Source organism: Segatella intestinalis (assembly GCF_029348455.1).
Classification (GTDB): Bacteria; Bacteroidota; Bacteroidia; order Bacteroidales; family Bacteroidaceae; genus Prevotella.
Map to the genome: position 1 here is coordinate 57672 of NZ_JARJVV010000009.1, position 57671 is coordinate 115342.

Sequence of the window (57671 nt, forward strand, 5' to 3'; positions counted from 1 at the left end):
ATGAAAACGATGTTGTTCTGCTCCACGATGACTTGCTCGCCACTGGCGGAACCATGAAAGCTGCCTGCGACCTGGTTAAGAAATTCCATCCCAAGAAGGTTTATGCCAACTTCATCATCGAATTGGTAAACGAGAATTTCATAGGCAGAAAGGTCTTCGATAAAGACGTAGAAGTATCTACCCTCTTACAATTATAAAACACAAACCGCTATAGTTTCACGTGAAACAATAGCGGTTTTTTACCCTTAAATATAAAGGAAATGTCAAAACAAGACAATGAACAAAGATTAGCCAAGCTCAAAAATATAGTATTAAGTATGCCTGAAAAGCCAGGAAGTTACCAATACTACGACGAGAACCATACTATTATATATGTAGGAAAAGCTAAAAATCTGAAGCGAAGAGTATCTTCCTATTTCCATAAGGAAGTAGACAGATACAAAACAAAAGTGCTTGTTTCCAAAATTCACGACATTTCCTACACAGTGGTCAATACAGAAGAAGACGCACTACTGCTGGAAAACAGCCTGATCAAGAAATACAACCCCAAATACAACGTTTTGCTGAAAGACGGCAAGACTTACCCTTCTATTTGCGTAACCAACGAGCCTTTCCCGAGAATTTTCAAAACAAGAAACATCAACAAGCGCGTAGGAACATTCTACGGACCTTATCCTCACATAGGAAGCATGTATGCAGTACTTGAAATCATCAAAAAGCTCTACAAACCCCGCACTTGTCGCTTTCCTTTGACAAGAGAAGGCATCAGAGACGGAAAATACAAGCCCTGTCTCGACTATCACATACACAACTGCGGAGCGCCTTGCATCAACAAGCAAAGCTACGAAGAATATCAGGAAAACATGCGCCAGGCTCGTGAGATTCTGAAGGGAAACACACGGGAAGTAAGCAAATATCTCTACGATATGATGATGAAAAATGCCGAGATTCTTAAGTTCGAGGTGGCCGAAGAATACAAGAAAAAGTATATTTTGCTCGACGAATTTGAGGCAAAAAGCGAGGTTGTAAGCCACACCATTACCGATGTAGATGTATTTACTATCGTGAACGACGACAGCAACAAGAACGCATTTATCAACTATATCCACGTCAAAAATGGTACCATCAACCAGAGCTTTACCTACGAATATAAACGCAAGTTGGAGGAAAGCGACGAAGAGCTTTTGATAACTGCCATACCTGAGATAAGAGAACGTTTCCACTCTGCTTCCAAAGAGATTATTGTGCCTTTCGAGATGGAATGGAAATTAAAAGACGCCACTTTCTTCGTACCACAAAGAGGCGACAAGAAACATCTTTTGGAATTGTCGGAAATGAACTGCAAACAGTACAAATTCGACCGCCTTAAGCAGGCAGAAAAGCTCAATCCAGAACAAAAACAAACTCGACTGATGAAGGAATTGCAATCCAAATTAAAGTTGCCAAAACTGCCTTATCAGATAGAATGCTTCGACAACTCCAACATCTCCGGCACAGATGCCGTGGCAGGCTGTATCGTATATAAAGGAATGAAGCCAAGCCGTAAAGACTATAGAAAATACAACATAAAAACCGTTGTAGGTCCCGACGATTATGCATCGATGCAGGAGGTGGTAAGGCGCAGATACAGCCGTATGATAGAAGAAGGCACACCGCTACCCGACCTTATTATTACCGATGGTGGTAAAGGCCAGATGGAGGTTGTAAGAGCCGTAATAGAAGACGAGCTCAGGCTTCATATAAGCATAGCTGGACTCGCAAAAGACGACCGACACCGCACCAACGAGCTACTCTTTGGCTTTCCTCCTCAAACGGTTGCCATACCGACTGAAAGTGAGCTATTCAAAGTCCTCACACAGATTCAGGACGAAGTACACCGATACGCCATCACATTCCACCGAGACAAGCGGTCCAAGCATGCTTTACACTCCGAACTCGACGATATTAAAGGCATCGGCCCTAAGGCAAAAGAGGCACTTCTGAGCCATTTTAAAAGCGTCAAAAAGATAAAAGAAGCAAGCCTGGAAGCCCTAACAGAGATTGTGGGCCAGCATAAGGCAAGCATATTAAGGGATTATTTTGAAAATAATCAGCCTAAATGATGGCAATTCGGCAAAAATAATGTATATTTGCAGAAGATATAATTAAGAAATATGAGAATTGTAATACAACGCGTCGCACACGCATCTGTCGCCATCGAGGGAGAAGTAAAATCTGCTATCCAGCAGGGCTATCTCATCCTTCTCGGCATAGAGGAAAGCGACACTTCTGAAGACATAGACTGGTTAGTAAGAAAAGTAATTGGACTCCGTGTTTTCGATGACGAGAATCATGTGATGAATCGCTCTATTATGGATATAAAGGGCGAGATATTGGTCATCAGCCAGTTTACCCTATTCGCCAGCTACAAGAAAGGAAATCGCCCCAGCTGGCTAAGAGCTGCCAAACACGAGATAAGCGTTCCGCTCTACGAAGAGTTCTGCAAAAAGCTTTCTGAGTCACTTGGAAAGCCTGTAGGGACAGGGGAATTTGGCGCAGATATGAAGGTAGATCTGCTGAACGACGGCCCTGTTACCATCATGATGGACACCCATAATAAGGAGTAGATACAGACTATTCTATAGAACTGAAAAAATGAAAAGAATAGTAAAGTATAAAGATTGGCTATCAACCATAGGATTAATTCTGTCTATCGCCTTTTCACAAAGGTTATTAGACAACCAATGGGCTGTATACGCAGGTCAAACACTCATGATTATGGGTCTGAACCTGGAGTTCTTAAATGACAAAAGAGAGGACGGAAAGATTGGTATCTACAACACCATTGCCGCATTATTCTTCACTGGAATATGGCTAAGTTTAACCTATTTGATTATTAAAGATCATCTGTTATGACTATAAAAGAAGCACAAGATGCTGTAGACAAGTGGATTAAGCAATATGGAGTACGCTATTTCAGCGAGCTAACCAATATGGCTTGCCTGACTGAAGAGGTAGGTGAACTGGCTCGAGTCATAGCAAGAACCTATGGCGACCAAAGCTTCAAAAAGGGAGAAAAACCCAACCTTGGAGAAGAAATGGCCGATGTTCTTTGGGTACTTATATGTCTGGCAAATCAAACGGGGATTGACCTTACAGAAGAGCTTCAAAAGAGCTTCAACAAGAAAACCCAAAGAGATGCAGAAAGACATAAAAACAACCCTAAATTAAGCACAGAACAAGGAAAAGACAAACAATAAATATCAACAATAAAAAACATTAAGTATGAGCAGTATCAAGGAACAAGTTATTGCCCAGAAAAAAGGGCAGTACAGCGAGATGGACGACAAGTATTTGTCTGTTTTGAAACAGTATAACTGCGACCTCAACGACGAGGAAGTAGCAGCAGAAGTCAAGAAAATACTCGACGAGAAAGTGGCTGAGAACGAGACCATGGAGGTAAAGAAATTCCTCTTTGGAAGCATCGAGTTGACCTCTCTTCATACCGAAGATACAGAGGAAAGCATCCTGAAAATGATCGAAAAGGTAAACCAGTTTGCCAAGGATTATCCACAGCTTCCTCATGTAGCTACCGTATGCACCTACCCTAACTTTGCTGGACTGATCAGCCAGAGCTTGGAGGTTGATGGCGTGGAAATCGCCGTCGTAAGCGGCAATTTCCCTTCTTCACAGACATTTATAGAGGTAAAGATAGCCGAGACCGCCATGGCCATCAAAGACGGCGCTACAGAGGTGGATATCGTGATGCCTGTAGGCAAGTTCTTCAGCGAGGATTACGAAGGTCTTTGCGACGACATCCAGGAACTGAAGGAAACCTGTGGAGAGCACAAGATGAAATGTATCCTTGAGACAGGTTGCCTGAAGAACTGCAGCAACATCATGAAAGCCTCTATCTTAGCCATGTACTCTGGCTCCGACTACATCAAGACCTCTACAGGTAAGGAGAAGATTTCTGCCACTCCTGAGGCTGCATACGTAATGTGTCAGGCCATCAAAGCATACTACGAAAAGACTGGCATTCAGATAGGTTTCAAGCCTGCAGGTGGCATTAATACCGTCCACGATGCAGTAGTTTACTACACCATCGTAAAGGAAGTCTTAGGCGAAAAATGGCTGACCAATCAGTGGTTGCGACTCGGTACATCACGCCTTACCAACCTCCTCTTGAGCGAAATTTTAGGCAAGGAAATCAAGTATTTCTAAGGCATAGGCGTCATTAGCATTACTTCATACGCATAAGAGCTTGGTTCCAATCATTGGGAATCAAGCTCTTATTTTTTTATCGTAAACTGTATTAAATTGTATTTTCTATAAGGACTAAATGTTATGAAATCCTTATTCATTCTATGTTCTAAACTTTAGAATATAAGTTCTAAACTTTAGGATACAAGTTCCAAACTTTAGAACATAAGTTCTAAACTATAGAACATAGAATCATCCTAAGTAAAAAACTATATCTTCCTTTCTATAACATAATCTAAATAGGCTTTTAGAGCCTGATAGACATCCTTATCCTCTACGTAAGTATCAAGAAAATCCATAGACTCCGCATGGAATTCCCACATTCTCTTGTCTGCATATTCAATGCCTCCATTCTGTTTGGTAAAAGCCACCAACTGAGCTATTTCTTCCTGCGAAACATTATGTGCCTTTACCTTGCGGGCCAACTTCATCATCTGTTCGTTACCAGTAGAATTTAAAGCATAAATGACAGGCAGGGTCAATTTGCCCTCCACCATGTCATTACCCGTAGGTTTGCCAATCTCCTTAGAGTCATAATAATCGAAAATATCATCACGAATCTGGAAGATAATACCAAGATTCTGCCCGAATTTCTTTGCGGCCTCTACAGCCTCAATAGAAGCTTTTGCCGACAAGGCTCCTATCCCGGCACAAGCCTCAAACAAGGCAGCAGTCTTCTGCTTAATCACCTGATAATAAACATCTTCTGATATTTCCTGATTGTTGATACTATTCAACTGCAGTATCTCACCATTAGAAAGCACTCGACCCAATTCAGCCAGATAACGCACGATTTCCTCAGAGTGCGAATACGACACATGGAGCAAAGCAGTAGAAAGGATATAGTCGCCCACAAGTACAGCCACCTTGTTATTATAAGTAGCATTCACACTCGCCTGACCTCTTCTCTCTCCACTCTCGTCCACCACATCATCATGAACAAGAGAAGCCGTATGAAGCAATTCCAATCCCACAGCAGAATGCTGAGTAACTGAAGTTACCTTACCAAAATTCTTGGCCATCAGCAAAATAAGCATAGGGCGCATACGCTTGCCCGCACGCTGTCGAATATGATCGAGCGCCTGCGAGAGAAGACCATCGCCATGCATCAAAGACTTGTTGAACAAGTCTACAAAATCAGCCAATTCAGACTCTATAGGTTGCTTGATAAGTGATAAATAATCCATTATTTCCGAAATTTGTTACAAAATTAATCAATTCTTCGCGAAATGTGGCAATTTTTTAGTAATTTTACGCGATAAAAATAATTATTTATGGATAAACTGTTTCTTTTAGACGCTTACGCACTGATTTACAGGTCGTATTATGCATTCATGAAGAACCCACGAATCAATTCGAAAGGGCTCAACACTTCATGCATCATGGGATTCTGCAACACACTCAACGAGATACTTACCAAAGAAAAGCCTACACACATAGGAGTGGCTTTCGACCACGGAAAGACATTCCGCCACGAGGCTTTCCCTGCTTATAAGGCTCAACGTGAGGAAACTCCAGAAGACATCAAACTGTCTGTACCTATCATCAAAAATATCCTCGATGCCTACCACATCCCTATTCTGCAAGTTGACGGTTTCGAGGCAGACGACGTCATTGGCACCTTAGCCACAAAGGCAGGCGAAAAGGGTGTTGAGACCTATATGCTCACACCCGACAAGGATTATGGACAGTTGGTAAAAGACAATGTCTATATGTATCGCCCACAACATGGTGGAGGATACGAGAAACTCGGAACCAAAGAGATTGAAGAAAAATATAGCATCACTTCCCCACTCCAGGTTATCGACCTCTTGGCGTTAATGGGCGACTCTGCCGACAACTTCCCGGGTTGTCCAGGCGTGGGCGAAAAGACTGCCATCAAACTCGTCAACGAGTTTGGCAACGTTGAGAATCTGATAGAGAATTCTTCTAAGATAAAAGGAAAGCTGCGCGAAAAAGTAGAAGGTGCTATCGAAGACATCAAGATGTCGAAGTTCTTGGCAACCATCCGAACCGACGTGCCCGTTGCTCTCGATATGGACAATTTGAAGTTGGTAGAAGCCAACAAGGAAAAACTCGACGAAATCTTCACCGAATTAGAGTTTAAGTCCTTTGCCAACAGAGTTCTTAAAAAACCTCAACAAAAGCCAACAAACGCTTCATTAGAGCTTGATTTATTTGCCGAAAATCCGACCAATGGTAAGGATGAGCAGAAAAACGCGAATTTTGAGAGTATTAAAACTGTAGAACATAAATATAAACTCATTGATAATGAGGAAGATGCAAAGCGTCTTTATGATTATTTATTTACAAAACAAATTCTCAGTTTAGATACAGAAACTACTTCAACCCATGCTGTTGACGCCGAATTGGTAGGTTTGAGCTTTGCCGTGGAGGAAAAAGAAGCTTTTTATGTGGCTATTCCTTCCGATCGTGAAGAAGCCTTAAAATTCGTAAACATCTTTAAACCGCTCTATGAGAATCCAAAAATCATGAAAGTGGGACAAAACATCAAGTACGATTATGAGGTACTGATGAACTATGGTGTAGAGATACAAGGAAAGATGTTCGACACGATGATAGCTCATTACCTTATCCAGCCAGAACTCTACCACAATATGGATTATCTGGCAGAAGTATATCTGCATTATCAGACTGTACATATCGAAGACCTGATAGGGCCTAAAGGCAAAAATCAGAAATCGATGCGCGACCTGGCACCATCCGAAGTCTATGAGTACGCCGCCGAAGATGCCGACATCACTTTGCGACTCAAGAATGCACTGGAGCCCAAACTCAAGGAACTGAATCTGGAAGAACTTTTCTGGAATGTAGAGATGCCGCTCGTACCAGTGCTGGCACACATGGAGATGAATGGTGTCTGTATAGATACCAACACACTTAAAGAAACATCAGTCAACCTCACCAACAGGCTGACCGAGATAGAGCGCCACATCTATGAGTTGGCAGGCGAGTCATTCAACATAGCCTCTCCTCGACAAGTAGGAGAAATACTCTTTGGAAAGATGAAAATCGTAGACAAGCCAAAGAAGACCAAGACAGGACAATATGTGACAAGCGAGGAAGTGCTGCAACAACTCAGAAGCAAGAGTCCTATCATCGATGAGATACTGAACTACAGAGGGTTAAAGAAACTCCTCAGCACCTATGTCGACTCTTTACCAAAACTCATCAACCCTCGTACAGGACGCATTCATGCTTCGTTCAACCAAGCCATCACATCCACAGGACGTCTCTCATCCAGCGACCCTAACCTGCAGAACATCCCAGTACGCGATGACGACGGAAAGGAGATACGCCGATGCTTCATCCCAGAGCCAGGCTGTCTGTTCTTTTCTGCCGACTACTCTCAAATAGAGCTACGCATCATGGCCCATCTCAGCGAGGATCCCAATATGACGGAAGCCTTCCGCGAAGGCAACGACATCCATGCGGCTACAGCTGCCAAAATATGGCACGAAGACATTTCGCAAGTCACTGATGCTCAACGCAAAAAAGCAAAGACTGCCAACTTCGGAATCATCTATGGTATTACCACTTTCGGACTGGCACAACGCATGAATATCGAGAACAAGGAAGCCAAACAAATCATCGAGGACTATTTCCACACCTTCCCTGGCGTCAAGGCATACATGGAAAAATCTAAAGAGATAGTTCGGAAAAAAGGCTATGCCGAAACCCTCTTTCACCGTCGCCGCTATTTGCCGGACATCAACAGTCACAATGGCACTGTGCGTGGATTTGCCGAACGCAATGCCATCAATGCTCCTATCCAGGGTTCCGAGGCCGACATTATCAAAGTGGCTATGGTGCGCATCTTCAAACGCTTCAAGGCGGAAGACATCAAGAGCAAAATGATCATCCAGGTACACGACGAACTCAACTTCTCTGTTTATCCCGAAGAGAAAGAGAAAGTAGAGCAAATCGTAGTAGAGGAAATGCAGAATGCCTATCAACTGAACGTACCTTTGGTAGCAGATGCCGGTTGGGGAAACAACTGGCTCGAAGCTCATTAAAAACATTCATACCATTACATCTCGGTTGTTCCACATGAAACAACCGGGATGTTACTATCAACCAATACTGCCTCTCAGCAAAAAGCGGTGTTCTACCAACACATCAATTCTATATCTGATTAGTGTTGCCGTAAATACTGTATATCGCTCATATATAGATATTTACGCTACTTACATCTTTCGCCTTGATTGATTTCTTTCGAAATCCAAAAAGTGGTTTGTTTTTTTCAAAAAGAACTAAATGTAAATATTTATTACACTATTTTGCCTACTCTCTGTTGAGGCATCTAATAGTAAAAAAAGAGATTTTAGCATCAGTAGCACCCATATTTTACAACTTTTCTCAAACCATAATTCTATAGTCGTACAACTATACATACTCATGTCGTACGTTTTTACGGTTCATGCCGTACGACTATAGCGCTTATGTTGTACAACTATAGAATGCAATGTCGTACGACATGAAAATTACGGAACATGACCATTAATTCTTTATAATTATAACCATCTGATTTTTAGCAAATTCGCTTCGACCTTCATATTTTCGATATTTACAAACAAAAAAGAGTCTGACAAAAATACAGAAATCTCAGCGAAGGAAGTGTAAAGAACATTTCACGTATTTAGCCAATAGCACCTAATTGGTCTGAGAAGTTACACCATTCAAAAGAAACTCTTTAAAAAGCTATCATAAAGGCATCCACGAGGGCTGTAGATGCCTTTTTAGTTAATTTTCCACGATTTTTTCGTATCTTTCATTTATAATGTGTACCTTTACATTAAATTAAAAAAGTTTTTTAAAAAGCAACATAACAAATGAAGGAGAATATCAAAAAGAACTTGCTATTCACTATCTTGGTATTTCTGAGCCTAACGATTCATGCTCAGAAATACCAAGGAAGTATCGTTGACGCTGAAAGCCAACAAAGTTTGCCATTTGCCACTATCTATGTTGATGCCGACCATAAAGCCTTGGCTAATGCAAACGGAGAATTTTCCATAGAGACCTCAGCTACTGGCCATGCCAAAATTAGTTGTGTGGGGTATCAAGAAGCCCTTGTGCCAGTTTCCTCTCTCAATTCCATCATCAAACTTAAACCTTACACCATCAATCTAAAGGAGGTTACAGCTTATCCTATAGATGCCATCATCAATAAGATTATCAACAAGTTACTGGCAGAAACCGTTCAACATAAAGAACAAATGTCTAATTTCTTCTTCCGCCAATCCACCTTTAACGATAAAGTCTGCAACGAGTTCATTGAGAGTTGCTTCTGTGCTAAGTCAGAGATTTCTCTCAGAGGATTGTCTTTGATTACAGGCAGATATGCTGCCCTACCCTCAACGGAAAGCAATAGATATTCATATTGCACCAACTTCTTCTCTTTATCCCAACTTGGAATCTTATCACGCAAAGTGGTGAAAAACATGCCTATTCCCATTTTGACAAAAGACTATAAGAAGTATTATCATGTAGACTATACCGTTATCCAAAACCAGCAACATTACATCTATATAATTTCCTTCAAAGCAAAGAAAGGCATTCACCGCAGTATTCTTGAAGGCAATCTTTACGTGGACAGTGAATCGCTTGATGTTCTTAAGTTTGCCGGCCATCTTTCGCATTCCACTCTATCTCCGTCCAAACACGAGAAACTTCCACTCAATCTATCCATAACCACTTTATATACTTCGCAACGAGGATTTACAGAGGTTGAAAGCGAAGACATCAACGGTAGCTATCACTATCTCGGCAAGCAGATTCGCATCAACATGCTCGTATTTAACATGGGCGAGAATAAGTTTAAAGGAAAGAAGCATATCAAATACAACTATAACCTCAAAGAGATTATAGCCAAGCAGAAATACAATCCACAATTTTGGAAAATAAACTTTGGCATCAAGAGAACTAAACTGGAACGCCAAGTGATAGAACTCTTCGAGAACAAGAATGTATTTACCAACGTGAAATAGTAAAGTATTGGATACGTGCCAAACAAAGAGCCAAGTATTCCAAGCCTTTAGGAACAGATGTTTTCAAGGATGGAAGCTATGCCACATTGAACCTATCGGTTTTAACAGTTCAAAAAGCATAAATGAAATAGATATACATTCTATTGAAGAGCATTTCCGTAAATATGCGAACCCATACAATATGTTTGTTCTACCAAAAGAAATTGGAGATTTAGGAGAGATAACAAGTATTTATTAATGAACAAAGAAGGAAATAAATTACCTTTTCCTTGCTACAACCAAATAAAAAGCGTAACTTTACCGAAATATCATAAAAATAAACGATTATGAAGGAAGAGGAAATCAAAGAATTGTTCGAGCAATTCGAAGCTATCGCCAACGAATACGAAGGCGTAGAGTGTTAGAGTGCAAGAGAACTTGCACAAGTGTTGGGTTATTCCAAATGGGAAAGATTTGAAGGTGTCATCGAGCGAGCTAAAGATGCTTGTATTAACGCTGGCGAAATGGTAGAATATCATTTTCCCGGCGTCGGGAAAATGATACCTCTAGCTAAAGGTGCTCAACGTGAGGTCAAAGACTACATGCTGACTCGTTATGCTTGCTACCTTATTGCCCAAAATGGCGATCCACGCAAGCCACAAATCTCTTTTGCCCAAAACTACTTTGCCGTACAGACTCGCCGAGCAGAACTGGTTCAAAAGCGTTTGCTGGAATACGAACGTGTACAAGCACGTGCAAAACTTGCAGAAACAGAGAAACGTCTCTCTGGTGTATTATATGAAAGAGGTGTGGACAGCAAAGGCTTTGCCATCATTCGCTCCTTGGGCGACAAGGCTTCGCCTACCAATGCTATATCCACATCAGAAAAAGGCTTGTGGATTCCTTTGACCCTGGAGCCAAAAAGTATAGCCTTACTGATATGAGGAAAATGGGAGAAAACTGAGAATACTTTCTTCCAGTCGCCCTCGTCTATTCCATATTTTCTTATCTCATACCCCAGTTCGGGATAACCGAGTGTTTTATACAATATAAATGCAGCGTGAATACGCCTCCTCCCCATACCATTAGGAGTGGGTAATAACAGAAGGCTGAAAGAAGTTGTTTTGCCCTTAGAATAGTGACAGCTGTTTGGTGTCTTCGATGCAGTATCCCTGCAATGCCTTTGGCTTGTTGTCGAAGAAACAATATGCTCCCAATGCTGAGATGAGGTTCATGACAAAGTTGCTTACAGATCTATGGTGTGAGTGTACAATCTGTGCCGTATTCTTCAGCATGTCGTTAATGGTTTCGATAATGTATCTCTTGCGCAGCATCATTCTGTCATAGAACGGCATCATCATGTGTACTTCATGCTTGATACTGCCCCCAATGATTAGAAAAATCTGTCCTTTTTCCTTTTCGTAAATCCTGCAAGATGATATGATGAAAAGAATGAGGATAAAAAGAACACAAGTAACGATACCAAGGGGATAGTATGGTAACAAACGAAAGCAAAATTCCTCCAATGACGACTTCATAATGAAAGAAAGATTGAATAAAAAAAGGACTAAGAGATAATTATTCAAATAAAATGTGTATATTTGCGGTAGACTTTGCTCTACAACCTAAACAGACAATAACAAAATGTTGCACACCATTTATTTCATTTACGGACTGTGCGTCATGTTCTATTTCATGATGTCATGGCTCTTCTTCCATAAGGACAAAGAACTACTATCAAGACTCGTGGCAGTCTTGATGCTGGTTATCGGTGTGCAATGTTTGAAGAATCTATATTTTATCAAACCCATAAACGATCCTAACGAGATAAGATGGATGATAACAATAGCTTCCGACGTGGTGGCAATCCCTTTATACGCCTTTATCCTCATCGAACTATGCAGTCCTACAAGCCTCACCCGTCGTACTATCATCGTGCATGAGCTACTATTTATAGCACCTTTTGTCCTCTTCATCTTGACCAAAAATGTCTTATTCTATTACGCTGAGGTGTTCGAAACATTCACTTATAGCCTTTATTTTACGATATGGGGAATCATCGCCATTCCCAGATACAACAGAGAACTAAAACAACGCTTCTCCTACACCAAAAACATCAATCTAAACTGGTTGCGCGCCATATTCCTGTCATTTGTATTCATCTTGATACTCTGGATAGCTAACAGCATATATGCAGATTATATCATCGAAGCACTATATATGAGCATTTCTTTGGTGGTATGGATGTTCATAAGCTACTATATCTATAAACACGAGTCAGTGCTTGACGAACTATCTGACAGTCAATATATTGACATGCAAGATGACACTGCAACCATCACAAAAGACACCCAAATCGGAAAACGCATAGCCATTCTTTTCGAAAAAGAAAAGGTTTATCTGAACCCTAACCTCAAAGTATCAGACATAGCTGCAACCATAGGCACCAATCGCACCTACGTCAGTGCATACTTCAACAAAGAAACTCAATGTACCTTCTACGACTATGTCAACAGATTCCGCATCGAATACGCCTGTAAGCAACTTGACTGTACGGACGACAAAATCGTTCAGATAGCTGAGACTTCTGGATTCAATAGTGCGCAGGCTTTTATCCGTGTTTTCACCAAGATAAAAGGAATATCTCCCAGCAAATATCGTAAAGAGAGAAACAGATGATTCGCAATGTATTTAGAATCCGTTGCAAATCGTTTTTTTACGCATTGCCACCTCTATTTACCTTTTGCAAAGAATAATTTGAGAGATTGTTAACTATCTTTCTTCGTTTATTCCTAAATTTGCAAAAAGATGAAAACATAAAAGTCATCTATATTACTAATAATCAATAATCAATCATCTAACTACAAAGCTTATGAAGAAAATGAAACAAATGGCACTTGCAGTCTTGTTGATGCCACTCTTATTTGCTTGCTCAGGAGGCAGTTCGACCGACACCAACCTGTATGGCTCTCTACCAGAGAAATATGAAAAGTTTATGCAGGAAAAAGCCGATCTGAAGAAACAGGCCGAGAACATCAAGACAGAAGCCGATAAAAAGGAATTGATCGAGAAATCGGAAAAGATGCAAGCGGAATGGAAAGTAAAGATCGAAGAATGTGCAAAAACTCTCAATGGCAAACCTATTGAGGTAGAGAAATGTGATTTCACAATAACAACTCCCCTCACATTAGAGTTTACTGACTTCTATAGTAACTCTAACTTGACGCCTTCATTCAAGATAAATGGTGAAGCTACAGCCACATCAGACATGAAGACAGGCAATGATTTTGTCCTCCCAAGCGAGAATGTTTACCTCGTAGGGTACAACGCTGAAGGTCAGGAGGTTTACAAGACCCTGGTAGGCAACATTGCAGCTGAAAATGTGGATGGTAAGGCATTTGTAAAAGCTGGCACACCCGTGGAATTTAAAAAGTTAAAATTCAGTAAGTCAGACATCGAAAATGGTTGCAAGGATGCCAAGACCTACAAGTTGGAACTTAAACGCCTCTAATAAATAATCCAAGTTTCGCAAGTTCAGAAGTTAAAGAAGTTAAAGGAGTTAAAGGAGTTAAAGGAGTTATCGCTTCCTACGGTCGCTGAGGAGTAAAGACAATAGACTTTTTGGCGCAGTTTTTAAGTAGCAAGACATACGTCTTAACTTCCTCCTTAATTCCTTTAACTTCCTGGTATGCGAAAGTTCAGTAAATAAAAAATAGAAGATTATGGAAGAACTCATAAAAACCATCAAACAATATAAAGGAATCGCTATAAATGCCAGCGCAGTCCTTATGTTTATATTCTTCGGATTCGGTTCTGTCCTTGACGTGATGGGGAAAGTCCAGATGAACGGATTGAACTTGTTGTTTAAAGGCAGTAGATTAGGTTTTCACTGGTTTTTAGCATTGTTAATATTATTAGTTCCGATACTGATAGTATTAGGCAAATCTGTAAAACTGAAGTTTACTGGCAAGATGAATGAGAACTACTACACCATATGCTTCGTAGTAGGATTCATCCTCTGCGCTGTCTTTGGCTTAACACTGAAAGATCAAGTCAGTTTAGCTTGGGGTGGTTGGCTTTATATGGTGACAGCCGCAGTAGGCATCGCTTTATGTAATATCGAAAAATTGGCAAAAAACAAAACGGAATGATAAAATCGAAAAGGCGCTTCTACTATCTTATCGGCTGTGGAAGCACCTTATTCTTTCTGGCTATCGCAGTCTGGATAGGTATATGCCTGCTCAACCGCCCTCCCTATCTCATGCCCGACACAACAAGGTTTGAAACAGGTGATATCTTTTTCAGCGTGGGTGACTCGTGGGAATCGGTAGCTGTAAGAGCACTATCGGGTACCAGATCCCTTGAGGTGGCCGACTCTACCCCATCCCATTGCGGCATAGTCATCAGGAATGACGATGGGGTAAAGTTAGTTCATGCCTCTACTGTAGCCAAAAAGATCGTCATGGAAACAACAGAAGAATATCTACGCAACAACGGCTCATACTGCATCTATACCAGGAAGGCTCCCTGTAGAGTGGACACCCTGGCCATCAGAAAGACCGTAGAGGCATTGGTGTCGAAAGGTGTGCCTTTTGATTTCAAATTCGACCATACCACCCCTGATGCCCTCTACTGCACAGAGATGGTGGTAAGCGTATTTGAAGCCAACAATTACTTCTGCTTCTCCAAGTTACGTAAACATAGCTATATGTATCCCGTCGATCTTTTGACTCTGATTGCTCTGCAGGAAGAATCAAGTAAAAAACACTAAAGCCATTAATGGTAACAGAAGATGACAAAACTCGTTGTCATCATACATGATAACAGAAAAAAGCAAGTAGGGTGTATCATCCTTTTTGATACACCCTACTTGATAATTATCTTCCCAACAATATCTTCTTTATATCGTTGAGTTTATTCAATGCCTCTACCGGGGTAAGATTGTTGACATCCAAGCCGAGGATTTCATCACGTATCTGCGTCAACACAGGATCATCAAGCTGGAAGAAACTGAGTTGCATACCCTCCTTCTGCTCATCAAGATGCTTTACATTAGGTTTGCCTGCACCCCCTACTCCCGCATTATCATCTTCCAACTGTTTCAGTATCACGTTGGCACGATTTACAATGCTTCTGGGCATACCGGCAATTTCAGCTACATGAATACCAAAGGAATGCTCACTTCCACCAGGTTCCAACTTGCGCAGGAAGATAACTTTTCCGCTCACCTCCTTCACACTCACATTGAAGTTTTTGATACGCGCGAAGTTCTTCTCCATCTCGTTAAGTTCATGATAATGAGTGGCAAAGAGTGTACGCGCCTGAGCCTTCTTATGTTCATGCAGATACTCCACAATGGCCCATGCTATAGAGATGCCGTCATAGGTGGAAGTACCACGTCCCAATTCGTCGAAGAGCACCAACGAGCGAGGCGATACATTATTCAAAATGTTAGCAGCCTCAGTCATCTCCACCATAAAGGTAGACTCTCCCAAAGAGATATTGTCGCTGGCTCCCACACGGGTGAAGATCTTATCCACCAAACCTACTCTCGCACTCTCAGCAGGAACAAAACAACCCACTTGAGCCAACAGAACTATCAAAGCCGTCTGTCGCAGCAGAGCCGATTTACCAGCCATATTAGGACCCGTAATCATCATAATCTGCTGTTTCTCTGTATCAAGCAACACATCATTAGGCACATATCTCTCCCCTAATGGCAACTGGGTCTCGATAACAGGATGACGTCCCTGCTTGATATCGAGCACCTGCGAGTCGTCTATCACAGGCCTTACATATCTGTTCTCGTCCGAAGCCTTTGCAAACGACAACAGACAGTCCATTCGGGCTATCAGGTTGGCGTTGATCTGTATTTGTGGAATATATTCCTGCATGGCAACAATCAGCTCATTGAAAAGCTGCGTTTCCAATATCAATATCTTCTCATCTGCACCGAGAATCTTCTCCTCATATTCCTTCAGTTCCTGGGTGATGTAACGTTCTGCCTGCGCCAGAGTCTGCTTGCGAATCCAGTCTTCAGGCACCTTGTCCTTAAAGGTATTACGAACCTCGAGATAATAACCAAAGACATTGTTATAGCCCACTTTAAGGCTCGATATACCCGTCTTCTCTATCTCCCGCTCCTGTATCTTGAGCAGATAGTCCTTTCCATGTCGGCTGATAGCACGCAGGTCGTCCAGTTCGGCATGATAGCCATCGGCTATAACATCTCCCTTATTAACCAACTGAGGCGGATCGGGCTGTATCTCCTTGGCGATGCGTTCCCTCAGCGTATCACACAGATTGAGTTGCTCTCCCACTCGTCTCAAAGCCTCATTCTTGGCATGCTCGCAAGCTGTCTTGATAGGCCGAATGGCTTCCAGGGCATGCTGCAGCTGCACTACCTCACGTGGAGAAACTCTGCCCACGGCAACCTTGGAAATAATACGTTCCAGGTCGCCTATGCGATGCAGCTGTTCATCCAGCAGTTGACGGAATTCTGGCTCTTTGAAGAAATATTCCACGATGTCGAGTCGCTCATTGATAGGGCGTACATCCTTCAAAGGGAATACAAGCCATCTGCGGAGCATACGTCCACCCATGGCCGTTACCGTACGGTCGATAACATTCAGCAGCGAAGAACCATCCTCCTGCATCGGAGCTACAAGTTCCAAACTACGTATGGTGAAGCGGTCCATGCGTACAAACTTGTCTTCCTCTATGCGCGAGAGGGCCGTGATATGGTTAATCTGGGTATGCTGAGTAATCTCAAGATACTGCATGATGGCACCGCTGGCGATAACACCATTCTTCAGGTGTTCCACACCAAAGCCCTTCAACGACTTGGTCTTGAAATGCCCCAACAGTTTCTGGCGAGCAGTCTGTTCTGTAAACACCCAGTCGTCCAGTTCGAAAGTACAGTATTTGGTACCGAAAGCCTGCTCAAACTTCGACTTCATGGCGCGGTCATAAAGCACCTCTTTAGGCTGAAAATTTGCCATCAGTTTCTCCACATAATCGGGAGTTCCCTCTCCTGTCAGGAACTCTCCTGTAGAGATATCGAGGAAAGCCACACCGCAGGCCGCCTTTCCGAAGTGCACGGCAGCAAGAAAGTTGTTTTCCTTGTAGTTCAGCACATTATCGCCCATGGCCACACCCGGTGTCACCAGTTCGGTAATGCCACGCTTCACCATCTTGTCCATCTGGCTCAGTCCTTTCTTGCCCTTTATTTCCTGACGCTTCTTCTTTGGGTCTTCCAGCTGGTCGCAAACAGCCACGCGCTTACCAGCCCTTATCAACTTGGGCAGATAAGTGTCGAGAGCATGATGAGGGAAACCAGCCATCTCTGCTCCACCTGCCGAACCGCCATTGTTACGACGTGTCAGCGTGATGCCGAGAACCCTGGAAGCCTCTATCGCATCCTCGCAATATGTTTCATAGAAGTCGCCACATCTGAAGAGCAACAATGCCTCGGGATGCTTTGCCTTCATCTCGAAAAATTGCCTCATCATGGGCGTCAGACCTTTATCGTTGTTTGCCATTGTTTATTTCCTGTACTTATTTATTTGTTCCGAAACGGCTATACCATGACTTTTCCAGCCGTATCATCAGAATTGCAAAAATATGAAAAAATGAGGAGAAAACAAAATGATTCTACATTAATTTAATGTTTTTTTGATGGAAAAGAGCTTCCTTTTGAACGTTTTCGATAATAATTACGTACTTTTGTATCGAAAAGTTGAGTTACGAAAGAAGACCAACAGAAAAGCAAATATGACAAAACGACAAACATACATCATAGCTTTAGCCATCACTTGCTGCATACTTGTGGCAATAGGCATGACTTTACACTTTGGCAGAAAAGCCTCTACACCACCCGCCCCCACACCTAAACCCAATATCGTGGCAAAGGAAAAGCCACAGCCCAAAGACACCATTAAGAAGGTGAAACCTGTGGTCAGAAAAACAGACTACACCATCAGCGGAACTCTTACCGATGAGGAGGGGAACGGAGTGGCCGACGTCATCGTCAGCGATGGCTACACCTGTGTGAAAACCGATTCTACAGGCAGATACAAGATGAAGCGAGACAGTCTGGCACGGTTTATATACTATTCTGTTCCAGCTGATTGCGAGGTTCCCACCCATTCTGATACCGACCGCACGGCTTGCTTCTATCAGGCTGTCAAAGCTAAAAAGAAGATATACGACTTTACGCTTACCCGCCTGCCTTATGGCAAGGAGAGGCAGTATAAGATGATCGTTATCGGCGACCCGCAGGTTACCAATGCCATCAGCCCCTATTACGACTCGCCAGACGACAATCCCATCAAGAAAAGCGACGTAGAACGATTTACTACCCAGACGATGCGCGACATCCGACAAACTATCAGAGACCAGAAACCCGGTACACCCGTCTATGGACTCAGTATGGGCGATGATGTACAATACTATGGTGGCTACAATCCACAACTGGAACGTCAGATTCGCGAGGCTTTAGGCTCGTCAGAGATGCGACTCTTCTCCGTTATAGGCAACCACGACCAGGACGGAAAGTCACTCTACAAACGCAAATGGGAGGAAAACTTCGGACCTACCGACTATTCCTTCGACCGTGGCGATGAGCACTATGTATGCATCAACAATTGTTTCTTCACCAAGGGCAAGGCCTATTATTCGCCTGGCGAACTGCACGCCTCGCAGATGCGATGGCTCAAACAAGACCTCGCGCTCACCCCCAAAAATAAGAAGGTAATACTTTGCTACCACATTCCATTTACATTTGGCAACGCCCCCTATAGAAAGGCAAAACCCGTTGGCATAGAGAGCGAGAAAGGACATTTCACGTCTTCCCGCCTGTCGTCGCTGCTTGCTCTTTTAGAATCATTCGAGGGAGGATACGAACTCTTCTGCGGTCACACCCACTTTGCCTGCAACCATGAGATAGAATATGAGGGACGCCATGTCATGGAGCATTGCCATGCTGCCGCCTGCGGAAACATCTGGCAGTCGAACGTAAACATCTGCGGAACGCCCAATGGCTATTATGTCTATACCTTCGAAGGCACCCGCCTCGCCGACTGCTACTACAAGGGCACATTCTGGAAAGCCAACAAGCAGATGACACTCTTTCGTGCCGAAACCAACTTCAATCAGGAATCATACGCCGACGACTGGAACCTGCCATCAAAAAAGAATGTACTGATAGCCAATGTGTTCAATGCCGACAGCCGTTGGAAGATATATGCCATCGAAGACGGCAGACAATATCCCATGCACCGCATCAGCAGCAAGGGACAGGATGCCTTTGCCACGGGTTATCACCACAAGTACAGCGAATCGGTATCATACTGGTTCGTCAGCAAGCAGAATGGTTACCTCATCATGAACCACCTGTACTATTATGAGCCCAAGAATCCCGATGCCCATATCACCATCAAGGCGATCGACCCTTATGGACACACCTATACGGCCAGCAGTTCTGACGTCATCACCGAACCCTTTGCCAACTTCGCACACTACTACAAGAGCGAATACAAAGAAGTTAAGAAGCAGAAGGAACAGATGCGCAAAGATTCGCTCGAAACAAAGAAAGAAGACCATGCCAATGCAATACAGTAATCTTATCGCTTTGACTTAAAAGAACTTACATTTAACATCATTTGCACAGAATAATTTGGAACTTATCCAAAAAAGTTATATATTTGCCACATCTATCCATCATCATGATGAATAGTGAAAGTAATTAACCTTAAAAAATAACTTTTTAAAACGAAACATTATGAAAAAGTATGTATGTGATGTATGTGGCTGGGTGTACGACCCAGAAGTAGGCGATCCTGAAGGCGGTATAGCACCAGGAACAGCTTTCGAAGACATTCCCGACGACTGGGTTTGCCCTCTGTGCGGAGTAGGCAAAGACGAGTTCAGCCCCATGGACTGATATAAGTTACTAACCCACTCATTCTTTTAACTTTTTTATATAGGAGGAAACATGATGACAAAAACAAGACAAGTGTACCGCTGCCCTATCTGCGGCAACGTAGTAGAAGTATTGCACTCAGGAGCCGTTCTGAGTTGCTGTGGACAACCCATGCAGTTGATGGAAGAAAACGCCACCGACGGAGCTTATGAGAAGCATGTGCCTGTCATTGAGCCCATAGAAGGCGGTTATCGGGTAAAGGTGGGAAGCGTAGAACATCCGATGCTTCCAGAGCATTACATCCAGTGGATAGAGTTGCTCACCCCTACAGATGTGCTTCGTCACGAGTTGAAGCCAGGCGAAAAGCCTGAAGCTATCTTCCTGACCAACGCAGAAGCCAAGGATGTTGTGGCTCGCGAATACTGCAACCTTCATGGTCTGTGGAAAGGGGAAATCTAAAGAATATTATTATCCGGGAGGGTGTGTCTCTATACTTTAGACACACCCTCCTGCTTTTTTATCCATTTCATCAAGCAACTTTTCTCTAAAAACCTTGGAACATATTGAAATAATTCGTATACTTGCACCTGGTAATGCCAAAAACCTAATTATAAATCATAAAAACGCGTTTAAACAGAAATGCGTATTAAGCATACAATTTTAATTATTAACATTTAAATTACATCAATTATGAGAAGAACAATCTTTACCCTTATCATGCTTTGTATCGCAACCCTAACCCTGCAGGCACAAGATGTCTGGACTGCAGCAGGTTCCAGTACACTCTTCGGTTCTCATTGGGATGAAAAGGATACCCGCAATGACCTGACTCCTTTAGGAAATGGCATCTGGGAGCTCACCAAAACCGACTGCATTCTTGAAAAAAATGTGAAATACGAACTTAAAGTTCTGAAGAATCATAATTGGGCAGAATCGTACCCTCAAACCAACGCCAACTATGTCTTTATGGTAGAAGAGACAGGTACCTATAACGTCACTATCCAGTTTAATGAAACCAACTACGAAGTCGGGGTAATCACCAAAAAGACAGGTGATGCTGTCATTGGTGAAAAGACATGGACTGTAGCTGGATTTGGCACAATTCTCGGAGTAGAATGGGATCCGGAAGCAACAGAAAACGACATGATCAAACAGGAAGATAACGTCACCTACATTCTGACCAAGACCAATCTGACCATTGCTCAAGGCGGTTATAAATATAAGATCTGTGCAAACCACAGTTGGGCTGAAAACTATGGTGATGATACTGACCCAGAAGGTAATGCCTCCATTTATATCGCAGCAGACGGAATCTACGACCTTACTTTCACCTTCAACTCAGAGACCCACGAGGTTTCCTGCGTTGTAACTAAAAAAGCAGATGCCGTAATTGGCAAGGTATGGTCTGTTGCTGGAGACGAAGGACTATTTGAGACAGCATGGGACCAACTATCCACAGACAACGAGATGACAAAGCAAGAGAATGATATATATACCTTGGTAAAGAGGGGCAGAAGCCTTAGTGCCCAGACTTACGAATACAAGGTATGTGCCAACCATACCTGGACAGAAAGCTATGGCACTGGCACAGATTATAATGCTTACCTCGACATCACTGAAGCCGGAATCTACGACGTTACCTTCACCTTCAATTCAGTAACTAAGGAGGTATCAGCTACAGCTGTACGCACCGATACAGATGGCATCAGCCAGATTGCCGGCGACGTCAAAGCTAAGAGCGTAGTCTTCAACCTTCAGGGACATCGTGTTTCAACTCCTAAACAGGGAGTTTATATCATCAACGGTAAAAAAGTGGTCGTAAAATAATAAAAACTGCTCAAAGTAATCAATCAGAAAGAGGGTGTGTCATAAGTCAGTGACGCACCCTTTTTTTGTGTTTTTGTATTTATTGTTCAATACAAAAGTATTGATTAGTTTCATATAAGTAATACTTTTATAGCGTTAAAATGGTGTATAAGAGCAAAATAGGTAAAATAGTATCAGTGTCTGCTAATTTAATATTATATATTGTGTCAGGAAAATGCGAATTTTGCAGATATAAAATAAATCCGATAATTAAAACCATTAAATTATGAAAAAAACTACTTTTATTCTTTCGCTCTTGCTGATGGCTGTAATGAATGCTTCAGCAGAGGTTATCACTGTATGGGAAGGAACCCAGGCAGGTCATCTTACTTTCTTCAGCGGTGAAGACACTTATAATGCTCTTATGGGCGACGGTGCGGGGCAGGCCCACCTCTCTGCCGGCGACAAAATTGATATTTATTATGCAGGTGCTGTTGAGGGAAGCAAGTTGTGGTTGCAGGACAATGAATGGAATACCTATCCCGCTTCCGTGACAGGTGCAAATGTAGATTTGCTTGCTGCGGGCGACGGTGTTTTCACAGTTAATGTTTCTCAGGAGTTTGTAGATGCAATTAAAGTCAAAGGCTTGCGTCTGCGCCGTGGCGGTAAGGCTGTATACTCTTTCACCAAGGTTAATGTTGTAAAGGGCGATGATGTTCCAGGAGGTGGCGACGAGCCTGGAACTGGTGGCGACGTAAGTTCCAACATTGTTGTATGGGAGGGCTCTTTGGCTTCTATTCTCCGTTTCACTCCCGAGTCCGGCAGTTATCTTGACAATTATAACAAGCTTGTAGGTGATGCAGAAGGTCAGGCAAACCTTTCGGTCGGTGATAAGATAAAGTTCTATTATACAGGTGCAGCAGCCGAAGATCAGGTTTGGTTCCAGGATATGGAGTGGAACAATATCATGGCAATAGATAATAGTTCTCCTACAATTGATGCCGGTGACGGAAGCTATGAGTTTATGGTAAATGCTGCTGCCGTAGAAGCAATAAGGCAGAAGGGTATAATGCTGCGCCGTCCGAGCAGTTCATCATATACCTTTACAAAGGTTGAAGTTATAAAAGCGCAGATAGGTGATGACGTCATTGTTCCAGATGCATCTGAGACAATAGTATGGAGTGGCTCAGCTACAGGAAGCACATCGGTAGATTTCCGCTACGACCCCAACCGTTCGGCACTTCTTGGTGCAGACCTCCAGCCCGGCAAGTTCATAAAAGTATATATGAGTGATGTAGAAGAAGGTGACCAGATTTATATAAAGGAGACTGCTTCGTGGGAATGTCTTAATACACAGACTATAATGACAGCGGGCACACAAGTGTTCAGCATGGAGCTTACGGAGGATATAATCAATAAGATAAAGACTTCGGGAATGATTATACAGCGTCAGGGCAACGGCACCACATACGATTTTGAGATACGTTATGTAACTGTTGCAAATACCGGAACATCAGGCATAGGTTCGGTTGAAAACAATAAGGTTTCCGGCGACAATGCCGTTTATAATCTCTCCGGACAGCGTGTAGATGCGTCTTATAAGGGACTTGTCATAAAGAATGGCAGAAAGTATATTAATAGATAAGTTTATTGATTAGTTGATTAATTTCGCATTGTAGAGCAGACAGGTGGCTCACAGGCGAGTATTCTTTTAGAAACTCAGGATGACACACAGTGCCCTTTAACATGCCGCGGCTTTTTTGGCGGTTTGTTAAAGGGTGTCTGTCTTGTTAATACATAATCGTTGCTTAAGTTATTGATAAACAGTGCTTTATAAATCAACGAAGTCTCTTGTTGCAAAAGGCCGTCTTTTGCAAAGTCACTGTTTTCTTGATTAAATTAGAGTATTATCCTTGTCTTTCTCACCTGTTCACGAAACTCAGACGGTGAGCAGACTTTTCTGTCCTTGAATATGCGATTGAAGTTGCTCAGGTTGTTGAAACCGCAGAAGAAACTTATGTTTGCTATGCTCTCGCTTGTGTCGAGCAACAGCCTTGCCGCATTTCCAAGACGTATGTTTATAAGATATTCGCGAAGCGTGTTGCCTGTATGTAGCTTGAAGAAGCGGCTGAATGCGCTTGTGCTCATTCCTGCAAGGTCGGCAAGCGTTCCTAACCGTATGTCGTCCATATAGTGATCATGTATATATGTCTTGACTTTAAGTATCCGCTTGCTGTCATCCTGTATATTTATTTTCGCATAGCTGTTTGTAGCCAAGGTACGTGCCCCCTTGCACTGTGACAAGTCGTATAATATGCCCATAAACTGATTTACAGCCCAGAAGCTGTCGTTCAGCTTGCTTAGTTGTGTAAGCCGCGGATATACCTGTATTATTGCTTCCATAGGGAAAGCCAGTCCTTTCCGTGCCACATCCATCATTTTGCGTATGCTGCCGAAAGGGTTGCGTGCAAGAAATTCTTCGTCCATCTTCCAGTGGAACTGTATTGTTATCTTATGTATGTTCTCGCTTGTACATGTGTTCTGCTCCCATACATGTTCCAGCTCCTGACTGGTTATGAGCACCAAGTCATAGTCGCCGATTACTTCGCTGTGGTCTCCGATAATTCTTCTTACCCCTGCGGCATGCTCAATAAAATTCAGTTCGAATGCGGCATAGTTGTGTATTGGATAGCTGAACATCATCTTGCACCTGTCTGCAATGTACAGTGAGTCTTGGTCCTGCAAAGGTGTTATCTCGTGCAATATGCGTGTTTCTTTCATGGTATTTGTTTTTAATAATGTATTATGATTATGCCGGTATGAAATAAGCCCGTATTAGTCAAGTATTCCAAAGGCTTACGAGGCAGAGCTTTGTTTATGCAAAAGTAATAAAAACATATAAACGGCAATAAAACTTTGCTTTTTTTGCTTCTGAGCCCGTTTTCTTTGTCTTGTTGTTTGCAGATAGGCAAAATAGTATCATAATGCAGCAAAATAATATAGTATTATGTAATATAAAATTTTTATTTTTGCAGCATAACTTAATAAAAAAGAATATGGCCAAAAAATTAATACTTTTATTTATGTTCGTCATGAGTTCTGCCATGGTATGCATGGCAGAAGAGAATGTTGTTTACAGCGGTCCGGCGAAAGTATGTGGATGGGAGGGTGTAGATTTGCCTGCCGGTGTTTTTGCAGACGCCGGTGCCGGTGATGTTGTCCGCGTCTATGCCTCGGGCTTTTTAGGAGCAGACAATAGCGGTACGGCTGGCTTTATGTCTTCAGGCTCGGCACTGTTTCCTGATGAGACTGAGTTTAAGGTGTACGGCGACTTCACGCTGATAGTTTCTCCTTCGGTATTGTCGAAATTGCGTTCCGGCGGGCTTACCGTTGCGGGCTATAATTATACGATAGACAAGATAACGCTTGAGAAGGACCCCAAGAATAAGGTGCTTTTCAGCGGCAGCGTCGACATAGACTACTATACGCCTACCATCTCCATCCCTAAATTCCAGTTCCAGACGGCAAAGACAGGCGATGTCATAAAAGTATCGGTAAGCAATGTCACTTCTGCTTCGCGCGGATGTCTTCAAAATCATGAGTGGAGCGAGCTTAAGTCCGGATTCAGCGGCTTTGAGATGACCGGCAACTACAGCATGGTTATAGACGAGGCCGTCCTTGCCCAGCTGCATGACGGCGTGCTTCGTGTCCGGGGAGCATATCACACTGTTAATGGGGTGTCACTCTATTGCCCCTCTGCAGGCTATGAAGTGGTTCCCGGTGAAAAGCGTGAGGCAGTCATGATGTTTGGCCTTAACGAGTCGGGTGGGGAGTTTGCCGGAGTTTATCCCGGTGTTGATGGTACCCATTACGGCTATCCCAACTATGACGACCTTGCCTATGCGCGCAGGAAAGGCTTTGGCATTATCCGTCTTCCGTTCCGGTGGGAGCGTGTCCAGCGCCCTTTGGGCTCGTCATCGCTGATAAAGAGCGAGACGGACAAGATAAGGCAGGTACTTGACTGGGCGTCTGAACTCGGGCTTAAGGTTGTTTTCGACATGCACAATTTCGGGCGTTACTGCACATATTGCAACGGCTACAGTTCTGCAAACAACGTATATGCCGTGATAGGAGAGCCGTCGTGCACGCTCGGCCACTTTTGTGATGTATGGCGCATGCTTGCCCGCGAATTCAAGGACTACGAGTGTATATGGGGATATGAGATAATGAACGAGCCGTATGCCATGCTCTCATCCATGCCATGGTTCGACATAGCACAGGCGGCGATATATGCAATACGCGAAGAAGACATGTCCACCCCGATTGTCATCGACGGCGACCAGTTTGCCACGGCGCGCAACTGGGTATATTACAGCGACAACCTGCGTAACCTCAATGACCCGGCCGATAACCTGATATTCTCCGCCCACTGCTATTTCGACAAAGATTCCTCGGGAGAGTATAAGGACAGCTACGACAACTCCGGAGCTAACGTGCAGACCGGTGTCACGCGTGTAAAGCCGTTTGTAGAATGGTGCGGCAAGTATGGCAAGCGCGGGTTCGTGGGTGAATATGGCATTCCTGATGATGACTCACGGTGGAATACCGTTCTTGACAACACGATTTCTTATCTTAAAGAGAACGGCATAGGAGGGACATATTGGTCTGCCGGCCATCGTTGGGGCGACTATAAGCTGGCTGTCCATCCCACAGGCAACTATACCAACGACCGCCCGCAGATGTCGGTTCTGGTAAAATACCAGAGTGTCGGTACAGGCATTGTACAGTTAGAAACCCCTGCCGCCCCTGCCGCCTCGGATGCATGGTACACCCTTCAGGGGGTAAAGGTCGGGAATCCCGGTCACGGCATCTTTATACATAAAGGAAGAAAGGTTGTGAGATAATAGGCAGAAAAGTATCATTATCGGATAAAAAAGTGTAAAAACAAATGAATTCTAATGCTTATCTTTGCATTTAAAAAAACATGGCAACAATGATGACACTTAAATCATATATAGCCGCAATGCTGTTTCTGGCAATCATTGCAGTGCCTGAACTTAAAGCCCAGCGCATTGTGGTACTTGGCTCTTCCACAGCTGCTGGTGCCGGTGTCAGCTCACCCGACAAGGCCTGGGCCTCGCGGGTGTCGGCATGGCTTGCGGACAATCATCCCGGCAGCACATTGATAAATCTTGCAAAAGGCGGATACACCACATGCCGGATAATGCCCTCGGGCACGCCGTGTTATCAGGCGCGCGAGCACCTGCTCTGCGTAGACACGCTCAGGAACATAGACAAGGCTTTGTCGCTGCATCCGGACATACTTATTATAAACATGCCCACCAATGATACTTCGCACGGCATTAGCGTAAAGACGCAGATGAAGCATTTCAAGATAATTACAGACAAGGCGCGCAAAGCCGGTGTGGAAGTCTTTATAACAACATCGCAGCCGCATAACTTTGGCGAACAATACCGGCCTCCATATACTGCCTGTAATGCTCCCGATGCCTCAAAGCAGCATTACCGTAATTGGTTCGGCGAATTGTCAAGGAAGATAAAATACCGCTATGGAAGCCATGCCATAGACTTCTATACCAACATAGCCACCCCCGACGGACTGGGGTTCATATCTCCGGCATACGACTCGGGCGACGGCGTTCATCTCAACGATGCGGCGCATTATATTTTTGCAAGACGCGTGATAGACAAGTTAATTATATTATATAAAACGAAGAACCTATGAACAAGAAACCAGAATTATTGCCTTCGTGCAGGTTGAATCTGCCAGGAGGCAAGAAGAGAATCCTTCTCGTGCTTTTGGTCATGATGCTGAGCGTTGTTACAAGCTTCGCCCAAAGTGTCAATGTCAAAGGGCGGGTTATTGACAAAAACGGCGATCCTGTTATCGGTGCAACTGTCGTTGAAGTTGGCAGCAAAGGCAACGGCACTGTCACGGATATCGACGGAAACTACAGCATTACCCTTAAAAGCCGTTCTTCGCAAGTGTCGTTTTCGGCCATCGGATACGAGACGATGAAGGTAGGCGTGAAGGGACGCACGGTTATTGATGTCGAAATGAGAGATGATGTCTATATGATTGACGAGCTTGTTGTTGTCGGTTACGGAAAGATGCGCAAGAGCGACCTTACCGGTGCCATGGCTTCCATAAGCTCGGAAGAGCTGATGCGCGGAACGCCGACCGACTTCGGCAGCGGACTGCAGGGTAAGATTGCCGGTGTGCAGGTTAACCGCAACGACGGTGCTCCCGGTGCCGGAATAAGTATAACGATACGTGGTGCGAACTCTACAAGTACGAGCACGCAGCCGCTGTATGTAATTGACGGCATACCGTTTGAGGCGAGCGGCACTCCGAAGAGTGACGCAAACTCGGGCAACAACACCGTTGACAACCCGTTGTCTATGATTAATCCCAATGACATCGAGAACATCGAAGTTCTTAAAGACGCATCGGCCACGGCGATATACGGTTCGCGCGGTGCTAACGGCGTTGTCCTCGTCACCACCAAGCAGGGTAAGGCCGGCGCGCAGCGAATAGAGTTCTCTGCCAACTGGGGTATCATGAAAATATCCAAGAAAGTGAAGATGCTTGATGCATACACTTATGCAAACTATGTAAACGAAGGAATTGTCAACGGCAGCATTTACGACGGTCTTGTTGCCGGAAACCCGTCTTATTCGGGCAAGTGGAGCTATCGTTACGATTCTGACAACAACCTTATACCCGAATCAGGAAGCTACCATCCACTTCCCGAAGACTTCCTTACGCCCGGATGGCATACCGACGGCTATGGCAATACAGAGTGGGTTGAAGGAACAAACTGGCTCGACGAAGTTACGCAGACAGGCTCGGACCAGACCTATAACCTGAGCATTTCGGGCGGAAGCGACAAGAGCAACTATGCTATATCAGGAAACTATACAAATCAGGAAGGTGTAATCAAGAACTCTGGTTATGAGCGTTATACATTCCGCACTAATGTAAACTCAAATCCGCTTAAGTGGTTGAAGGCAGGCTTGAACATCAACTTCACCCACTCAGAAAACAAGTTCTCAAAAACTAATTCATACGATTACAGTATAATCCGCTCGGCACTTATCTACCTGCCGACAATATATGTAGGTGACAAGTCTGATGCGGACACATACGCGTGGCTGTCTGCCAACCCGCGTACATACGTCAATACGGCAAAGGATGAGATGGTTACGACGAACGTTTTTGCATCATCATATCTTGAGGCACGTATCGCGCCATTCCTCTCGTTCCGCCAAAATCTCGGTATAAGCAACATCAACCGTGAGCGCGACACCTATTATAATAGAGAGACAGGTGAAGGCAAGACTGCCAAGGGACGTGCGGGCAAGGCCGACAACTGGAACACCCACATCACGTTAGAGTCGATGCTTACGTTTGACAAGACTTTCGGAAAGCACCACCGCCTTAATGCCGTTGCTGCGTTTACATACGAGCGCAGCAACTGGGGCGGCAAGTCTATCACGGCAAGCAACTTCCCTACAGACCTTACGCAGGACTACGACATGAGCGCGGCAATGACAATCGACACGCCGACGAGCGACCGTGGACGCTCAACCATGGTGTCGTTGCTCGGACGTGTGAACTATACTCTCATGGACCGTTATATCGCGACGCTGTCGTATCGCCGTGACGGTTCGAGCAAGTTTGCCGAAGGAAACAAGTTCGCAAACTTCGCGTCAGGAGCGTTGGCGTGGAACATATCGGAAGAGAAGTTCATCAAAGACCTTAACATCTTTTCAAATCTTAAGCTCCGTGTCAGCTACGGACAGACCGGCAACCAGGCTCTGTCAGACTATATGACAATGGACAGGGTGCGTGTGGCAAACTATCCGTTGGGAGGCTCTTTGAACGGCGGTTACACGTATGACACCGGCAGCGGTCCGCGAAACACCAAGCTGCGCTGGGAGACAACAGACCAGTTTAACGTGGGTCTTGACATGGGCTTCATGCGCAACCGTCTTAGCTTCAGCATGAACTGGTATCTGAAGGAAACCAACGACCTGCTCCAGACCATTTCAATCCCTACCAATACAGGATACAGGACAATGTGGACAAACAGCGGAAGCGTGCGTAATACCGGTTTTGAGCTGTCGGGTAACTTCGTGGTGGCTGACACCCGCGACTGGGGCTTGGAAGTGGATGCAAACATATCATGGAACCGCAACAGACTGTTCAACCTCCCTGCCGACCAGTATGCCTCACAGCTCTGGTATGGTGCAAGCCAGGTGTTCATACAGCGTAACGACATGCCTATAGGTGCGATATACGGATATGTAGAGGACGGCTTCTATGACAACATTGCCGAGGTGCGTGCCGACCCGATGTACCGCACGGTGTCCGATGCTGAGGCACAGCGCATGGTTGGTGAGATAAAATATGTTGATGTTGACGGCGACGGACAGCTTACGGCAGACCGCGACCGTGTTGTCATCGGCGATACCAATCCAGACTATACCTACGGATTTAATGTCAGCGGACGCTGGAAGAAGCTTAGTCTGAGCATGTTCTTCCAGGGAACACAGGGCAATGATGTCTATAACGGTAACCTGATGATGATAGGAATGTCAAGTATCGGCAATATCACACAAGATGCATACAACACACGTTGGACTCCCGAAAATGCGTCTATTGCAAAGTGGCCGCGCGTGACAACGGCAATGACCCGCAACATGCTCCTTTCAAACCGCTATGTTGAGGACGGCTCATACTTCCGCCTTAAGACCGTAAGTCTTGAATATGATTTCGGACGCATAGCAAGAACGGTGGGGCTGAGAGCATATTTCACGGCTTCGAACCTCTTTACGATAACGGGATACAGCTGGTTTGACCCGGATGTGAACGCTTTCGGAACGGATGCTTCGCGCCGTGGTGTGGATATAAACTCATATCCAAATAACAGGAGTTTCTCTTTCGGAGTCAAGCTTACCTTATAACATACACACTGTTCAATCAATAGAAAGATGATTATGAAAAGCAAAATATTTCTATCAGCCGTTGCCTGTGCGATTATGTCGGTTCCCATGTTTACATCGTGTGAGGACTGGCTTGAAGAGAAGGCATATACATTTGTCACGACAGATGACATACCAAACAGTAATGAAGGTGCCGACTCGTGGACGCTCGGTGTCTATAACTCGTTGTTCTCAGACATGTTCATGTACGGTTCGTTCCCGCGGCCGCTTGACTACGACTGCGACTATATATCGGGCGCAGTGTGGCAGTTCTCAGAGTTCGGAAGCGGTAACTTCCAGGGCGGCACGTCGCAGGCAGATGCCATGTGGAACGGCATGTACGCCCTCATAAACAAGGCGAACAAGGCAATTACCAATGTAAAGGCACTTGACGGGGCAACAGAGCGTCACCGCGACAATTGTCTCGGAGAGCTTTATTTCCTCAAGGCGTGGGCGTATTTCATGCTGACAAGGGCATACGGTGATATTCCCATACACTCTGTAAGTGTGGATGAGGAAGGGACATACGACAACTTCCCGCGCATACCTATAAAGGATGTATACGAGAAGACGATAATTCCGCTTCTTGACGATGCCCGCACCATGCTTTATAAGAATACGGAAGGAGCATATACGCCCGGACGTGTCAATGCGGCTTCTGCCGCCGGACTGGAGGCAAAGGTGTATGCCACGATGGCTGCCGGGGCAACAGCCGAGGGTGAAGACATAGTTGTGAAGACCGGCATACCTTATGTCGTGCAGAATATAAACGGAACGGCGACAAAGGTATATACGGACCCGGTGAAGACGCTGATGCACAAGAGTGTTGTTGCGGGGTATGAAAACTTTGACGCAAGAGACTGCTGGCAGAAAGCCTACGACCTGGCAAAGGCGGTGAAGAAAGGTGACTATGGTAAAATAGAACTTTCCGATTATTCAGACCTTTGGAGCAATTCTGGAAAGACGGCATCGGAGCATCTCTTCTCATTGCAGACAATATCGGGTGACAATATGTTCGGTACGCTGTTCTCATATCACTACTGCGGTATGACGAATGCGGCAGGTCATGTGGTAAACAGCCTTACGGTTGGTATGCGCTGGCACTGGTACATGCTGTTTGAAGAAATGGACCATCGAATATACGAGGGTGTCCTGCATGCCTGGATACGCGAGGGGTCCGATACAAGCTGGGGCGGCGGCTCATACTTCCCGAACTTCGGTATATGGCAGAAGAGGGTAGAGAACCGTGAAGCACCTTACGACAATACGGACGTGACGTCGAGCTGGCGTTGCGACGGTGCAGGCTCTGAGCAGTTCTTTGCTTTCCAGACAAAGTATCTTCAGCAGATAAGCGACCGTTCTCTCAGCCGTACTGATGCCAATTATCCTTTCCTTCGCTATGCGGATGTGCTTCTCATTCTTGCCGAGGCGGCAAACGAACTTAACGGTCCTACGCAGGAAGCGGTGAGCGCACTGAACCAAGTACGCGAACGCAGCAATGCCACACCGCGTGACATAGAGCAGTTTGAAGAAGGAACAACCGTGAAGGTTGACGGTGTGAACACAAAGGTTTCACCTAAAGCTTCGTTGCGTTCTTCCATAATAGAAGAGCGTGCCATGGAGCTTGCCCTTGAGGGAGACCGCCGCTGGGACCTCATACGCTGGGGTATATACCTGCCTGCCATGAACGCATTGGGCGGTTCCGACGAGGCGGGAAATGTAAAGGAACGTTCTGAGAAGCATCTCCTGTTCCCCATTCCTGTTCTTGAAGTTCTGACAAACAAAGGTATAACAGCCAACAATCCTGGTTGGAACTAATTAATTGAAACGATAAAGTAAAACAAAAATACGACAGAAATATGAAACGTGTATCATTTTCTATTATATGTGTCTGTATGTTGTTTGGGTTTATGGCATGTGACGACATAACGCAAGTTGATGAAGTCCTTGCCGGTGAAAATATACCTAATGCAGGCGCTCCTGCCATTACAAAGATTGTCATGGCAAACGATGCGGAGGGAACACCGATAGAAACGGCAGCATTCACTCAGGTGGTGCGTATCGAGGGCACTAACCTCGGCAATGTCACCTCATTGAAGTTTAATGATGTGGATGTGGATTTGAGCGAGGTATACTCAAGTTACGGCGCTGTGCTTGCAAAAGTGCCGAGGGTGCTTCCCGGGACGGTTACCGACCGTGTGTATGTGCAGACAGACCTGGGCGAGACATCAGCTCCGCTGAAAGTGACAATCCCTGAGCTGAAGATACAAGGACTTTATTGTGAGTATGCACAACCTGGCGACACCACATATATCCAAGGCAACGACTACGACCTGTACGGCATAACGGCAGAAGATGCAATCGTTAAGGTTGGCGACAAGGATGTTAATGTGCTTGCCGCGTCAGAGACAGAGCTGATGATACAGATACCCGGCAACGCAAAAATGGGCGATCCGGTTACTGTGCAGGGCACCAAGATGGCAGAGCCGGTAACACTTGATTATGCAAAACCGGGCGTGTCAGAACTGTTCGACTTCAACAATTGGCCCGGTTACGGTGCATTCACTCATGCAAGCAAGTATTCGTGGGCACCTAAAGATTTCCTGTACAGCAAATTCACGGCAGGACCTGACGATCCCCAACCTTTAGGGCGTGACGGCAAATACATACGCTTTAAAGACGATGTTAATGCCTGGGGCTGGATGGTATTCTGGGCTGGATATATAGACTTGCCAGCCGATGTGGCAGCCAATCCGCAGGATTATCAGATGCGCTTTGAGTTTTGGAATGACCAGAAATATCCGTTGAATTCCAATTACAGGATTATGTTCGGCAACTATCAGTGGTATCCCGGCGGTGACGGTGTAGCCCTGAATACCAAAAACCAGTGGAAGACAATACGCATAGACCTTGACGAAGAAGACCCCGAAGGGCATGTGCTTGTTCCCGCAGGTACAGACAGTAGCGTACGCTACTCGTTCATGATAATATTCTCGCCCACCTCGGCGCAGACCTATAACGTAGCAATGACAAACTTCCGTTTTGTAAAAAAATAATAAGACATGAAGAATATTAAGTTTATCAATATAATCATGGCTCTTGCACTGGTGTGCTTTGGGCTGACGGCTTGCAGCAGTGATAATGACGACAATGGTGGAGAAGGCGGAGGAGGCACCGGTGGCGGAGGCTCCGTGGCAAAACTGGCAGAGCCGTATTTCGGTGTCAACATGTCAGGTGCGGAGTTTGCCGCTGTCTATCCTGGCATAGACGGCACGCATTATGGCTATCCGACACGTTCTGATATTGAGTACTTTGCCAATAAAGGATTTAAGCTTATACGTTTCCCGTTCAGGTGGGAACGCATACAGAAGCAGCTTGGCGGCGAACTCGATCAGGTGGAGCTTGCAAAGATGAAGGCTGTTGTCAGTGCGGCGCAGGAGCTTGGTGTATACGTAATACTTGACCTGCACAACTTCGGGCGTTACTGTACGTACAGCAACGGGTATAGCTCGGCAGACAACAATTATGCCATATTAGGCTCTCGCACATGCTCTACTGCTCATTTCTGTGACTTGTGGAAACGTTTGGCGCAGGAGTTTATGGGATATACAAATGTATGGGGCTATGACATAATGAACGAGCCCCACAATATGCTCAGCTCTTCACCATGGGACAAAATAGCCCAGGAATGTATAGACGCAATACGCGAGGTGGACAGGCAGACTCCCATTGTTGTTGAGGGGAACGAGTTTGCATCGTCAAGCAAGTGGACAAATCTCAGTCAGGATTTGAAAGACCTTACAGACCCTTCAGACAAGCTCATATTCCAGGCACATGTCTATTTTGACAATGATGCCAGTGGCAAATATGTCAAGGATTATGACGGCGAGCAGGCAACAGAGGATATAGGTGTTGAGAGGCTGAAGCCGTTTGTTGAGTGGTGCAAGAAGTATGGCAAGCAGGGCTTTGTCGGCGAATACGGCGTTCCTGACAACGACCCGCGCTGGCTTGTCACCCTTGACAAGGCGCTGCAATATCTTTCTGAAAACGGCATAGGCGGCACATACTGGTCTGCCGGTCCGCGTTGGGGCGACGATGCCCTTGCCGTGCAGCCGATAAACGGGCAGGACAGGCCCCAGATGTCTGTTATCGTAAAGTATCTTAAGGCAGAATGATGATGTTTCTTATGAGCAGAATAAAGATTATTATTATTATGTTGCTGATTACTGTGGCTGCCTCTGCTGTCACTCCGGTGAAGAGGTGGGGACAGTTGCAGGTCATAGGCAACCAGTTGTGTGACAGCAGGGGAGAACCCGTGGTGCTTCGTGGCGTAAGTCTCGGGTGGCATAATCTGTGGCCCCGTTTTTACAATGCAAAGTGTGTGAAGTGGCTCCGCGACGACTGGCACTGTACCGTGCTGCGTGCGGCAATGGGTGTATGCATTGAAGACAACTACAAGGAAAACCCGGAATTTGCACTGTCGTGCATGAACAAAGTAATTAAGGCAGCCATAAAGAACGGGATATATGTCATAATAGACTGGCACACCTATTATCCTGAAAAGGATGAGGCTGTCAAGTTTTTCGGCATGATGGCAAAGGAATACGGCAAGTATCCGAATGTCATATATGAGATATACAACGAGCCGATGGAGGATACATGGGAGAGTGTCAGCGACTATGCTTATGCCGTAATAGCGGAGATACGCAAGTACGACGAGGACAATATCGTTCTTGTAGGTAATCCGCACTGGGACCAGGACCTGCATCTTGTGGCGGAACGCCCGTTGAAAGGGCTGACAAACATAATGTACAGTCTTCATTTCTATGCGGCCACTCACGGTCAGGAACTGCGCGACCGTGCCGAGGCGGCATGGAAGCAAGGCATTCCTGTCTTTGTAAACGAATCGGCCGGAATGGAGTGTACCGGTGACGGGCCGCTTGACATGGATGAGTGGCAGCGCTGGACCGACTGGATGGAGGCACACCGCATAAGTTGGGTAAACTGGTCCATTTCCGATAAGAACGAGACATGCTCGATGCTTATTCCAAGGGCCCGCAAAGACGGCCGCTGGACGGATGATGTCATAAAACCCTATGGCAGGATTGTAAGGGCTAACCTGCGAAAATACAATAAATGACCCCCTCTGAGGAGGAGCATGGCAAGTTACGGTCTGAAAGGTGGCATTCCGGCCTGCAAGACATGGCCTTTTGCAAATCAGGCAGAGGCGGAAGAAAACTGTAAGCAAAAGCCCCTTGAATATAACAGACTGTAAGTATTTGCCATAAAAGCTAAAGGCAATTCTGACAACAAGTAATAAAGACGATATAATGAATAAACTTTCTATCATAGTAATATGCCAGATGTTTGTAGCATGCCTTGCATGTGCCCAGTCTTCGCTTGACGATATTGACCGCCGGGCGTGGCACGATGCCGTGTCTCCCCTTCAGATGAAGGCGGCAGGCATGTATCCTTTTTCTGTGAAGAAAATAAAGTCATGCGCTTCAGACAGGGTACAGTCTTTGAGCGGTATTTGGACCTTGTCGGGAGCAGACGGCATAAATTCAGATATATCTGTTCCGTGCCGTGTTCCCGGCAGCATACATACGGCATTGAAAGAAGCGGGAATTATTCCTGACCCGTGCGTTGGACGGAACGATACAGCGGCGGAGCGGAGGTCGTATCAGCGCTGGTATGTTACGCGGACGTTTTATTATGACGGTACAATGTCCAGTCCGTTATTGTCTTTTAAAGGTGTGGCAAATAAATGCCGGGTATTTGTCAACGGTGTGCCTGTGGCTGAGCACGAGGGCATGTTCGGTGGTCCAGATATAGCGGTGGATAAATATCTGAAGCGCGGCGAGAATGTCATAAAGGTGGAACTCCTGCCGATACCCAAGATTTATAACGGCGGCTGGCCGGCAACGGCAAATGAGGCATGGAAGCATACAGTCGTGTCAAACTGTGTGTACGGCTGGCATTATTCAAAGATACCCTCAATGGGTATATGGAATGATGTGCACCTCGTAGACCGCCCGGACTTGCGGATAGAAAATCCGTTCTTCATCACCCGTTCCGTGAAAGGTGACATGCGGATGCAACTTACGCTCCCGAAGGAGACGACAGGAGAAATACGTTTGTTGGTCAGGCCTTATAACTTTGAAGGCAGGCCGCAGGCTTTTGTAACCACGATAAACAAAGTCAAAGGGAATGCCGCTTTTGACTTTAATATAAAAAAGCCGTGTCTGTGGTGGCCGAACGGCACCGGCAGCCAGAACCTATACGATGCTGAAGTGCAACTTGTGGCTGACGGAAAGGTGCAGTCGGTATGTGCACGGCGTTTCGGCGTAAGGACTGTTGAGATGAAACCGTTGCCGGAAGGAGAGCGTGAGGACTTATACAACTGGACTTTCTGTATCAACGGACGTGACATGTTCGTAAAAGGGACGGGCTGGTGCATGATGGATGCCTTGCTTGATTTTTCAAAAGAACGTTACGACCGTTTCTTGTCCGTTGCCCGTCATCAGAATATCCAACTGATAAGGGCATGGGGCGGAGGAATGCCGGAAACGGACATATTCTATGAGCTTTGTGACGAGAAGGGTATTATGGTCATGCAGGAGTGGCCCACGGCATGGAACAGTCATGAGACACAGCCGTTCGGCATGCTGGAGGAAACGGTTGCCCTCAATACCGTACGTTTGAGAAATCATCCTTCGCTTGTAATGTGGGGAGGAGGCAATGAATCGGATAAGCCTTATGGTAAGGCCATAGACATGATGGGGCGTCTTAGCGTGGAACTTGACGGCTCCAGGCCGTTTCACCGTGCGGAGGCATGGGGCGGCAGCCGCCATAACTACAACTGTTGGTGGGACGAGATGCACCTTAATCACAATCTTAACATGACTGCGCGCTTCTGGGGAGAGTTTGGTGTGCCGTCGCTGCCTCATGCGGAGACGGTAAGGAAATATCTTGACGGTGAGAAATATGTATGGCAGCCGGATAAAGAATCGGCATTCACCCATCATACTCCTATATTCGGAACTAACGGAGAGATAAGCCGGCTGGGACAGTATGCCGGATATTTCACATCATTGGAAACTCTGGAAGACGCCGTGTTAGGTTCTCAGATGTCGCAGGTAGTAGGCGTAAGGCATACTCTTGAGCGTGCCCGGACAATGTGGCCTAATACAACCGGTGCCCTTTATTATAAGCTGAACGATAACTATCCGGGACTGTCATGGTCGAGTGTAGATTATTATGGTGCGGTCAAGCCGCTGCATTATTTTGCGCGCCGTGCCTTTGAACCGGCAACGACAGTCTTGCTGCTTGACAGGACAAACATGGCGGGGCAGGAGGTGAAGATACCTTATTATCTCCTTGACGACAATAACATCGTTACCGGCAAGACCGTTAAGGCACGTCTGTCGGTATGGAACCATAAGATGCAGTGCGTACTTGACACGGCGATATCGGTAAAGCCTAAGGGCAGAGTTGATAAGATTGCAGATATCGTTCTGACGAAGGAGCAGACGTTGAGCGAGATGTTGTACATGAAGACAGACCTCATTAAGGACGACGGTACGCTTGTGGCAAGAAACTGGTATTTCTGCAACTACGATACACGTCGTGGCGGAATGCTTGAGTCGCGGGCGGCGGATGTCCGTACGGAACAGGACGGGAAAAACATAACAATAACCAATATATCGGCATTTCCTGCCGTGGGTGTTACCGTCGATGTCCCTGGGCAGTCGTCACAGTTGCTATTGTCTGATAATTATTTGTGGCTTGATCCGGGAGAGACGGTAACGGTTGGCTCCAATATATCGTGTCCTGCCGTGGTCAGTTGGTGGAACTCAAAAAATAAATGAAATTATGAATAAGATAAAGTTAAGCTTGATATCAGTATTGATAACGTTAAGTGGCGGAATGCTTGCAGGCGAGCCTTTCGGTGTTAACCTCGCCTGTGGTGATTTCGGTTCGGTATTCCCCGGTGAATATAACAGGCATTATACATATCCCACCGATGCGGATCTTGTATACTGGCAGCAGAAAGGACTGATGCTCGTACGTCTGCCTTTCCGCTGGGAACGTCTTCAGCATAAGCCTTACGGACCTTTGTGCCAGGACGATCTGGCTAAGGTGAAAGACTTTGTAAAGGCTGCCGGAAAGCGTGGGATGAAGGTTCTTTTTGACATGCACAACTATTGCCGCCGTATAGATGAGGGCACAGAGAAGATTGTAGGTACGCCCGAATTGTCTTATGAGAGCTATGGGCAGTTCTGGCGTATGATGGCACAGGAGTTCCGCGACTTCGGCAACATCTATGGCTACGGACTGATGAACGAGCCTCACGACCTGCCCGCAAGTGTGTCATGGCACAAAATGGCACAGGTGGCGATAGACTCTATCAGAACCGTGGACACAAAAACTCCTATAGTCGTAGGCGGATATCATTGGAGCTCGGCACGGCGTTGGGTACAGATGAGTGATAACCTTAAGACATTACGTGACCCTGCTGAAAATCTCATATTTGAGGCACATTGCTATTTCGACTTTGACGGCTCGGGCACTTATAAGTTTACATACGAACAGGAAGAGGGAACCCCCAAGCGCGGCGTGGACCTTGTACGCCCTTTTGTGGAATGGCTTAATAAAAACAATCTTCGCGGTATAATAGGCGAATATGGCATACCCGAAGGAGATGAACGTTGGGAGAAGACATTGGACAACTTCCTTTCATATTTGCAGAAGAACGGTGTCCCCGCGCTTTATTGGGCGTCAGGACCATGGTGGACGGATGCCGTAATGACAATCCCGACATACCGAGGCGGCAAGGAGAAGCCTCAGGTTAAGATTATGGAGAAGTATAAGGAGACAAAATAACAGGAGGACCGATAAGCTGTCAGTACACTCCATCAATAAATTATTCACTATGACAAGCAAGTATTTTCTCATAGCTATGATGTTAGTTTCTTCCGCCGTCTATGCCGGTATTCCGTTTACGCACGGTAATCTCAAGGTAGACGGCAGCGGAAGATACCTTGAGCATGACGACGGTACACCTTTTTTATATATGGGTGATACGGCATGGGAGATGCTCTCAAGACTTACGTATGAAGAAGCCTGTGCCTATATGGACAACAGGGTGGGGAAGGGAATAAACGTTATACAGACCGTTCTTCTCTCCGAGCTGGCAGGCATCAGGGATACAACGGCAGCAGGTGTCACGCAGTTAATAAACGGAGATGTCTGCAGCCCCAATCCCCTTTATCTGGCACATGCCGACTCCGTCCTTGCATACGCGGAGCAAATCGGACTGTATCTTGCAATATTACCCACATGGGGTGACAAGGTAGACAAGCAATGGGGCAACGGACCGGAGATATTTAATGAACATAATGCGGAAGAATACGGAAGAATTTTGGGGCGCAGGTGGGCTTCACGCCCTAATATTATATGGATAATAGGAGGCGACCGTGGAGGCGGCGGAAAGAACAGGGCAGTATGGAATGCAATGGCAAGGGGCATAAAGTCTGAGGACAAAGTGCATCTTATGACATATCATCCGCATGGAGAACACTCGTCGTCCATGTGGTTCCACGATGAAGACTGGCTTGACTTTAACATGATACAGACCGGTCATTGTCAGCAGGGGTATGATATATACCGCCGTATGATGTTGCATGACATGGCCCTGAAACCGGTAAAGCCCGTTATGGACGGAGAACCACGGTATGAAGACATACCGCGCAACTTCAAAAAGGAAGACGGCAGGTTTGGGGCTGCCGACGTTAGGCATACGTTATATCAGAGCATGCTTACCGGTGCATGCGGATACACTTACGGCAACAACAATCTGTGGCAGATGTATGCTCCGGGGCGCGAACCCAAGTGTGACGCGCGTACATACTGGTACGACGCGATGAATATGGAGGCTGAATGTCAGCTTATACATTTTGTGAAGCTTTGGCACGAAATACCTTTCAGAGGCGGGTATAATGTTCCGCATTGTGCCGTTCCCGCGGATGAATACGGTTGTGATGAGGCTGTTGCCTTTATTACAGGGGATTATATGCTGTGCTACTTTCCCGGAGGGAACAGCTGGAGACTGACGGTACCTGATACGTTCGGTCACCTGTATGCAGCAGAGTGGATGAATCCCCGTACCGGACAGCGCATGCCCGGAGGTATTTCTGAAGGGTATGTGGTTGATGTGAGTTTGCCGGAGGGTGGTAATGACGACTGGCTTTTGATATTGAAAAAAGAAAAATAATATTAATACAATTATGAAATTAAAGAGTATAAATGAACTTGCACGTGACTATGAGGATCTTGTAAACCGTCATAATGAGGCCGAGACCAGTGTAAATGGCATTTATTGCCGTTATAAGCATCCTGTGCTTACGGCAGAGCATGCCCCGCTGATTTGGCGGTATGACATGAACGAAAATGATAACCCGTTGTGTGAGGAACGCATTTCAATAAATGCCGTGTTTAACTCAGGTGCAATAAAACTGGACGGGAAGTACTATCTTATGGCACGTGTCGAAGGCGCCGACCGCAAGTCATTCTTCGCCATTGCAGAGAGTGACAGTCCTACGGAGGGCTTCCGCTTTTGGGAATATCCGGTCATGATGCCTGAGACACCGGGGGAAATAGATACGAACATGTACGATGCCAGACTGACAAAGCACGAAGACGGATATATCTATGCCTTGTTCTGTGCCGAGCGTAAAGATCCGTCCGCAGAGCCGGGCGACCTTTCTTCGGCGGTTGCAGCAGCGGCAATAGCGAGGACTAAGGACCTTAAGACATGGGAGCGTCTTGATGACGTGAAGACAGATACGCAGCAGCGCAACGTCGTTCTTCATCCGGAGTTCGTAAATGGCAAGTATGTGCTTTACACGCGTCCGCAGGACGGCTTCATAGATACGGGCAACGGAGGCGGAATAGGTTGGGCGCCGATAGATGATATCTGTCATGCTGAGATTCATGATGAAAGGATTATCAATGTGCGTAAGTATCATACTATAAAAGAAGTGAAGAACGGAGAGGGCCCCCATCCTATAAAGACTTCGCGCGGCTGGCTGCATCTCGCTCATGGTGTGCGCGGCTGCGCGGCAGGGCTTCGCTATGTGCTGTATCTCTATGTCACGGCTCTTGACAATCCTTCCAAGGTGATAGCGGAGCCGGCTGGATACTTCATGGCTCCCTTGGGCGAAGAGCGTGTCGGTGATGTCAGCAACGTCCTTTTCTCAAACGGCTGGATAGAAGACAACGGTAGGGTATATATCTATTACGCATCGAGCGACACACGCCTTCATGTGGCAGAGTCAACCGTAGAGCGACTTTTGGACTATTGTTTCAACACACCTTCCGACGGGTTGCGCTCCATAGAGTCTGTTAAGGCTATATATAGGCTTGTGGACAAGAACAAGAGATTACAACAATAATTATAATATATGGCTACGTTAAAAGAGAAAATCGGATATGGGCTTGGCGACATGTCGTCATCCATGTTCTGGAAAATATTCAGCTATTATCTTCCTATCTTTTACAGTGACGTCTTCGGGCTTAGTCTCGGGGCAACGGCAGTGCTGATGCTTGTGACACGTATATGGGATACCGTCTCCGATCCGGTGATGGGCATCATTGCCGACCGCACCGATACAAGATGGGGCAAGTACCGTCCTTGGCTGTTGTGGATGGCTGTTCCGTTTGCAGTTGCAGGATGCCTGTTGTTTATAACCCCGCAGTGTGGCGAGACAGGGCGTTTGGCCTGGGCTTACTTCACATATATGCTTATGATGACAGTCTATACCGCAATCAATGTGCCCTATGGCTCTATGCTCGGTGTGGTTACGGATAATTCAGATGAGAAGACGGTCTTTTCAAGTTACCGGATGTTCTTTGCCTATGCCGGCTCGTTCGTTGCAGTCTTTGCATGGGAGCCTTTGGTAAAGTTCTTTACGGATTTGTGCGGTGGAGATACTCCGCTTATTGCCTTGCAGCATGGCTGGCAGTATGCCATGGTTATAATCTCTGCGGCAACCCTTATCCTCTTCCTGCTCTGTTTCCGGATGACGCGCGAGCATGTACGGCCGCCCAAGACCGGTTCTGTATGGGAAGACCTTAAGGCACTTGCCTCAAATTTTCCATGGTGGCTGATTACCTCGGCGGCTCTTTGTACAAATCTTTTCTGTACGCTTCGCGGTTCGGTTGCAGCATATTACTTTAAATACTATATAGGTGAAACGGCTCATATAGACCTCGGTTTCACGTCTTTCCTGTTCTTTGCGGGCATCTTCCTTGCCGTGGGAGAGGTGTGCAATATGATTGGTGTGGTGCTTGCCGTGCCGATGTCATTCCGGCTTGGTAAGCGAAATACTTTCATTGTCTCGGCTGCATTGCTGGCATTGCTGTCTGTGGCGTTCTTTTATGTTCCGATGACCAATGCTGGTTTCTTTGCAATACTCATCCTTCAGGTGTTAATAAGCATACTTACTGGTATCGTATCTCCGCTTGTATGGTCGATGTATGCAGACGTTGCCGACTATTCTTCCAAAAAGCACGGCACTTCATCGACAGGTCTGATATTCTCTTCCGGTTCCATGGCACAGAAGTTCGGCGGTGCGGTTGCCGGTGCGGCAGTGCTTTGGATACTTGCAGCCTTCGGCCTTGTGCCCAACGCTCCGCAGCAGAGCGACACCGCCATGCTTGGCATACGTCTTGTCATGAGCTATATACCGGCAGCCGTGGCAGTTCTTGAAATAGTTATACTCTTGGCTTATCCTTTGGGAAAGAAGCCAAGGACAGACAACGGATATCAGAAATGAAAAGATTTGCATTATATCTTAAGATTGTCCCGGCAGCCTGTGCCGTGATGTTCTCGCTTGCGTTGCATGCCGGTACTGACAACCTGCGTTGCGAGTATATGACAAATCCTGTAGGCGTGGATGCGGCTCATCCACGTCTAAGCTGGACCTTGCCGGGATTGAAAGACAAGATACGTGTCGTCATGTCGGAAGACAGTCTTGCCGTGGCCAGAGCCGTATACGGAACAAAGCCCGGGCATTCGGACCGTATGCGTGTATACGAGCTCGCCCCGGGTACGCAGGAGTTTGCCGTTGATGACTTTAATCCGGCTCCTGCACGCAGATATTACTGGCGCGTATTCTTCGGAAAGCGCGGTTCCACAGTTGCAAGCTTTGTTACAAACCTGCCGCTGGGCAGTGCGAGGTGGATTACCGACGGCAACGATGCCGCTTACCGCCCGTTGGCATTGTACCGCCATACGGTAAACGTGTCCAAACCTGTAAAAGAAGCGTTTATCACCGTTGCTTCCGCAGGTCTTCACGAAATTATGCTTAACGGAAGGAAAGTTGGCAACCACCGCCTTGACCCTATGTTCACGCGCTTTGACCGGCGCGTGCTCTCCGTCATGCACGATGTTACCGGACTTATGCGCGAGGGCGGCAACGTTGTTACTGTGGAGCTTGGCAACGGGTGGTACAATCACCAGTCAACGGCGGTGTGGTTCTTCCACGAAGCATCGTGGCGCAACCGTCCGCGCTTTGCTGCCAATCTGCTGATACGCTATGAGGACGGCACGGAGGAGCATGTGGTGACCGACGGCAGTTGGCAGACGGCAGAAAGCAGCACGGTCTTCTCAAGCATATATACGGCAGAGCATTACGATGCCCGCTTGTATCCGCAGGAGTCGTCGTGGCACGGTGTCACCGAAACCGTCTGTCCCGCACGTGTCGTATCTTCGCAGGTCATGCATCCCATTAGGCTTACCGCCGTTTACAAGGCGGATAAGATAGACCGCCTGTCCGATACCCTTGCCGTTTATCATTTTCCTAAGAACATTGCCGGTGTCACACGCCTGCATGTACGTGGACCTCGCGGTACGGTGGTGAGGCTTAAACATGGTGAGATGCTTTATGCCGACGGGCGTGTTAACATGGAAAATATTGACTATCACTATCGCCCGACTGATGACAGTGACCCGTTTCAGACAGATGTTGTTACGCTGAGCGGTGGCGATGACGGGTTTGCAGCGCGGTTTGGCTATAAAGGCTTTCAGTATGTCGAGGTAAGCTCTTCCGCACCTTTGGAACTTACCCGGGAGAGTCTTGTTGCCGAAGAGATGCACAGCGATGTGCCACGCATCGGATATTGGCATTCGTCATCTGAATATCTTAATAAGCTTCTTGAGGCGACACAGAATTCTTATCTCAGCAATCTCTTCGGTTATCCTACCGACTGTCCGCAGCGTGAGAAGAACGGCTGGACGGCAGATGCCTACCTCGCCCTTGAGACGGGAATGGCATACAATGACGTTGTTACCGTTTATGAGAAGTGGCTGGCTGACTTCCGCGACGAGCAGCGTCCTGACGGCACACTGCCATGTATTATCCCGACGGACAAGTGGGGATACGACTGGGCGAACGGTGTAGACTGGACAAGTGCCACGGTTATCATTCCATGGCAGATATATTGCTGGCATGGAGACCGCAGGCTTCTTGAACGCCATTACGGCTGCATGGACAGATACGTACGCCACATAGAGACTGTTGCCAAAGACAACCTTACCGACTGGGGGCTTGGCGACTGGATACCCGTAAGGACAACGAGCGACTTGTGTTACACCACGTCTGTCTACTATTATGTCGATGCGGTAATAATGTCAAAGGTGGCAAGACTTCTTGGAAAAGATGCCGACGCTCTTCATTATTCATGTCTTGCCGATGACATACGCTCGGCGATAAACCGCCGCTTTCTCGATGCCGGAAAAGGCTTGTATGCCGGCGGCACGCAGACAGAACTTTCCATGGCACTGTATTGGGGCATTGCTCCTGACTCACTTCGTGCAAAAGTTGCCTCGCAACTTAATGAGCGCGTTGTTGCCGACGGCTTTCATCTCGATGTGGGAGTGCACGGCTGCAAGGCACTGTTAGGTGCGCTGTCCGACAACGGATATGCGGATACCGCCTACAAGGTTGTATGCCAGAAAACATATCCGTCGTGGGGATATTGGATTAGTCAAGGTGCAACCACCCTCCATGAGAACTGGAAGACCGATGTCGTAATAGACAACTCGCTTAACCACATAATGTTCGGAGAAGTGGGAGCGTGGCTCTTCAAGTCGCTTGCCGGAATAACGCCGGATGAGACGGCACCTGGGTTCAGGCTCGTCAACGTCCGTCCCTACTTTCCCGCAGACCTTGACAGCCTTGAGGTGAGCCGTGAGACATATTACGGCAGGCTTGAAACCTCGTGGCGACGCGACGGCGGTGTGATAAGATATACGATAAGCGTGCCTGCTGCGATGACGGCAAACCTTGTGCTGCCCGACGGCAAGGCGCATATAATAAGAGGTGCAAGTAAAACATTTAATATAAAATCAAGATGACAAGGAGAATAAGAATAATATTGCTGATGATTGCCGCCGTGCTTCCTGCGACGGCTCAGTTGCGGCTTCCTGCGATAATGTCAGACCACATGGTAATGCAGCGCAACGAGAAGATACGCTTTTGGGGCTGGGCGGACAAAGGTGCGCGGGTAACGGTGGCTTTAGCCGGAAACACCGCATCTGCCAAGGCCGCACGTGACGGGCGCTGGAGTGTACAGCTGCCCGCGTTGCCGGCAGGCGGACCGTATACTGTGACTGTAAGTTCGAAAAAAGAGACAATAACCCTTGACGATGTTCTTGTGGGCGAGGTGTGGATATGCAGCGGACAGTCCAACATGGAGTTCATGCTCCGTTCGATAAACAACGCTGACGAGGAGATTCGTTCAGCAACAAACGGCAACATCCGTTCGTTCGACGTACAGAAGGATATGGCGCGCTTTCCGAAGGATGACCTGAAAGGCGACTGGAAGATATGCTCTCCGCAGACGGCCGGCAACTTCTCTGCCGTGGGATATCTCTTCTGCCGCGAGATTGCCGAACGTCTTAACGTCCCTGTGGGACTGATAAACACGTCATGGGGAGGTACCGACATAGAAAGCTGGATGAGCATGGAGACGATAGATGCCTTCCCGAAATACCGCCGTCTCATGACACGTCTGCGCTCGGAGGAGCTTGAGGCTTATCTCGCACGTGGTAAGGAGGTGGAGGCTGCGTTCTTGAAAGCCATCGCCGATGAGCCGGGTGAGAAGGAGCAGTGGTATCTTCCTTCGTACTCCAAGAGCGACTGGAAACCCCTGCGTGTGCCCGGGCTGTGGACCGACGATGCCCTTTCGGGTGTTGACGGCGTGGTGTGGACAACGGTGGAGTTCAGCGTCCCCGAGGCTCTTGCCGGACAGCCGGCGATACTTAGTCTTGGAATGATAGACGATGACGACGTCACTTGGATAAACGGAACTAAGGTCGGCTCAACCGTGGGCTATGACATAAAGCGCCGCTACACGGTGCCCTCGGGCGTGTTGAAGGCTGGCAAGAATGAACTTACGGTGAAAATTGTCGACAACCATGCCGGTGGCGGATGCTACGGCTCAAGCGACTTGTTCTTCCTGCAGATAGGTCAGGAACGCCTGTCCATACTCGGCGACGGCTGGAAATACAAGATTGCCGTTGACAATGAGGCGTTCGAATACGTGGAAGACGGTCCCAACGCCTTTCCCTCCCGCCTGTTCAATGCCATGGTGGCTCCCATTGCCGGATATCCTGCACGTGGCTTCGTGTGGTATCAGGGAGAGAACAACGCCCCGCGGGCAGAGGAGTATTACCGCCTTTTCCCGGCAATGATAAACGACTGGCGGAGCCGTTGGAACCGTGCAGACATGCCGTTCTACTGGGTTCAACTTGCCAACTACATGCCTTCAGACGAGCATCCTTCGGCAAGCAACTGGGCGGTGTTGCGCGATGCCCAGAACTCGGCACGCAGTCTGCCGCATACGGGACAGGCTGTGATAATAGACGTGGGTGATGCCGATGACATACATCCGCGTGACAAGCAGACGGTGGGTCATCGTCTTGCGTGCCTTGCCCTGCACAACGACTACGGCATGGCGGACATATACTGTGAAAGTCCGCAGCCGCTTAAAGCTGTGAAGCATGGCGATAACGTGCTTGTAACGTTTGAAAATGTTGCCAGAGGACTAAAGGCAAAGAGCCGTTACGGATATGTCTGCGGCTTTGCCGTTGCGGGTAAAGACGGCAAATACCGCTGGGTAAGGGCAGAGACGTCAGGAATCGATGCCGTGCTGCTCGACTGTACCGGCATCGACAATCCAAAGTCTGTCCGCTATGCCTGGGCTGATAATCCTGACGATGCCAACCTATACAACAGCGCCGGACTGCCTGCTGCACCGTTTGAGAAAGCCGTGGAGGAATGAGGTCCACGGAATACATAGACAAAGAACGGGATGTTTTGACACACCTTTAATAATAGGGCGTTTTGCATAATTAAAGCATAAGAAACCAATGAAACCATACAAGTTTGAACCATATCTGAAGACAACGATATGGGGCGGATACCGTATAGCGCCGTTTAAGGGAATATATACGGCGCAGCCCAACATAGGAGAATCGTGGGAGATATCCGGCGTGCCGGGGCATGAGAGCGATGTCGGGGCGAAGATATATGCAGGGCTGAAGAAGGGCATAACGCCCGAAGACTATGAGCGCATGGCTACGGCGGAACCCATTGGCGGACGCTCGCCCATGCAGAATGTCATAGCCACCCACGAGGCACATCAGGGCGACCTGTTCTTCCTTCCGGCCGGGCGTCTCCACGCCATAGGCGCCAGCAACTTCCTTGCCGAGATACAGCAGACGAGCGACATAACATACCGCGTGTACGACTTCGGCAGGAAAGACGCTCACGACAATCCGCGCGAACTGCACGTTGCAGAGGCACGCGACGCCATAGCCTACAGGGTATGGCCCGAGTACCGCACGTCTTACGACTCTACAAAACCCACGTCGCAGCTCATAAACTGCCCCTATTTCAACGTAAACCGCGTGGTGGTGCAGATGGCGGCACAGATAGATTTCAATGCCGACTCGTTTGTTGTCGTGATGTGCCTTTGGGGTGAAGCCAACATCAACGGCGTGCGTGTCAGCCGCGGCGAGACGCTGCTCGTGGCGGCATGCGAGAATGTTTTATATATTTTTGGTAACGCGACGTTCCTCACGGCGACTATGTGAGGATGTCTTAAAAATATGATTTTATGAAAAGAAACATTTGCGTCTCTGCGGTGTCACTGCTCATATTGCAGGGCATTTCCGCGCAGGACGGCCTTATTGGCAATGCTGTGAGAAATCTTCCGCTGCTGGCTCCGGCGGGCACGGAGATACACTATCAGGGAAGCATAGACAAGACGGGCGGCAATGCCGATTGGGACTGGTACCTCTATGAGGACGCCAACCGTGAGTGGGTGGTCCTTGACGTGGACGGTCCCGGGTGTATACAGAACCTTACGCAGCACCGCTATCTCACGTGCAGCGACCCGCTGTTCCGCTTCTATCTCGACGGCAGCAAGGTGGCGCAGTATGAGGTAAGGCTGTCTGAAATCGGACTGAAGTTCCCTTTCTGCAAGCCGCTTGCCGACAGTTATATTGGTCCCTACGACAACGGGCGCGGACCAATACGTGTGGCGCGCAGCTTTGTGCCGCTGCCTTTCAACAAGAGTTGCAAGGTTACCACCGACGTGCGCCTCTATGGCAATGACCGTATGCGTGGTGAAAGCGGATGGGGACACATCGTGTATCATACGTTCGCATCACCGCAGTCGGACACGCTTGCCGCATATACAGAGAACCTTGAAAACATAAGGCAGTTGAAATCGCATGGTTTCAGCGTGCCTGTAACCTTACCGTCAGATACTACCGTAATAAGGCGCACAGAACTTCGGCCAGGAGAGGCGTGCCTGTTGGCGAGTATGGATAGAAGTGGTGTGCTTTCTGCTGTACGGCTGTTTGCAGATAGGATTGATGCGGAAGCGATGCAGACGGTATGGATGGAGATAACGTTCGACGGGCATGATACGCCCGATGTGCTTTGCCCCATCGGTGCGTTCTTTGGAAACTCGCTTGCTTATAACTCCGTTGAGTATCTGCTCATGGGCGTGACGGAGGGCGGCATGATGTATAACACGTTCCCCATGCCTTTCTGGCAGGGTGTTACCTTGCGTCTGCACAACCGCGGCACTGTCACGTTCGGGCTTGCCGGCGGTACAGTAGTGCATCGTACCAACAACTATCCTTATGAGGCTTCGGGATATTTCCGCAACACACCTTATTATATACGCAGGCATGTGGAAGGCGAAGACAGCCGTGTGGCGCATGCCGACGGTTGCGGCAAGATGGTTGCGGCACATGTCACATGCTGGGCGGAACGCCCTAATGTGATAAGCTGTGAGGGCGATGTCCACGTTTATATTGACGATGAGCAAACTCCACGCGTGCAGAGCGACGGCTCGGAAAGCTATGTCTCTTACGGCTGGGGCTTTCCCACACCGCCCGAAGCGCATCCGTTCGGGGGTTACGACGGCTTGCCTGATAACCCATGGTCTATGACGCGGCTGTGTATATTCGACTGCTATCCCTTTAATAGCAACATTAGTTTTAACATAGAGAGCGGTGAGTACAATAACCAATATCTTGAGCATGCAGGTACAATATTCTATTATGGCAAAGACCATGTGCGGGAGGCACTTACCGACTCTATAGTCGTTGCTGACGGCAGTTCACGCCGCGCCCATAAGTGCCGCATAAAGGGAACTCACCGTATTGCCACTGCAACATCGGTCTATGAGGGAACGTACAACCGCCGTCAGCTCACACATAGCTTCATGTCTTATGGCGAAGGTGCCGAAATTTCATTCCGTGTAAGCATAAATCCTGCCAACGCCGGGGTGCGCCTGCTGCGCATGAGCAATCAGAGGCAGCCACGTCAGCTGGCAGAAGTCTATGTCGATGGTGTAAGGGTGGTTGAGCGCAACTGGTATCATGCTGACGGCAACCCGCATATGCAGTGGCTGGACGATAGCTTTGTAATACCCGAGCGGTATACTACAGGAAAGAGTTCGATCAGCATTTGCATCGTACCGAAAAGTGTCGGTGGCAATGTGGCATGGACAGATGTGGCATACCGTGTTTATTCGTTTGACAGTAGGGAAGGCAGATAGATGTTGTATGGCCTGTACGTAAAAGCCCCCTTGCCGTGATGTGGCAAGGGGTGTCTTTTTGCTTTATATGATAATGTATTTATCAGAAATAGTATGCAGCGTAAATCTGCTATGCGCTGTTGCGCCCTTTAATTGCTTGCTTTACGCCGTCGGTAAATGTAACCTCGCCTGTTTTCCCGCAGGCGATATTATAGTTTGCGCCTATTTCTATGTGCTTTATCAGCGACACACCAGCCCCGAGGTTTACGCTGAAAGTAGATTTCTTAAGTTGCCAAGTGGCTTCATCGAAAATCTTCTTGTCCTTGTCGCCAACGTTGAAACCAAACTGAGGGCCTGCTGCAAAATAAATGCTTGCCAGACTGCCGAGCCCTATGCCATAGCGCAGGTTTATGGGGATGTTTATTGCTTGCTGCTTCAATGTCTCCTTGCCATCGTTCTCTTTTGCATCACTTACTTTGGCCGAACGTTGGTCGTAAAGTGCTGCAATGTCGATGCCAAGCCCTGTAAGAGGAAGTGAGAATTTAAGAGTGGGACCGATAAAAAAGCCGGTCTGGTTGGAAGAATCGAATACTTTCTTGTCTATTGACATGTCGGAAACGTTGTGGCCGCGTTGTTAAGGTTGCTTGTCATTATAATCTGTTTGCTCAGATAAGGTGCTATGTCATCATATCTGATCCAGAACAAGGGGTAAGACTGTGACACATCGCCTTTTTTATTGAGTTACTTGAAAAAGCGGTTCAGTTGCTTCATAGCCTTGTCAAACTGCTTGGCAGGCAACACATAGTTTTTCACAGGATTCATCTTGGCATCATAGACATCGAGGGACCCCTGGGCTGTCTTCTCCAGAATACTGTCCTTCCCTATAATGAAAGCATAGTTCAGATTGCTTCCCACCACATGCCACAGACGCGGAGTCTTATCGGTCATCAGCCGCCCCATAGAATAGTCGTCTGTAGGATTCTTCACACCCAGATATTCCTTCATCAACGTAGGAACCATGTCATAATGAGTAGTACGATGTGTGTACTTATGTGCCTGTTGTCCAGGAACATGCCATATCATTGGCACTCCTATCTGATGAACTGAGAAATTGCTGTTATGCCCCCAGTAGTTGCGATGATTCTCATTGAACTCCTGGCTATGGTCGCCTGTCAGCACAACGATGGTATTATCCATAAGTCCCTGTTTCTTCAAAGCCTCAAACACCTTGCCCAACAGCAAGTCGTCCTGATAGCAGGTGTTGCGATACAGGTTCCAGAAAGGAGTTGGATCCATATCGTTGTTAAGCTTGGTATAATCGGCAAACGCCCATGCTGGTTGGAAATGTTTGTTTTTGTCGGCTGGCAACTCAAAACTATGGGGTAGGTCGAAGAAGAGGAACGAGAAGAAAGGCTTTTTCTTGTCCTTTCTGCCTTCCATATCGGCAATAAACATATTGGCCACTCTCGTATCACGCTCCAAGGCAGTCTTGCCCTTGGTCTCGGTGTGTATGCCGGGCACACCTCCAAAGATAACTCTTCCAAAAGGAGGGTCTGCCCATGTAGCACTGGGATAAGTCTGAATGTCGTAGCCCAGAGCTTGCAATCTGCGGATGAGCAACGGTTGGACACGAGCCGGCTCAAAACTCTCCCAATAATAGCACGACAAACCAAAGAAGAGGCAGAACACACCACTTCGCGTACCATTGCTGCCACTCACATGATTGGCAAACCATTGATTCTGTTCGGCAAACTGATAGGTATGAGGCATACATTCTGGAGTAAGTGCCCTGCGATTCCATGAATCTAACAAGATAACCACAATATTGGGCAGAGAATCGGGTTCCACCGTCTCAAGCTGATGTACGGGATACAGCAAGTCTGTACTCTGTCGACCACTGGTCTGCCCCACTCCTCTTGGCTGTTTGCAGCCCCACTTAAGCAACAAACCATTCGAGGTAGTAGGGAAATAATAAGGCAGCAAGGTGGCACTCTTCATAACCGACTGATGCTGATAGAATGCAGCATATATATGCCATAGATGAGCATAAAGTGTACAGCCTACGAAAATACCTGCCACCAACCAGACATAAGCTTTCTTCCTCAACAGCCACACGCGATGTGACAGATACCAAACGCCCACTACAATGGCGGCAACGATGGCAAATAGTCCTGCTTCCTTAAGATAAAGCAAGGCATCGAAGTTGAATATCTCTCCTGCTCCCTCACCGAAAACCATACTCAACACAAAACCATTGATATGGAAATGGTAGATAGCATAAACCTGAGAGTTAAGATAGTTGAGCACACAGAGCAGCACCACGCCCACTATCTGCACAACCCTTGCTGTCTTGGGAAAACGGCATAACAGCACAAGGAAGCCCAACAGATAAGGCACCAAGGCAAACTGCGAGGCATGGCTCACACAGGATGCTGCAAAGAAAACCCATCCCTCTAAATCCATATAGTCGAGGATGGGACTACCCACGATGTAGAAGCTAAACTGAATAGCTATCAATATTGTGGAAAAGGCATAAAACAAAAATCCTTGTTTCAGGCCATTTATCAATTGATTCTTATAAGTCATATTTAGGTAAAAAACTTTTTTCTTCCAAACTTGTCTATAGCTTCAGGAGTTTGGCAAACTCCCATACCACGATTCCTGCCGTAACGCTGACATTGAGCGAGTGCTTGGTGCCAAACTGAGGTATCTCAAGGCAACCATCACTCATGTCTACCACATTCTGCTTCACCCCTTTTACCTCGTTGCCGAAAATAACGGCATAGCCTGTAGAGTGTGAAGTATTATGAGCATCAGGGAGATTCTGCAGTTTGGTGGAGCCTTCCACCTGCTCGATACTATATACAAAATAGCCTTTCTCCTTCAATTTCTCCACAGCTTCCTCAGTGGTCTTGAAGTATTCCCAGTCTACGCTGTCCTCTCCGCCAAGAGCTGTCTTGTGTATCTCGGCATTAGGAGGCGTGGCAGTAATGCCGCACAGATAAACACCCTCTACACGGAAAGCATCGCATGAGCGAAACACGCTTCCCACATTATACAAAGAGCGTACATCATCGAGAACCACTATCAGGGGCAGTTTCTCTGCTTCCTTGAACTCCTCCAGCGTGAGGCGGTTCATCTCTATCGTTCTTAACTTACGCATTTCCCTCTGCTTCCTTTGTTTTATAGGCCAAGGCGTACATACGTATCTGCTTGATCATGGCCAAGAGACCGTTGCTGCGTGTAGGACTCAAGTGATCTTTCAGACCTATCTTCTCTACAAAATACAGGTCGGCATCCATGATTTCAGAAGGAGTATGACCGCTCAATACACGTATCAAAAGGGCTATAATGCCTTTTACGATGAGCGCATCACTGTCGGCAGTGAAGACAAGTTTACCGTCCTTATAGTCACATTGCAGCCACACACGGCTCTGACAGCCGTCGATTAAGTTCTGCTCGTTCTTGTATTTCTCGTCGAGAGGAGCCAGTTCGTTGCCCAAGTCTATGAGCATCTGATACTTGTCCATCCAGTCGGTAAAGTCCTGAAACTCCTCTACTACCTCGTCCTGCAATTCATTGATTGTCGCCATTATTTTATCTCCTTTATTTCGTTTACAGTTATCAGTTTGTATAGTTTGTCATTAGGGCGCACCTTGCCAGGCACAGGGATAGATACTCTCCAGCCCTGCTTGGCTACCTCTACAGGCTTCAGCTCATAGCGTATCTCATCGGCATTGAGATACATCACACCTGTGGTGTTGCCCGTAATGAGCAGTTTCTGTCCCTGCTCTATCTCAGAAGCCTCTATAGCCACCTCTGCCACACCAAGCTTGGAGAAGTATTTCATCACTTTGCCCACGAGCACCTTCTTCTCAGTAGCTACAGAGCCATAGTGCTTGTTCCATTCGCCAAGAGTCTGTCCCTGGTAATATCCGTCCCAGAAACCACGATTGAAGACAGTAGCCAACTTCTCGTCCCAGGCATCCTTCTTCTCCTCAGTAAAGGTTCCGTCGAGCACAGAGGCTATAGCCTCCTTGTAGCATTTCACTACGGTATATACATATTCTGCACCACGTGCACGTCCCTCTATCTTGAACACACGCACACCTGCATCCATCATACGGTCGATGAAACGTATGGTCTTCAGATCTTTAGGACTCATCACATACTTGTTGTCTATCTCGAGCTGATTGCCTGTTTCATTGTCTGTAACCGTATAGCTTCGACGACATATCTGCACACACTCTCCTCGGTTGGCAGAACGGTTGGCATTGGCAAGACTCATATAGCACTTGCCCGATACAGCCATGCACAAAGCACCATGACAGAACATCTCTATTCTGATTTTCTTGCCCATAGGGCCGCAGATGTTCTGGCGTTCTATCTCTTCATGGATATGCTTCACCTGGTCCATATTCAGTTCGCGTGCCAGTACCGACACATCAGCAAAACGGGCATAGAACTTCAGTGCCTCGGTGTTTGAGATGTTGAGCTGAGTAGAAAGGTGTACCTCCTCTCCTACCTCATTACAGTAGGCCATGACAGCCACATCGCTGGCTATAACAGCCGAGATGCCTGCCTCCTTGGCTGCATCAATGATTTCTTTCATCGTAGCAATATCGTCATCATATATCACAGTATTTACCGTCAGATATGTCTTGATGCCGTGTTCATTGCAGGTGGCTGCTATTTCGCGCAGGTCGTCGATGGTAAAATGGTTGGCAGAGTGTGAACGCATATTCAACTTGCCAATACCGAAGTATACCGAGTCTGCACCAGCCTGTATGGCAGCAGCCAACGACTCGCGTGAGCCTACTGGTGCCATGACCTCAAATTCTTTTATCTTATCATTCATAAATGTCATTTATTACTTTGCGGCTGCAAAGTTACGCAAAAAAAACTAAGTTCACAAGTTTGAGTTTCATTATCTTATGAACTTTTCGCTCTATAACTCATTTGTAAGAAGATAATAGTCCCCTATAACTGTCGATAGGATTAGCAGCAAAAGCCATAAAACGACAAAGAGCCTTGACCTAAAAGTCAAGACTCTTGCCACGATAAAAGTCGAGAAGACTGTTCTGATAGAGCGACTCATACTTGGCTTGCACCATGTCGCTCTGTGCCTTGAGGAGATTGTTTTTAGCCTCATTAAACTCAGTAATGCTGGCCTTACCATTCTCGTACTTTCCCTGAGTAAGCCGGAAGGCATCCTCATTGCTTGCCACAGCCTGTCGGCTGCTCACATAGCGCGACTCGGCAGCTATGGCATTGTAGTACACCTGCTGAATCTCCTTATAAAGAGATTTCTTGGCATCCTCTAACTTAAGTACCTGATTGTCACGGTCTATACGGGCTGAACGCACACTGTTGCGGGTGGAGAAACGATTGAAGATAGGCACGTTGAGACTCAAACCAAGATACTGGCTGAAATTGTTTTTAAGTTGCTTGCCAAACGATTCGGCATCAAAACCACTCGTCTTGTAGTAGTTGCTGCCCAGCCCTGCATTGAACGCCAGTTGAGGATAATAAGCCGATTTGGCTATAAAAACAGAATGGTCGGCTCCCTTAACACGCAACTCCTGTGCTTTGATCTCGGGTTTGCTCACAAGGGCATCGGCAAAGACGACAGAGGGAGATGCAGGCACATAAGACTCGGGATTGATATGCGAGGTCTCAGGGCGCAGGATAGAGAAGCCATCGGGCGAGGGGAGTTCGAGCAACTGCGACAGGTCGAGTAGGGAGAGCTGGCAGTTGTTGCTGGCTGTGGTAAGCGTAAGCTGGCTCTGCGCCAAAGCAGCTTTCTGCTGAGAGAGTTCTGCCACACTTGCCTTACCATTCTCTACAATAGTCTGCAGGCGAGCCACTTGCATGGAGTCGATACTCACCTGTCGGCGAGCCACATCGGCTATCTCCATATTATTAAGAGCCTCGATGTATGCCTTGGCCACATTCATACTCAAATCGTTGCGTGCCTTACTCAGGTCGGCATCAGCTGCATCAAGATTGAGTTTGCTAAGACGTATGTTGTGAGTCGTCTTGTTGCCATCGAAGAGAGAGACTGTTGTTCCCAATGAGAAAGAGGTAGAACTGGTGGTACGGTCTTCGTAAGTATTCTGTGCCGTCAGTCCACGACCAAAGGAGATGTTCTCGCCAACCGAGGCATTGAGGTCGGGTAGGCGAGAGTTCTTATTGGTATTGAGCTGCAAAGCCTGCTGCTCGCGTATGTTCTGCATCTGCTTCACCGTGATATTGTGCTCTAAAGCATAGTCGATGCACTGGCGAAGGCTCCATGCCTTCTGTGCCTGAGCCTCGCCCAAAGCAAAGAAAGCCATTGCCGACAATATAGTAAAACGGATATTCATCATTTTCATGCTTTATTTATTAGTATGCTTATTCATCATCCTTGTTGTCTGCCACAATCTCAGGACCTCTCACTCTGTCTTTCAGCGACAAGCCCTTCTTAATCTCAATATTCACGCCGTCGCTCAGTCCTGTCACCACCTGCTTGCGCTCATAGGTTTTCTTCTCACCACTACCCTTGACAATATATACAAAGGTACTGTCGCCACTAAACT

Annotated in this window: 42 protein-coding genes and 5 pseudogenes (2 of these 47 cut by a window edge); 34 read left to right on the forward strand and 13 right to left on the reverse strand. The window is 46.8% G+C overall.

Going from position 1 to position 57671, the window contains the following annotated elements; genetic code table 11:
• The 6 genes from P3T48_RS07405 to deoC all read left to right on the forward strand — a co-directional run.
• Positions 1 to 197, forward strand: partial view of an adenine phosphoribosyltransferase gene (locus P3T48_RS07405; protein ID WP_276506232.1) — the 3' portion only. 334 nt of this gene lie to the left of the window's left edge; the window shows 197 of its 531 coding nt (coding positions 335–531); its start codon lies beyond the left edge, outside the window; the stop codon is at positions 195 to 197.
• Positions 198 to 260: 63 nt separating this feature from the next.
• Positions 261 to 2102 (forward strand): excinuclease ABC subunit UvrC, encoded by a 1842-nt coding sequence (gene uvrC, locus P3T48_RS07410; protein ID WP_276506233.1) that lies wholly within the window; start codon positions 261 to 263, stop codon positions 2100 to 2102.
• A 51-nt stretch (positions 2103 to 2153) separates the two neighbouring features.
• Positions 2154 to 2606 carry a D-aminoacyl-tRNA deacylase gene (dtd, locus tag P3T48_RS07415; RefSeq protein WP_217758621.1) on the forward strand — a complete coding sequence of 151 codons (453 nt, stop codon included), beginning with the start codon at positions 2154 to 2156 and terminating at the stop codon, positions 2604 to 2606.
• Positions 2607 to 2634: 28 nt separating this feature from the next.
• Entirely contained in the window at positions 2635 to 2895 is a 261-nt protein-coding gene (locus tag P3T48_RS07420) for a hypothetical protein (protein WP_276506234.1), read from the forward strand.
• A complete protein-coding gene (locus tag P3T48_RS07425; protein ID WP_022253256.1) occupies positions 2892 to 3239 on the forward strand; it encodes a nucleotide pyrophosphohydrolase in 348 nt (115 codons plus the stop codon). The genes P3T48_RS07420 and P3T48_RS07425 overlap by 4 nt, the downstream gene beginning before the upstream one ends.
• 79 nt (positions 3240 to 3318) lie before the next feature.
• The gene (gene deoC, locus P3T48_RS07430; protein WP_158463906.1) at positions 3319 to 4203 is read left to right on the forward strand and encodes a deoxyribose-phosphate aldolase; all 885 of its coding nucleotides are present in this window, start codon (positions 3319 to 3321) and stop codon (positions 4201 to 4203) included.
• 248 nt (positions 4204 to 4451) lie between these two features.
• Here deoC and P3T48_RS07435 read toward each other — a convergent pair whose 3' ends face one another.
• Positions 4452 to 5429 carry a polyprenyl synthetase family protein gene (locus tag P3T48_RS07435; RefSeq protein WP_276506235.1) on the reverse strand — a complete coding sequence of 326 codons (978 nt, stop codon included), beginning with the start codon at positions 5427 to 5429 and terminating at the stop codon, positions 4452 to 4454.
• Positions 5430 to 5516: 87 nt separating this feature from the next.
• Here P3T48_RS07435 and polA point away from each other — a divergent pair, with 87 nt between their 5' ends.
• The 3 genes and pseudogenes from polA to P3T48_RS14335 form a co-directional block, all read left to right on the forward strand.
• Positions 5517 to 8279, forward strand: coding sequence for a DNA polymerase I (polA, locus tag P3T48_RS07440; RefSeq protein ID WP_276506236.1), 2763 nt, complete (start codon positions 5517 to 5519; stop codon positions 8277 to 8279).
• 816 nt (positions 8280 to 9095) lie between these two features.
• Entirely contained in the window at positions 9096 to 10253 is a 1158-nt protein-coding gene (locus P3T48_RS07445) for a carboxypeptidase-like regulatory domain-containing protein (protein ID WP_276506237.1), read from the forward strand.
• A gap of 326 nt (positions 10254 to 10579) precedes the next feature.
• Positions 10580 to 11089: pseudogene (locus tag P3T48_RS14335) on the forward strand (BRO family protein); the annotation flags it as partial.
• 35 nt (positions 11090 to 11124) lie between these two features.
• Here the strand turns inward: P3T48_RS14335 and P3T48_RS14400 are convergent.
• Positions 11125 to 11313, reverse strand: a pseudogene (locus tag P3T48_RS14400) (hypothetical protein); the annotation flags it as partial.
• A gap of 49 nt (positions 11314 to 11362) precedes the next feature.
• Positions 11363 to 11590: pseudogene (locus P3T48_RS07455) on the reverse strand (transposase); the annotation flags it as partial.
• Positions 11591 to 11876: 286 nt separating this feature from the next.
• Here P3T48_RS07455 and P3T48_RS07460 point away from each other — a divergent pair.
• From P3T48_RS07460 to P3T48_RS07475, 4 genes are all read left to right on the forward strand, one after another.
• The gene (locus P3T48_RS07460) at positions 11877 to 12911 is read left to right on the forward strand and encodes a helix-turn-helix domain-containing protein (protein WP_276506239.1); all 1035 of its coding nucleotides are present in this window, start codon (positions 11877 to 11879) and stop codon (positions 12909 to 12911) included.
• A gap of 193 nt (positions 12912 to 13104) precedes the next feature.
• Complete coding sequence (locus P3T48_RS07465; protein ID WP_276506240.1) at positions 13105 to 13743, forward strand: hypothetical protein; 639 nt, start codon at positions 13105 to 13107, stop codon at positions 13741 to 13743.
• A gap of 211 nt (positions 13744 to 13954) precedes the next feature.
• Positions 13955 to 14383, forward strand: a complete 429-nt coding sequence (locus P3T48_RS07470) for a hypothetical protein (RefSeq protein WP_022251458.1) — start codon at positions 13955 to 13957, stop codon at positions 14381 to 14383.
• A complete protein-coding gene (locus P3T48_RS07475; RefSeq protein WP_022251457.1) occupies positions 14380 to 15003 on the forward strand; it encodes a YiiX/YebB-like N1pC/P60 family cysteine hydrolase in 624 nt (207 codons plus the stop codon). Before P3T48_RS07470 ends, P3T48_RS07475 begins: the two co-directional genes overlap by 4 nt.
• 106 nt (positions 15004 to 15109) lie before the next feature.
• Here the strand turns inward: P3T48_RS07475 and mutS are convergent, their stop codons facing one another.
• The gene (gene mutS, locus P3T48_RS07480) at positions 15110 to 17773 is read right to left on the reverse strand and encodes a DNA mismatch repair protein MutS (RefSeq protein ID WP_158463861.1); all 2664 of its coding nucleotides are present in this window, start codon (positions 17771 to 17773) and stop codon (positions 15110 to 15112) included.
• A gap of 232 nt (positions 17774 to 18005) precedes the next feature.
• On the opposite strand from mutS, the gene P3T48_RS07485 reads away from it, so the two are divergent.
• The 5 genes from P3T48_RS07485 (at position 18006) to P3T48_RS07505 (ending at position 23605) form a co-directional block, all read left to right on the forward strand.
• Positions 18006 to 19853: a calcineurin-like phosphoesterase C-terminal domain-containing protein gene (locus P3T48_RS07485; protein WP_276506241.1), complete on the forward strand. Its 1848-nt coding sequence runs from the start codon at positions 18006 to 18008 to the stop codon at positions 19851 to 19853.
• Between the two features lie 160 nt (positions 19854 to 20013).
• A complete protein-coding gene (gene rd, locus P3T48_RS07490) occupies positions 20014 to 20175 on the forward strand; it encodes a rubredoxin (protein WP_158463863.1) in 162 nt (53 codons plus the stop codon).
• A 54-nt stretch (positions 20176 to 20229) separates the two neighbouring features.
• The gene (locus P3T48_RS07495) at positions 20230 to 20613 is read left to right on the forward strand and encodes a desulfoferrodoxin (protein ID WP_276506242.1); all 384 of its coding nucleotides are present in this window, start codon (positions 20230 to 20232) and stop codon (positions 20611 to 20613) included.
• Positions 20614 to 20844: 231 nt separating this feature from the next.
• Positions 20845 to 21981, forward strand: coding sequence for a pullulanase X25 domain-containing protein (locus P3T48_RS07500; protein ID WP_276506243.1), 1137 nt, complete (start codon positions 20845 to 20847; stop codon positions 21979 to 21981).
• Between the two features lie 265 nt (positions 21982 to 22246).
• The gene (locus P3T48_RS07505) at positions 22247 to 23605 is read left to right on the forward strand and encodes a hypothetical protein (RefSeq protein WP_276506244.1); all 1359 of its coding nucleotides are present in this window, start codon (positions 22247 to 22249) and stop codon (positions 23603 to 23605) included.
• 254 nt (positions 23606 to 23859) lie between these two features.
• On the opposite strand, the gene P3T48_RS07510 is transcribed toward P3T48_RS07505, so the two are convergent.
• Positions 23860 to 24741 carry a helix-turn-helix domain-containing protein gene (locus P3T48_RS07510; protein WP_276506245.1) on the reverse strand — a complete coding sequence of 294 codons (882 nt, stop codon included), beginning with the start codon at positions 24739 to 24741 and terminating at the stop codon, positions 23860 to 23862.
• A 275-nt stretch (positions 24742 to 25016) separates the two neighbouring features.
• Here P3T48_RS07510 and P3T48_RS07515 point away from each other — a divergent pair, with 275 nt between their 5' ends.
• The 16 genes from P3T48_RS07515 (at position 25017) to P3T48_RS07590 (ending at position 51114) form a co-directional block, all read left to right on the forward strand.
• Complete coding sequence (locus P3T48_RS07515) at positions 25017 to 26864, forward strand: glycoside hydrolase family 5 protein (RefSeq protein ID WP_276506246.1); 1848 nt, start codon at positions 25017 to 25019, stop codon at positions 26862 to 26864.
• Positions 26865 to 26953: 89 nt separating this feature from the next.
• Positions 26954 to 27706: an SGNH/GDSL hydrolase family protein gene (locus P3T48_RS07520; protein ID WP_276506247.1), complete on the forward strand. Its 753-nt coding sequence runs from the start codon at positions 26954 to 26956 to the stop codon at positions 27704 to 27706.
• Positions 27703 to 30951, forward strand: a complete 3249-nt coding sequence (locus P3T48_RS07525; protein WP_443217178.1) for a SusC/RagA family TonB-linked outer membrane protein — start codon at positions 27703 to 27705, stop codon at positions 30949 to 30951. The genes P3T48_RS07520 and P3T48_RS07525 overlap by 4 nt, the downstream gene beginning before the upstream one ends.
• 33 nt (positions 30952 to 30984) lie before the next feature.
• Complete coding sequence (locus tag P3T48_RS07530) at positions 30985 to 32787, forward strand: RagB/SusD family nutrient uptake outer membrane protein (protein ID WP_276506248.1); 1803 nt, start codon at positions 30985 to 30987, stop codon at positions 32785 to 32787.
• A gap of 41 nt (positions 32788 to 32828) precedes the next feature.
• Positions 32829 to 34025 (forward strand): glycan-binding surface protein, encoded by a 1197-nt coding sequence (locus tag P3T48_RS07535; RefSeq protein WP_276506249.1) that lies wholly within the window; start codon positions 32829 to 32831, stop codon positions 34023 to 34025.
• A 6-nt stretch (positions 34026 to 34031) separates the two neighbouring features.
• Complete coding sequence (locus P3T48_RS07540; RefSeq protein WP_276506250.1) at positions 34032 to 35144, forward strand: glycoside hydrolase family 5 protein; 1113 nt, start codon at positions 34032 to 34034, stop codon at positions 35142 to 35144.
• A 2-nt stretch (positions 35145 to 35146) separates the two neighbouring features.
• Positions 35147 to 36109, forward strand: coding sequence for a glycoside hydrolase family 5 protein (locus P3T48_RS07545; RefSeq protein ID WP_374685540.1), 963 nt, complete (start codon positions 35147 to 35149; stop codon positions 36107 to 36109).
• A gap of 190 nt (positions 36110 to 36299) precedes the next feature.
• On the forward strand, positions 36300 to 38840 hold the full coding sequence (locus tag P3T48_RS07550; RefSeq protein WP_276506252.1) for a glycoside hydrolase family 2 protein: 2541 nt from the start codon (positions 36300 to 36302) through the stop codon (positions 38838 to 38840).
• Between the two features lie 4 nt (positions 38841 to 38844).
• Positions 38845 to 39855 carry a glycoside hydrolase family 5 protein gene (locus tag P3T48_RS07555; RefSeq protein ID WP_276506253.1) on the forward strand — a complete coding sequence of 337 codons (1011 nt, stop codon included), beginning with the start codon at positions 38845 to 38847 and terminating at the stop codon, positions 39853 to 39855.
• Between the two features lie 79 nt (positions 39856 to 39934).
• On the forward strand, positions 39935 to 41245 hold the full coding sequence (locus P3T48_RS07560) for a glycoside hydrolase family 140 protein (protein WP_276506254.1): 1311 nt from the start codon (positions 39935 to 39937) through the stop codon (positions 41243 to 41245).
• 13 nt (positions 41246 to 41258) lie between these two features.
• Positions 41259 to 42425, forward strand: a complete 1167-nt coding sequence (locus P3T48_RS07565) for a glycoside hydrolase family 130 protein (RefSeq protein ID WP_276506255.1) — start codon at positions 41259 to 41261, stop codon at positions 42423 to 42425.
• Between the two features lie 9 nt (positions 42426 to 42434).
• The gene (locus P3T48_RS07570; protein ID WP_276506256.1) at positions 42435 to 43808 is read left to right on the forward strand and encodes an MFS transporter; all 1374 of its coding nucleotides are present in this window, start codon (positions 42435 to 42437) and stop codon (positions 43806 to 43808) included.
• Entirely contained in the window at positions 43805 to 46390 is a 2586-nt protein-coding gene (locus tag P3T48_RS07575) for an alpha-L-rhamnosidase (protein ID WP_276506257.1), read from the forward strand. Before P3T48_RS07570 ends, P3T48_RS07575 begins: the two co-directional genes overlap by 4 nt.
• Positions 46387 to 48318: a sialate O-acetylesterase gene (locus tag P3T48_RS07580; protein ID WP_276506258.1), complete on the forward strand. Its 1932-nt coding sequence runs from the start codon at positions 46387 to 46389 to the stop codon at positions 48316 to 48318. Before P3T48_RS07575 ends, P3T48_RS07580 begins: the two co-directional genes overlap by 4 nt.
• A 211-nt stretch (positions 48319 to 48529) precedes the next feature.
• Entirely contained in the window at positions 48530 to 49132 is a 603-nt protein-coding gene (locus tag P3T48_RS07585) for a class I mannose-6-phosphate isomerase (protein ID WP_276506259.1), read from the forward strand.
• Between the two features lie 23 nt (positions 49133 to 49155).
• On the forward strand, positions 49156 to 51114 hold the full coding sequence (locus P3T48_RS07590; RefSeq protein WP_276506260.1) for a DUF2961 domain-containing protein: 1959 nt from the start codon (positions 49156 to 49158) through the stop codon (positions 51112 to 51114).
• Positions 51115 to 51223: 109 nt separating this feature from the next.
• Here P3T48_RS07590 and P3T48_RS07595 read toward each other — a convergent pair.
• The 8 genes and pseudogenes from P3T48_RS07595 to P3T48_RS07630 form a co-directional block, all read right to left on the reverse strand.
• Positions 51224 to 51721, reverse strand: a pseudogene (locus tag P3T48_RS07595) (porin family protein); the annotation flags it as partial.
• Positions 51715 to 51822 (reverse strand): annotated as a pseudogene (locus tag P3T48_RS07600) (type IX secretion system ring subunit PorN/GldN); the annotation flags it as partial. The pseudogenes P3T48_RS07595 and P3T48_RS07600, both read right to left, overlap by 7 nt.
• 12 nt (positions 51823 to 51834) lie before the next feature.
• Positions 51835 to 53679 carry a sulfatase-like hydrolase/transferase gene (locus tag P3T48_RS07605; RefSeq protein WP_276506261.1) on the reverse strand — a complete coding sequence of 615 codons (1845 nt, stop codon included), beginning with the start codon at positions 53677 to 53679 and terminating at the stop codon, positions 51835 to 51837.
• Positions 53680 to 53713: 34 nt separating this feature from the next.
• Positions 53714 to 54256, reverse strand: coding sequence for an RNA methyltransferase (locus P3T48_RS07610; RefSeq protein ID WP_276506262.1), 543 nt, complete (start codon positions 54254 to 54256; stop codon positions 53714 to 53716).
• The gene (locus P3T48_RS07615; protein ID WP_217758197.1) at positions 54249 to 54686 is read right to left on the reverse strand and encodes a SufE family protein; all 438 of its coding nucleotides are present in this window, start codon (positions 54684 to 54686) and stop codon (positions 54249 to 54251) included. The genes P3T48_RS07610 and P3T48_RS07615 overlap by 8 nt, the downstream gene beginning before the upstream one ends.
• A complete protein-coding gene (locus tag P3T48_RS07620) occupies positions 54686 to 55951 on the reverse strand; it encodes a peptidase U32 family protein (RefSeq protein ID WP_217758196.1) in 1266 nt (421 codons plus the stop codon). Before P3T48_RS07620 ends, P3T48_RS07615 begins: the two co-directional genes overlap by 1 nt.
• A 178-nt stretch (positions 55952 to 56129) precedes the next feature.
• The gene (locus P3T48_RS07625) at positions 56130 to 57467 is read right to left on the reverse strand and encodes a TolC family protein (RefSeq protein WP_346429599.1); all 1338 of its coding nucleotides are present in this window, start codon (positions 57465 to 57467) and stop codon (positions 56130 to 56132) included.
• Between the two features lie 19 nt (positions 57468 to 57486).
• Positions 57487 to 57671, reverse strand: the end of a protein-coding gene (locus tag P3T48_RS07630; protein ID WP_276506263.1) for an efflux RND transporter periplasmic adaptor subunit. Its footprint extends 931 nt past the window's final position; the window shows 185 of its 1116 coding nt (coding positions 932–1116); its start codon lies off the right edge, out of view — the gene reads right to left on this strand; its stop codon occupies positions 57487 to 57489.

Coding starts and splice junctions, on each gene's coding strand:
- P3T48_RS07605 (WP_276506261.1), bottom strand. CDS start 53,679: ATGACTTATAAGAATCAATTGATAAATGGCCTGAAACAAGGATTTTTG.
- polA (WP_276506236.1), top strand. CDS start 5,517: ATGGATAAACTGTTTCTTTTAGACGCTTACGCACTGATTTACAGGTCG.
- P3T48_RS07420 (WP_276506234.1), top strand. CDS start 2,635: ATGAAAAGAATAGTAAAGTATAAAGATTGGCTATCAACCATAGGATTA.
- P3T48_RS07495 (WP_276506242.1), top strand. CDS start 20,230: ATGACAAAAACAAGACAAGTGTACCGCTGCCCTATCTGCGGCAACGTA.
- P3T48_RS07475 (WP_022251457.1), top strand. CDS start 14,380: ATGATAAAATCGAAAAGGCGCTTCTACTATCTTATCGGCTGTGGAAGC.
- P3T48_RS07460 (WP_276506239.1), top strand. CDS start 11,877: ATGTTGCACACCATTTATTTCATTTACGGACTGTGCGTCATGTTCTAT.
- dtd (WP_217758621.1), top strand. CDS start 2,154: ATGAGAATTGTAATACAACGCGTCGCACACGCATCTGTCGCCATCGAG.
- P3T48_RS07580 (WP_276506258.1), top strand. CDS start 46,387: ATGACAAGGAGAATAAGAATAATATTGCTGATGATTGCCGCCGTGCTT.
- deoC (WP_158463906.1), top strand. CDS start 3,319: ATGGACGACAAGTATTTGTCTGTTTTGAAACAGTATAACTGCGACCTC.
- P3T48_RS07470 (WP_022251458.1), top strand. CDS start 13,955: ATGGAAGAACTCATAAAAACCATCAAACAATATAAAGGAATCGCTATA.
- P3T48_RS07555 (WP_276506253.1), top strand. CDS start 38,845: ATGAATAAGATAAAGTTAAGCTTGATATCAGTATTGATAACGTTAAGT.
- P3T48_RS07510 (WP_276506245.1), bottom strand. CDS start 24,741: ATGAAAGAAACACGCATATTGCACGAGATAACACCTTTGCAGGACCAA.
- P3T48_RS07625 (WP_346429599.1), bottom strand. CDS start 57,467: ATGAAAATGATGAATATCCGTTTTACTATATTGTCGGCAATGGCTTTC.
- rd (WP_158463863.1), top strand. CDS start 20,014: ATGAAAAAGTATGTATGTGATGTATGTGGCTGGGTGTACGACCCAGAA.
- P3T48_RS07560 (WP_276506254.1), top strand. CDS start 39,935: ATGTTAGTTTCTTCCGCCGTCTATGCCGGTATTCCGTTTACGCACGGT.
- P3T48_RS07615 (WP_217758197.1), bottom strand. CDS start 54,686: ATGGCGACAATCAATGAATTGCAGGACGAGGTAGTAGAGGAGTTTCAG.
- P3T48_RS07500 (WP_276506243.1), top strand. CDS start 20,845: ATGAGAAGAACAATCTTTACCCTTATCATGCTTTGTATCGCAACCCTA.
- P3T48_RS07540 (WP_276506250.1), top strand. CDS start 34,032: ATGAAGAATATTAAGTTTATCAATATAATCATGGCTCTTGCACTGGTG.
- P3T48_RS07590 (WP_276506260.1), top strand. CDS start 49,156: ATGAAAAGAAACATTTGCGTCTCTGCGGTGTCACTGCTCATATTGCAG.
- P3T48_RS07565 (WP_276506255.1), top strand. CDS start 41,259: ATGAAATTAAAGAGTATAAATGAACTTGCACGTGACTATGAGGATCTT.
- P3T48_RS07545 (WP_374685540.1), top strand. CDS start 35,147: ATGTTTCTTATGAGCAGAATAAAGATTATTATTATTATGTTGCTGATT.
- P3T48_RS07535 (WP_276506249.1), top strand. CDS start 32,829: ATGAAACGTGTATCATTTTCTATTATATGTGTCTGTATGTTGTTTGGG.
- P3T48_RS07425 (WP_022253256.1), top strand. CDS start 2,892: ATGACTATAAAAGAAGCACAAGATGCTGTAGACAAGTGGATTAAGCAA.
- uvrC (WP_276506233.1), top strand. CDS start 261: ATGTCAAAACAAGACAATGAACAAAGATTAGCCAAGCTCAAAAATATA.
- P3T48_RS07575 (WP_276506257.1), top strand. CDS start 43,805: ATGAAAAGATTTGCATTATATCTTAAGATTGTCCCGGCAGCCTGTGCC.
- P3T48_RS07505 (WP_276506244.1), top strand. CDS start 22,247: ATGAAAAAAACTACTTTTATTCTTTCGCTCTTGCTGATGGCTGTAATG.
- P3T48_RS07610 (WP_276506262.1), bottom strand. CDS start 54,256: ATGCGTAAGTTAAGAACGATAGAGATGAACCGCCTCACGCTGGAGGAG.
- P3T48_RS07550 (WP_276506252.1), top strand. CDS start 36,300: ATGAATAAACTTTCTATCATAGTAATATGCCAGATGTTTGTAGCATGC.
- P3T48_RS07485 (WP_276506241.1), top strand. CDS start 18,006: ATGACAAAACGACAAACATACATCATAGCTTTAGCCATCACTTGCTGC.
- P3T48_RS07570 (WP_276506256.1), top strand. CDS start 42,435: ATGGCTACGTTAAAAGAGAAAATCGGATATGGGCTTGGCGACATGTCG.
- P3T48_RS07465 (WP_276506240.1), top strand. CDS start 13,105: ATGAAGAAAATGAAACAAATGGCACTTGCAGTCTTGTTGATGCCACTC.
- P3T48_RS07525 (WP_443217178.1), top strand. CDS start 27,703: ATGAACAAGAAACCAGAATTATTGCCTTCGTGCAGGTTGAATCTGCCA.
- P3T48_RS07520 (WP_276506247.1), top strand. CDS start 26,954: ATGATGACACTTAAATCATATATAGCCGCAATGCTGTTTCTGGCAATC.
- mutS (WP_158463861.1), bottom strand. CDS start 17,773: ATGGCAAACAACGATAAAGGTCTGACGCCCATGATGAGGCAATTTTTC.
- P3T48_RS07435 (WP_276506235.1), bottom strand. CDS start 5,429: ATGGATTATTTATCACTTATCAAGCAACCTATAGAGTCTGAATTGGCT.
- P3T48_RS07620 (WP_217758196.1), bottom strand. CDS start 55,951: ATGAATGATAAGATAAAAGAATTTGAGGTCATGGCACCAGTAGGCTCA.
- P3T48_RS07445 (WP_276506237.1), top strand. CDS start 9,096: ATGAAGGAGAATATCAAAAAGAACTTGCTATTCACTATCTTGGTATTT.
- P3T48_RS07530 (WP_276506248.1), top strand. CDS start 30,985: ATGAAAAGCAAAATATTTCTATCAGCCGTTGCCTGTGCGATTATGTCG.
- P3T48_RS07515 (WP_276506246.1), top strand. CDS start 25,017: ATGGCCAAAAAATTAATACTTTTATTTATGTTCGTCATGAGTTCTGCC.